The 57,671-nt window shown below is 74.5% G+C and carries 24 protein-coding genes (2 of these 24 only partly in view); 10 read left to right on the top strand and 14 right to left on the bottom strand.

What is annotated here, in order from left to right; translation table 11 throughout:
• A protein-coding gene (locus tag EDD29_RS22815; protein WP_123666371.1) for a type I polyketide synthase crosses the window boundary here: on the bottom strand, positions 1-17,795 show its 5' portion. 1,480 nt of this gene lie to the left of the window's left edge; 17,795 of the gene's 19,275 nt are visible here — the first part of the coding sequence; the start codon lies at positions 17,793-17,795; the stop codon falls past the left edge of the window.
• 182 nt (positions 17,796-17,977) lie between these two features.
• Between EDD29_RS22815 and EDD29_RS22810 the strand changes: the two genes are divergently transcribed.
• Complete coding sequence (locus EDD29_RS22810) at positions 17,978-18,457, top strand: nuclear transport factor 2 family protein (RefSeq protein WP_123666370.1); 480 nt, start codon at positions 17,978-17,980, stop codon at positions 18,455-18,457.
• A gap of 22 nt (positions 18,458-18,479) precedes the next feature.
• On the opposite strand, the gene mpaM is transcribed toward EDD29_RS22810, so the two are convergent.
• From mpaM to EDD29_RS22790, 4 genes are all read right to left on the bottom strand, one after another.
• Positions 18,480-19,334, bottom strand: coding sequence for a daptide-type RiPP biosynthesis methyltransferase (gene mpaM / locus EDD29_RS22805; protein WP_123666369.1), 855 nt, complete (start codon positions 19,332-19,334; stop codon positions 18,480-18,482).
• A 108-nt stretch (positions 19,335-19,442) separates the two neighbouring features.
• Complete coding sequence (locus EDD29_RS22800) at positions 19,443-20,915, bottom strand: FAD-dependent monooxygenase (RefSeq protein WP_123666368.1); 1,473 nt, start codon at positions 20,913-20,915, stop codon at positions 19,443-19,445.
• Between the two features lie 16 nt (positions 20,916-20,931).
• Positions 20,932-36,708, bottom strand: a complete 15,777-nt coding sequence (locus EDD29_RS22795) for a type I polyketide synthase (RefSeq protein WP_170201517.1) — start codon at positions 36,706-36,708, stop codon at positions 20,932-20,934.
• A 22-nt stretch (positions 36,709-36,730) separates the two neighbouring features.
• Complete coding sequence (locus EDD29_RS22790) at positions 36,731-43,165, bottom strand: type I polyketide synthase (protein ID WP_123666366.1); 6,435 nt, start codon at positions 43,163-43,165, stop codon at positions 36,731-36,733.
• Between the two features lie 145 nt (positions 43,166-43,310).
• Between EDD29_RS22790 and EDD29_RS22785 the strand changes: the two genes are divergently transcribed.
• The 3 genes from EDD29_RS22785 to EDD29_RS22775 all read left to right on the top strand — a co-directional run bounded on the left by EDD29_RS22785 (position 43,311) and on the right by EDD29_RS22775 (position 45,081).
• The gene (locus EDD29_RS22785; RefSeq protein ID WP_170201516.1) at positions 43,311-43,871 is read left to right on the top strand and encodes an NUDIX hydrolase; all 561 of its coding nucleotides are present in this window, start codon (positions 43,311-43,313) and stop codon (positions 43,869-43,871) included.
• A gap of 213 nt (positions 43,872-44,084) precedes the next feature.
• Entirely contained in the window at positions 44,085-44,822 is a 738-nt protein-coding gene (locus tag EDD29_RS46405; RefSeq protein WP_148086057.1) for a collagen-like domain-containing protein, read from the top strand.
• 52 nt (positions 44,823-44,874) lie between these two features.
• The gene (locus EDD29_RS22775) at positions 44,875-45,081 is read left to right on the top strand and encodes a three-helix bundle dimerization domain-containing protein (RefSeq protein ID WP_123666363.1); all 207 of its coding nucleotides are present in this window, start codon (positions 44,875-44,877) and stop codon (positions 45,079-45,081) included.
• Between the two features lie 88 nt (positions 45,082-45,169).
• Here the strand turns inward: EDD29_RS22775 and EDD29_RS22770 are convergent, their stop codons facing one another.
• Positions 45,170-46,030 (bottom strand): helix-turn-helix transcriptional regulator, encoded by an 861-nt coding sequence (locus tag EDD29_RS22770; RefSeq protein WP_123666362.1) that lies wholly within the window; start codon positions 46,028-46,030, stop codon positions 45,170-45,172.
• A 127-nt stretch (positions 46,031-46,157) separates the two neighbouring features.
• Between EDD29_RS22770 and EDD29_RS22765 the strand changes: the two genes are divergently transcribed.
• The 5 genes from EDD29_RS22765 (at position 46,158) to EDD29_RS22745 (ending at position 50,355) form a co-directional block, all read left to right on the top strand.
• The gene (locus tag EDD29_RS22765; RefSeq protein WP_123666361.1) at positions 46,158-47,063 is read left to right on the top strand and encodes an oxidoreductase; all 906 of its coding nucleotides are present in this window, start codon (positions 46,158-46,160) and stop codon (positions 47,061-47,063) included.
• A 173-nt stretch (positions 47,064-47,236) separates the two neighbouring features.
• Entirely contained in the window at positions 47,237-48,019 is a 783-nt protein-coding gene (locus EDD29_RS22760; protein ID WP_211359843.1) for an ABC transporter ATP-binding protein, read from the top strand.
• On the top strand, positions 48,016-48,978 hold the full coding sequence (locus tag EDD29_RS22755) for an aliphatic sulfonate ABC transporter substrate-binding protein (RefSeq protein WP_123666359.1): 963 nt from the start codon (positions 48,016-48,018) through the stop codon (positions 48,976-48,978). Before EDD29_RS22760 ends, EDD29_RS22755 begins: the two co-directional genes overlap by 4 nt.
• Positions 48,975-49,709, top strand: a complete 735-nt coding sequence (locus EDD29_RS22750; protein ID WP_123666358.1) for an ABC transporter permease — start codon at positions 48,975-48,977, stop codon at positions 49,707-49,709. Before EDD29_RS22755 ends, EDD29_RS22750 begins: the two co-directional genes overlap by 4 nt.
• A 136-nt stretch (positions 49,710-49,845) precedes the next feature.
• Positions 49,846-50,355, top strand: a complete 510-nt coding sequence (locus tag EDD29_RS22745; RefSeq protein ID WP_123666357.1) for a hypothetical protein — start codon at positions 49,846-49,848, stop codon at positions 50,353-50,355.
• Between the two features lie 166 nt (positions 50,356-50,521).
• On the opposite strand, the gene EDD29_RS22740 is transcribed toward EDD29_RS22745, so the two are convergent.
• The 7 genes from EDD29_RS22740 to EDD29_RS22710 are packed head-to-tail and all read right to left on the bottom strand — an operon-like array spanning position 50,522 to position 56,814.
• Entirely contained in the window at positions 50,522-51,406 is an 885-nt protein-coding gene (locus EDD29_RS22740; protein ID WP_123666356.1) for an ABC transporter substrate-binding protein, read from the bottom strand.
• A complete protein-coding gene (locus tag EDD29_RS22735; protein ID WP_246052940.1) occupies positions 51,403-52,506 on the bottom strand; it encodes an LLM class flavin-dependent oxidoreductase in 1,104 nt (367 codons plus the stop codon). Before EDD29_RS22735 ends, EDD29_RS22740 begins: the two co-directional genes overlap by 4 nt.
• Positions 52,499-53,329, bottom strand: coding sequence for an LLM class flavin-dependent oxidoreductase (locus EDD29_RS22730; protein ID WP_211359842.1), 831 nt, complete (start codon positions 53,327-53,329; stop codon positions 52,499-52,501). Before EDD29_RS22730 ends, EDD29_RS22735 begins: the two co-directional genes overlap by 8 nt.
• The gene (locus EDD29_RS22725) at positions 53,326-54,030 is read right to left on the bottom strand and encodes an ABC transporter ATP-binding protein (RefSeq protein WP_123666355.1); all 705 of its coding nucleotides are present in this window, start codon (positions 54,028-54,030) and stop codon (positions 53,326-53,328) included. Before EDD29_RS22725 ends, EDD29_RS22730 begins: the two co-directional genes overlap by 4 nt.
• Positions 54,027-54,869 (bottom strand): ABC transporter permease, encoded by an 843-nt coding sequence (locus tag EDD29_RS22720; RefSeq protein ID WP_123666354.1) that lies wholly within the window; start codon positions 54,867-54,869, stop codon positions 54,027-54,029. The genes EDD29_RS22725 and EDD29_RS22720 overlap by 4 nt, the downstream gene beginning before the upstream one ends.
• Positions 54,866-55,846 carry an ABC transporter substrate-binding protein gene (locus EDD29_RS22715; RefSeq protein ID WP_123666353.1) on the bottom strand — a complete coding sequence of 327 codons (981 nt, stop codon included), beginning with the start codon at positions 55,844-55,846 and terminating at the stop codon, positions 54,866-54,868. Before EDD29_RS22715 ends, EDD29_RS22720 begins: the two co-directional genes overlap by 4 nt.
• Positions 55,843-56,814 (bottom strand): ABC transporter substrate-binding protein, encoded by a 972-nt coding sequence (locus tag EDD29_RS22710; RefSeq protein WP_123666352.1) that lies wholly within the window; start codon positions 56,812-56,814, stop codon positions 55,843-55,845. Before EDD29_RS22710 ends, EDD29_RS22715 begins: the two co-directional genes overlap by 4 nt.
• Positions 56,815-56,879: 65 nt before the next feature.
• On the opposite strand from EDD29_RS22710, the gene EDD29_RS22705 reads away from it, so the two are divergent.
• Positions 56,880-57,641 (top strand): IclR family transcriptional regulator, encoded by a 762-nt coding sequence (locus EDD29_RS22705; protein ID WP_123666351.1) that lies wholly within the window; start codon positions 56,880-56,882, stop codon positions 57,639-57,641.
• 22 nt (positions 57,642-57,663) lie between these two features.
• On the opposite strand, the gene EDD29_RS22700 is transcribed toward EDD29_RS22705, so the two are convergent.
• Positions 57,664-57,671: the 3' portion of a hypothetical protein gene (locus EDD29_RS22700; RefSeq protein ID WP_123666350.1), read on the bottom strand. The gene runs 526 nt beyond the window's last position; 8 of the gene's 534 nt are visible here — the last part of the coding sequence; its start codon lies off the right edge, out of view; the stop codon is at positions 57,664-57,666.

Raw genomic sequence — 57,671 nt, 5'->3', positions numbered from 1 at the left:
AGGCCCCAGAGCGCCGCGTGGCCCAGGTGCGGGGCCTCGTCCGGCCCGGCCGCGACGGCTCGGGTGGTGACCACCACGAGCCGGGCGTCGCCGTCGAGGCCGTCGCGCAGCCCGGCCAGCACGGCCGACGCCACCGGCAGGACCGCCTCCGCCGAATCGGCCGAATCCGGGGCGTCCGGGACGGGCACCAGCACGTACGGGGACCGCTGCGGCTCGGCGGCGGGCGGCGCCGCGCTCCAGACCGTCTCGTAGAGGGGATTCCGCCGCTTCCGGGTGAGGGCGCCGGCGGGCAGGGCGCGGATCGCCAGCGATCCGACGGTGAGGACCGGCAGGCCGTCCGGTCCGGTCAGCACGACCCGGTAGGCGTCGTCGCCGGCCGGTTCGAGCACCGCCCGCAGATCCGTCGCGTCCGTCGTGTGCAGGACGACGTTCGACCAGGAGTACGGCAGCAGCAGCCGACCCTCGCCGGCCGCCTCGCGCAGCGCCAGCGGGTGCAGCGCCGCGTCCAGCAGCGCCGGGTGGAGGCCGAATCCGGAGACCGGCGTGTCCTCGCCCAGCCTGACGTCCGCGTGCATCGCCACCCCTTCCTCGCGCAGTGCGGTGAGGTTCTGGAAGGCCGGTCCGTAGTCGTAGCCGCGGCCGGCGAGCGTGTCGTACAGCCCGCTGGTGTCCGTCGGCCGCGCGTCGCGCGGAACCGGCGGCACCACGGCCGGTTCCGGCGCGGTGGCGGTGAGCGTGCCGGAGGCGTGCAGCGTCCAGCCGGCGTCGGCGCCGCTGGGGCGGGAGCGTACGGTGAGCGGCCGGGTCCCGGCCGGGTCCGGAGGCCCGGCCACCAGTTGCAGGTCCAGCGGTTCGTCCGGGACGAGGAACACGGCCTCATGGAGCGTCAGCTTCTCGATGACGGGGCATCCGACGGTCCGTCCGGCGTGCAGGGCCAGGTCGAGCAGGGCCGCGGCGGGCAGCAGCGGCATGCCCTGGACCGCGTGGTCGAGCAGCCAGGGATGCGTGCCGGCGGAGAGCCGTGCGGTGAACGCGACGGCCTCGTCGGGCAGTTCGACGGTCGCGCCGAGCAGCGGGTGCCCGGCGGCGGCCAGGCCGAGGCCGGACGCGGTCGCGGGGGCGGCGTCGCCCGTGGGCCAGTAACGGCGGTGCTGGAACGGATAGGTCGGGAGCGGGACCTCGGGCCGCGCGGCCGGAGCCGTCCAGGGCGCCTCGGTGTGCGCGAGCGCCGTCAGGAACGCCGCGGCGTCGGCCTTGCGGTGGTCGAGGACCGGCTGGACGGCGGTCTCGCCGTCGAGGCTCTGCCGGGCCAGGGTGCTCAGCGTGGCGCGGGGTCCGAGTTCGAGGTAGAGGGTGGGGGTGTGTTCGGTGTCGAGGTGGGTGAGGCCGTCGTGGAAGCGGACGGTGCCGCGGATCTGGGCCGTCCAGTAGGCGGGGTCGGTGAGCTGTTCGTGGGTGGCGGTGCGGCCGGTGAGGTTGGAGACGACGGGTAGGTGGGTGGGGTGGTAGGTGAGGTTCGCGGCGATCTCCTGGAATTCGGCGAGCATGGGTTCCATGAGGGCCGAGTGGAAGGCGTGGCCGACCACCAGGCGCCGGTGCTCGATCCGCCGCCCGTCCAGGACCGCCGCGTACCGGTCGAGCGCGTCGAGCGGGCCGGAGAGGACGGTCGAGCGGGGCGCGTTGACCCCCGCCACCGCGAGATCGTCCGGCAGCGGCGGCAGGTCGGTCTCGCCCGCCTGGACGGTGAGCATGCCGCCTCCGGTGGGCAGGGCGCTCATGAGGCGTCCTCGTGCGGCGATGAGTCGTGCCGCGTCTTTCAGGGTCCAGAGTCCGGCGAGGTGGGCGGCGGTGAGTTCGCCGATGGAGTGGCCGAGTAGGTGGTCGGGGTGTACGCCGTGGTGGGCGAGGAGGTGGAAGAGGGCTGTTTGGAGGGCGAAGAGGGCGGGTTGGGCGTAGGCGGTGTCGTTGATGAGGGGGTCGTCGCCGAAGACGACGTCTTTGAGCGGTCGTTCGAGGTGGGGTGTGAAGGCTTCGCAGGTGGTGTCGAAGGCGTCGGCGAAGGCGGGGTAGGTGGTGTGGAGGTCGCGGCCCATGCCGGGGAACTGGCTGCCCTGACCACTGAACAGGAACACCGTCCCGCCGCCGCGCGCCTCGCCGGTCACCAGCGCCGGGTGGGCGCCGTCCGCCGCGAGCGCGGCCAGCGCGCTCGTCAGGGGCTCCCGCTCGGTCCGGCCGACGACCACCGAGGCGCGGTGCCGGAACAGCGGCCGCGCCGCCAGCGCCGTCGCGAGCTCCGCGGGCGTCAGCGCCGGATGCCCGGCGAGATGCCCGGCGAGCCGGGCGGCCGCCTCGCGCAGCGCCGCGGGCTCCTTCGCCGACAACCGGACCAGGACCGTCTCCGGGCTTTCCGCGACGGGCGCGGCCGGGTCGGTGGGCGGCTCCTCCAGGATCACGTGGGCGTTGGTGCCGCTGATCCCGAACGACGACACCGCCGCGCGGCGCGGCCGTCCCGTCTCCGGCCACGGCACCGCCTCCGCCAGCAGCGCCAGATGCCCGGAGTCCCAGGCGACGTGCGGCGACGGGGCGTCGAGATGCAGCGTCCGAGGCAGGGAGCCGTGCCGCATCGCCTGCACCATCTTGATCATCCCGGCGACGCCGGCCGCGGCCTGGGTGTGGCCGATGTTCGACTTGACCGCGCCGAGGTAGACCGGTCGTTCGGCGGTGTGGTGGCGGCCGTAGGTGTTGAGCAGCGCCTGGGCCTCGATCGGGTCGCCGAGTGTGGTGCCGGTGCCGTGCGCCTCGACCGCGTCGACCTGGTCTGCGGTGAGCCGGGCGTTGGCGAGCGCCTGGGCGATCACCCGCTCCTGCGACGGTCCGTTCGGCGCGGACAGGCCGTTGCTGGCGCCGTCCTGGTTGACGGCCGAGCCGCGGATCACGCCGAGGATCTCGTGGCCGTTGCGGCGCGCGTCGCTGAGCCGCTCCAGCAGCAGCAGACCCGCGCCCTCGCCCCAGCCGGTGCCGTCGGCGGCGGCCGAGAACGGCTTGCAACGGCCGTCGGGGGCCAGACCGCGCTGGCGGCTGAACTCCAGGAACACCGAAGGCGTCGCCATGACCGTCACCCCGCCGGCGAGCGCGAGCTCGCACTCGCCGGACCGCAGCGCCTGCGCCGCCAGATGGGTCGCGACCAGCGACGACGAGCAGGCGGTGTCGATGGTGACGGCCGGTCCTTCGAACCCGAAGGTGTAGGCGACCCGGCCGGAGGCGATGCTGCCGGCGCTGCCGCTGACGAGATAGCCCTCGAGCGAGCCCGACGAGCGCGCGACCCGCTGGCCGTAGTCGTCGTACATGACGCCGGTGAAGACCCCGACGGGCCTGCCCCGGAGCGCCGCCGGGTCGATTCCGGCGCTCTCCAGCGTCTCCCAGGACGTCTCCAGCAGCAGCCGGTGCTGCGGGTCCATGGCGACCGCCTCGCGGGGGCTGATCCCGAAGAACGGGGCGTCGAAGTCGCCCGCGTCGTAGAGGAACCCGCCGTGCCGGACGTAGGACTTGCCGGTCCGCTCGGGGTCGGGGTCGAAGAGGTCGTCGTCCCACCCGCGGTCGGCCGGGAACGGGCCGACGGCGTCGGCGCCGGACGCGACGAGCCGCCACAGGTCCTGCGGCGACCGGACTCCTCCGGGGTAGCGGCAGCCCATGCCGACGATCGCGATCGGCTCGCCGGGATCGGCCGCCCGGGACGGCGCCGCGGCCCGGGATCCGGAGGCGCCCGCCAGCTCCGCGCGCAGGTGCCGCGCGAGCGCTCGCGGAGTCGGGTGGTCGAACACCAGCGTGGTCACCAGGCGCAGCCCCGTCGCCTTGGTGAGAAGGTTGCGCAGCTCGACGGCCGCCAGGGAGTCGAAGCCCAGGTCGCGGAACGGGAGGTCCGGATCGAGGGCGGCGTCCTGGCCGAGGCCGAGGACCGTCCTGACCTGGGCGTGGATCAGCTCGAGGAGGATCTTGCCCTGCTCGGCCTCGGCCCGTCCGGCGAGCCGTTCGGCAAGGCCCCCGCTCTGCGTGCGGGGCTGTGGGGCCTTCCGGGCCGGCGGCGCGGCGATCACCTGCGGTTCGGTCGCGGCGAGGGCGGTGTCGAAGAGGGCGAGGCCCTGCGCGGAGGTGAGCGGGGTGATGCCGCGGCGGGCGAGCCGGGCGAGGTCCGCGGGGGAGAGCGCGCCGCCCATGCCGTCGTGTTCCCATAGGCCCCAGGCGATGCTGGTGGCGGGGAGGCCGTTGTTGTGGCGGTGGTGGGCGAGGGCGTCGAGGTAGGTGTTGGCGGCTGCGTAGTTGGCCTGTCCCGGGTTGCCGAGGGTTCCTGCGGCGGAGGAGAAGAGGATGAAGGCTTCGAGGTCGAGGTGGCTCGTCTGCTGGTGGAGGTTCCAGGCGGCGTCGACCTTGGGGCGGAACACGGTTTCCAGGTGGGCGGGAGTCTGGTTCTCCAGGGGTGCGTCGTGCAGGACGCCCGCGGCGTGGATCACCGTGGTGAGGGGGTGCTCGGCCGGGATGGTGGCGAGGAGTGCGGCGAGTGCTTCGGGGTCGGCGGTGTCGCAGGCGGCGATGGTCACGTGCGCGCCGAGTTCCTCCAGCCGGGTCCGGAGGTCGGCCGCGCCGGGGGCGTCGGGGCCGCGGCGGCCGACGAGCAGGAGGTGGCGGACACTGTGCGTGGTGACGAGGTGTGCGGCGACGAGCGCGCCGAGGGAGCCGAGACCGCCGGTGATCAGCACGGTGCCGGGGGAGCCGAGCCGGCCGGGCTCCGAGGTGATCTCGGCGTGGCTGGGGGCGAGCAGCCGGCCGTCGCGCAGGAGGAGTTCGGGACGGCCGGTGCCGAGCGCGGCCGCCGCGATCTCGGCGGTGACCTCCGCGTCGGCGTCCAGCAGGACGATCCGGCCGGGGTGCTCGGACTGCGCGGTCCGGACGAGTCCGCAGACCGGGGCCTGCCCCAGATCCGGATCGGCGCCGATCGCGGACCGGGTGACGACCAGCAGCGGGGCCTCGTCCTCCTGGCCGAGCCAGGACCGGACCGCGGCCAGGACGTGTTCGGCGGTCGCGCGCGGAGCCAGGCCGGCCGGGGCCTCCAGCACCGATCCCGGCGCCCGGCCGGGGCCGGTGGGGGAGACCGGCTCCCAGACCACCGACCTCAGCGGAAGAGCGCCGCGGTCGGTGAAGGCCCGGCGGAACTCCGCCGCCGAGACCGGGCGGGTCACCAGGGCGCCGACGGTCAGCACCGGCTCCCCGAACGGATCGGCGACCGCCACCTCGACCTTCCCCGGACCGGTCGGCGTGATCCGCACCCGGAGCTCGGCGGCGTCCGACGGCACGGCGCGCACGTCGCGCCACGAGAACGGCAGCGGGGTCTGCCCGTCGGCCATGCCCTGGACCGCGAGCGGGTGCAGCGCGGCGTCCAGCAGCGCCGGATGCAGCCCGTACCCCGCGGTCGCGAGGTCGGGGTCGAGCCGGACCGTGCCGTGGAACGAGGCGCCGTCGCGGCGGAGGTCGCGGAGGTTCTGGAACGCCGGACCGTAGTCGTAGCCGTGCTCGGCCAGCCGCTCGTACAGGTCGGTCAGGTCGACCGGTTCGCCGTGCTCGAGCGGCGGTGCCGAGCCGCCCGCGAGGTCGCGGGAAGGCGCGAGGAGCCCCGCGGCGTGCTCGGTCCACTTCTCCTCGTCGCCCGACCGGGAGTGCAGGGCCAGCGCACGGCGGCCTAGTTCGTCGGGCGGCGCGACGGTGACGTGCACGTCGCGGGGTCGTCCGGCGGCGAGGAACAGCGGGCTCTGCAAGGTGAGCTCCTCGACCATGGCGCAGCCCGTCGCCCGGCCCGCGTGCAGGGCCAGGTCGAGGAAGGCAGTGCCGGGCAGCAGCGGCGTCCCGTGGACGGCGTGGTCGGCCAGCCACGGCTGGGTCTCCAGGGCGATCCGGCCGGTCGCCTGCCAGCGGCCGCCGGGCAGCGCCGTCTCGGTGGAGAGCAGCGGATGCCCGGCCGACCCGAGTCCCAGCCCGCTGACGTCGCCGGACCCGGTCGAGGCGGCCAGCCAGTACCGGGACCGCTGGAACGGGTACGCGGGCGGCGGCACGTCCGGCGCGCGGCCGTCCGCGGGCAGCGCGGCGCGGCCGTGGACGTGCAGCCGGGCCAGGGCCGTCAGGAACGCGGCGGCGTCGGCCTTGCGGTGGTCGAGGACCGGCTGGACGGCGGTCTCGCCGTCGAGGCTCTGGTGGACGAGGGTGCTGAGGGTGGGGCGGGGTCCGAGTTCGAGGTAGAGGGTGGGGGTGTGTTGGGTGTCGAGGTGGGTGAGGCCGTCGTGGAAGCGGACGGTGCCGCGGATCTGGGCCGTCCAGTAGGCGGGGTCGGTGAGCTGTTCGTGGGTGGCGGTGCGGCCGGTGAGGTTGGAGACGACGGGTAGGTGGGTGGGGTGGTAGGTGACGGTGGCGGCGATCTCCTGGAATTCGGTGAGCATGGGTTCCATGAGGGCCGAGTGGAAGGCGTGGCTGACCACCAGGCGGCGCGCCTCGACGCCGTCGCGGGTGAGCCGCGCGGCGACCGCGTCCAGGGCGTCGACCGGGCCGGACAGGACGGTCGAGCGGGGCGAGTTGACGCCGGCGATCTCGACGTCGGCGCCGTCCAGGTACGGGGTCAGTTCCGTCTCGTTCGCCTGGACGGTGAGCATGCCGCCTCCGGTGGGCAGGGTGCTCATGAGGCGTCCTCGTGCGGCGATGAGTCGTGCGGCGTCCTCGAGCGTCCAGAGTCCGGCGAGGTGCGCGGCGGTGAGTTCGCCGATGGAGTGGCCGAGAAGGTGGTCCGGCGTGGCGCCCTGCCCCTCCAGCAGCCGGTAGAGGGCGACCTGCACGGCGAAGAGGGCGGGTTGGGCGTAGGCGGTGTCGTTGATGAGGGGGTCGTCGCCGAAGACGACGTCCTTGAGCGGTCGTTCCAGGTGTGGCGAGAACGCTTCGCAGACGGCGTCGAAGGCGTCCGCGAAGGCCGGGAATGCGGTGTGGAGGTCGCGCCCCATCCCGGGGAACTGGCTGCCCTGCCCGCTGAACAGGTACACCAGACCGCCCGTTCCCGGCGTGCCGGTGACGAGTGCGGGATGGGTCTCGCCGGCCGTGAGAGCGGCCAGTGCCTCGCCCAGCCCGGCCCGGTCGTCCCGCTCGGCGACCACCACGGCGCGGTGGGCGAACGGCCGCCGCCGGACCAGGGCGGCCGCCAGCCCGGCCGGCCCGGATTCCGGCCGGTCGCCCAGATGCGCCGCCAGCCGCGCGGCGGCCTCCCGCAGCGCCTGCGGGCTCCGCGCCGACAGGGGCACCGCGACCGTCGGCGGCTCCGCCGCACCGCCGCCGACCCCCGCCCGCTCGGGGGCCTGCTCCAGGATGAGATGGGCGTTGGTACCGCTGATCCCGAACGACGACACCGCCGCGCGGCGCGGTCGCTCCCGCGCCGGCCACGGCGTCGTCTCGGTGAGCAGCGCGACCCCGCCGGTCTCCCAGGCGACGTGCGGCGACGGCTCGTCCACGTGCAGCGACCGCGGCAGCGCGCCGTGCCGGAGGGCCTGCACCATCTTGATGACGCCCGCGACGCCCGCGGCGGCCTGGCTGTGCCCGATGTTCGACTTGACGGACCCCAGCCAGAGCGGGGAGTCCGCGCCGCGGTCGCGGCCGTAGGTGTTGAGCAGCGCCTGCGCCTCGATCGGGTCGCCCAGCATGGTGCCGGTGCCGTGCGCCTCGACCGCGTCCACCTGGTCCGACGTCAGCCCGGCGGCGCGCAGCGCCTGCTCGATCACCCGCTCCTGGGCCGGGCCGTTCGGCGCGGACAGGCCGTTGCTCGCGCCGTCCTGGTTGATCGCCGAGCCCTTGAGCACCGCGAGCACGGTGTGCCCGCGCCGTTCGGCGTCCGCCAGCCGCTCCAGGACGACGAGCCCGGCCCCTTCGGCGAAGGCGGTCCCGTCGGCGGCCGCGGCGAACGGCTTGCAGCGGCCGTCGGGGGCCAGGCCCCGCTGGCGGCTGAACTCCAGGAACATTCCCGGGGAGCTCATCACCGTCACCCCGCCCGCCAGCGCCATCTCGCACTCGCCGGACCGCAGCGAGCGCGCCGCCAGGTGCAGTGCCACCAGCGACGACGAGCAGGCGGTGTCGACCGTGACGGCGGGACCCTCGAACCCGAAGGTGTAGGAGATCCGGCCCGAGATCGCGCTGGTGATCGAGCCCGTCAGCAGGTAGCCGCCGACGTCGCGCGGGCCGTGGTGCATCCGCGGCCCGTAGTCCTGCGCGATCGCGCCGACGAACACGCCGACGGGACGGCCGCGCAGCTCCGCCGGGTCGATCCCGGCGTTCTCCATCGCCTCCCACGACGCCTCCAGGAGCAGCCTCTGCTGCGGGTCCATGGCGAGCGCCTCGCGCGGGCCGATTCCGAAGAACTCGGCGTCGAACCCGCCCGCGTCGTACAGGAAGCCTCCGTGCCGCACGTACGACGTCCCCGGACGGTCGGGGTCGGGGTCGAACAGGGTGGGGCTCCAGCCGCGGTCCTCGGGGAACGCGCCGATGGCGTCCACCCCGTCCAGGGCGAGGCGCCACAGCGCGTCGGGGGTGTCCGCGCCGCCGGGATAGCGGCAGCTCATCGCGACGATCGCGATGGGATCGTCGTCCGCCGCGACCGTCGCGGGCGTGTCGGGGGTCCCGGCCGGAGCGCCGCCGGTCAGCTCCTCGATCAGGTACCGGGTGAGCTCGTCGATGGTGGGCCGGTCGAACACGACGGTCGTCGGCAGTCGCCTGCCGGTGCGCGCGTTGAGCCGGTTGCGCAGCTCCACCGAGGTGAGGGAGTCGAAGCCGATCTCCCGGAACGCGCGCCCGGTGTCCAGGCCCTCGGGAGAGGGGTGCCCGAGGACGATCCCGACCTGCTCGCGGACCTCGCCGAGCACCCGCGCGTACCGCTCGTCCGCGGGCAGCGCGGCGACCGCCTCGGCCCAGCCGGCCGCGACCGCCGCACCGCCGGTCGCGGTGACGCGCCGGGTCGCGGGCGCCAGCCCGCGCACCAGCGGCGACGGGTGCGCGGCGGCGGTGGCCGGAGGCAGCGGCGTCGCCACCACGTGCGGGCTGCCGAGCTGGAGGGCCGTGTCCAGCAAGGCGAGGGCGTGCGCGTCGGCGAGCGGGGTGAGACCCGCGCGCCGGAGCCGGGCCCGGTCGGCCGAGGTGAGCGCGCCCGTCATGCCGCTGCCGCGCTCCCACAGGCCCCACGACACCGACACGGCGGCCAGGCCGTGCCTGCGGCGGTGCTGGGCGAGCGCGTCCAGGTAGGTGTTCGCGGCGGCGTAGTTGGCCTGTCCGGGGTTGCCCAGCACACCCACCGCGGAGGAGAACAGCACGAACGCGGCGAGGTCGAGGTCCCGGGTCTGCTGGTGGAGGTTCCACGCGGCGTGCACCTTCGGCCGCATCACCGCGTGCAGCGCCTCCTCGGTCAGGCCGCTGACGGGGGCGTCCCGCAGCAGGCCCGCCGCGTGCACCACCGCGGTCAGCGGATGCGCCGCGGGCAGGTCGGACAGGAGCGCGTCGAGCGCGTCGGGGTCGGCGGCGTCGCAGGCCGCGACGGTCACCTGCGCGCCCAGGCCCTCCAGCTCGGCGGAGAGCTCGGCCACGCCGGGGGCGTCCGGGCCGCGCCGGCCGGCGAGCAGCAGCCGCCGGGCGCCGTGGACGGTGACGAGATGCCGGGCGACCAGGCCGCCGAGGGTGCCGGTGCCGCCGGTGATGAGCACGGTGCCGTCCGGGTCGAGGGCGCGCGGCGGGACCAGCACGACCTTGCCGACGTTCGCGCCCTCCTGGAGGTGGCGGAGCGCGGCCCGCGCCTCCGTCAGGTCCCAGGACCGGGTCGGCAGCGGCTTCAGCGTGCCCGAGGCGAACAGGGCCGCCAGGTCGCCGAGCATCGCGCGGATCCGCTCGGGGTCCACCGCGAGGAGGTCGAAGGCGGTGTAGGTGACGCCCGGGTGGTCGGCGGCGACGCGTTCGGGGTCCCGGATGTCGGTCTTGCCGATCTCGATGAACGCGCCGCCGCGGGGAAGGAGGCGCAGCGAGGCGTCGACGAAGTCGCGGGCCAGGGAGTTGAGCACGATGTCGACGCCCTGGCCGCCCGTCCGTTCGCGGAACGCGGGCTCGAACGCCAGGCTCCGGGAGTCCGATCGGTGCGCCGCGTCGAGGCCGAGCGCGTCGAGGGCGTCCCGTTTGCCCGCGCTGGCGGTGCCGAACACCTTCGCGCCGAAGTGCCGGGCGAGCTGGACGGCTGCCATGCCGACCCCGCCCGCCGCCGCGTGCACGAGCACCCGCTGCCCGGCTCGGATGCCGGCCAGATCGACCAGGCCGTGGTAGGCGGTGAGGAACACGATGGGGACCGAGGCGCCCTGCTCGAAGGTCCAGTCCTCCGGCAGGCGCGCCAGATGCCGGGCGTCGGCGACGGCGGCCGGTGCGAAGGCCCGGGGGAACAGCCCGAAGACGCGGTCGCCGGGCGCCAGCCCGGTCACCTCGGCCCCGGTCTCCAGGACGATCCCCGCGCCTTCCAGGCCGAGGCCGGTCTCGCCCTCCCGCATGGCGAGCGTCACGAACACGTCGCGGAAGTTCACGCCCGCCGCCCGCACCGCGACCCGCACCTCGCCGGGGCCGAGCGGGGCGCTCCCGGCGTCGGACGGAACGACGACGAGATCGTCGAAGGTGCCGGTGCGGCCGGAGATGTCCAACCGCCACGCCGCCGGAGAGGCCGGCCGGACCCGTCCCGTGCCCGGTTTGGCGAGCCGCGGCGCGAAGACGGTGCCGTCGCGCAGCGCGAGCTGGTCCTCCCCGAGCGCGTGGGCGGCGGCGACGGCCGCCGTGATCTCCTCGGGCGCGTCGCCGACGACGTCCAGCAGGTGGAAGTGGCCGGGGTTCTCGTTCTGCGCGGAGCGGACCAGCCCCCAGACCGCGCTGTGCGGCAGGTGGACCGGGTGGTCGTCGCCGGGCAGGGTGTGCGCGCGGGCGGTGCAGAGCGTGAGGGTGCCGCCGTGCAGCGCCGGGGCCGCCAGCCACTCCTGGAGGAGGGCCAGCGCGGTCGCGGTGGCGGTGGCGACCGAGTCGGCGCAGTCGCAGTCGTCCAGCTCACGGCCGCAGGTCGCGGCGATCAGCGCGGGCGGCACCACGAGGTCGGCGGGCGCCTCGACCGCGCCGCTCTCGACGGCCGTGGCGAGCTCGGCGAGCGAACCGCTGAGGAACACCGGGGCGGGACGGTCGGCGGCCGCGTGCTCGGCAGGCAGCCAGCGCACCTCGAACAGGTCGTCTCCCGCGGAGACGGCGCCGGAGGCAGGATCGGCGGTCGCCTCCCGCAGGGTCAGCTCGTCGACGGTCAGCACCGGCCGCCCCGACGGGTCCGCGGCGTGCAGGGCGACCGTGCCGGGCCGCAGCGGCGTCAGCGTGACGTACAGGGACTCGGCGCCGGTCGCCCACAGCCGGACCCCGGACCAGGAGAACGGCAGGCTGACCGGGCCGTTCTCGGCGAGGACCGTCGCCCGCAGCAGCGCGTGCAGCGACGCGTCCAGCAGCGCGGGATGCAGCCCGTGGCCGCCCAGGGGCGTGTCCGGCGGCGACTGGACGAGGGCGTGGAGTTCCGGGCCTCGGGTGCGGAGCTCGCGCAGGTTCTGGAAGGCGGGACCGTAGCCGTAGCCGTGCTCGGCCAGCGCCGGGTAGAGGCCGGAGAGGTCGGCGGGAGCCGTGTCGCGCGGCGGCCAGGAGACCTCGGCCGGCTCCGCCTCCGGCGCGGCGGGCGCGAGGATCCCGGAGGCGTGCTCGGTCCAGCCGCCTCCGGCCCTCGGGCGGGAGTGGACGGTGATCCCTCGGCGGTCCCGCTCGTCCGGGGCGGTGACCGACACGTGCAGGTCGCGCGGCTCGTCGGCGGTCAGCGGCAGCGGCGCCTGGAGCGTCAGCTCAGCCACGACCGGACAGCCGGTCGCCTCGCCCGCGTGCAGCGCGAGGTCGAGGAACGCGGTGCCGGGCAGCAGCGCGGTGCCGTGCACGGCGTGGTCGGGCGCCCACGCGGGCGAGGCGGCGGACAGCAGCCCGGTCGCCTGCCAGCGGCCGTCGGGCAGCGTGCCCGTCGTCGCGAGCAGCGGGTGGTCGGACGGGTCGAGGCCGGTCCCGGCGGCGTTGCGGCCCCCCGCCGGATCGAGCCAGTACCGCGTCTCCCGGAACGGGTAGGTCGGCAGCGGGACGTCCGGGTGCCGCCGCTCCGCGGCCCGGCCCGGCGCGGCGGAGTGCAGGCGGTGGCCGGTGAGCGAGGTGAGGAACCTGCGGTGGCCGCCGTCGTCGCGGCGGAGCGTCGGATGCGCCGAGACCGGGGCGTCGGCCGTTTCCCGGATCGCCGGGACGAGCACGGGGTGCGGGCTGGTCTCGATGAACGCCGCGTGGTCGGCGGCGAGGGACGTCAGGGTCGGGAGGAACAGGACGGGGTTGGCGAGGTTGTCGTACCAGTAGGAGGCGTCGAGGGTCGTGGTGTCCTCGATGAGCTCGCCGGTGAGGGTGGAGTGGAAGGGGATGGTGGCCTGCTGTGGGGTGAGTCCTGCGAGTTCGGTGTGGAGGGTGTCGCGGAGTGTGTGCATGTGGGGGGTGTGCGAGGCGTAGTCGACCGGGATCATGCGGGCGTTGGTCTTCTCCGCCGTGCAGTGGGCGAGCAGTGCCGCGGCGGCGGCGGTCGCGCCCGCGACCACGGTGAGGTCGGGTCCGTTGAGTGCGGCGAGGTGGAGTTCGCCGGTGAGGCCGAGGTCGTCGATGAGGGCTTCGGCGGCGTCGGCGTTGAGGGGCAGGGAGATCATGCGGCCGGTGTCGGCGAGGTCGAGGAGTGCTCGGGCCCGGGTGGTGACGGTGCGGGCGGCGTCGTCGAGGGTGAGGGCTCCGGCGATGTGCGCTGCGGCGATCTCGCCTTGGCTGTGTCCGATGACGGCGTCGGGCTGGACGCCGTGGTGCTGCCAGAGCCGGGCGAGGGCGACCATCATGGCGAACAGCGCGGGCTGGACGACGTCGGTTCTGGTCGGCAGTTCGGGGAGGGCGAGGACGTCGTGGAGGTCCCAGCCGGTGTGGGGCTGGAGTGCCTGGGCGCAGTCGTCGAGGGCCGCGGCGAACGCGGGGGATTCGTCGCGGAGCCGGAGGCCCATTCCGGCCCATTGGGAGCCCTGGCCGGGGAACACGAACACCGTGCCGCCCCCGCTGGGCAGGGCGTCCGGGCCGAGGACGAGCGCCGGGTGCGGGCGGCCCGCGGCGAGCGCGGCGAGTGCCTCGGCGGCCTCCGCGCGGTCGTCGTGCCCGGTGACGACCGCGGCCCTGCGGGCCAGGTGGGCCCGCCCGGCGAGCGGCCCGGCCAGATCGGCGGGGACGAGCCCGGGATGCTCGGCGAGATGATCGGCCAGCAGCCCCGCGGCCGCCCGGAGCGCCGCCGGGTCCTTCGCCGAAACCGGGAGCGCGACCTCCGGCGGCGTCGCGGCGTCGCCGGAGGCCGCCTCCTGCTCGGGGGCCTGCTCCAGGATGAGATGGGCGTTGGTGCCGCTGATCCCGAAGGAGGAGACCGCCGCGCGGCGCGGCCGCCCGGTCTCCGGCCACGCCCGCTCCTCGGCGAGCAGGGCGACGCCGCCGCCGTCCCACTCGACGTGCGGCGTGGGCGCGTCCAGGTGCAGGGTCCTGGGGAGGGCGCCGTGCCGCATCGCCTGGACCATCTTGATGACGCCCGCGACCCCCGCGGCGGCCTGGGTGTGCCCGATGTTCGACTTGATCGAGCCCAGCAGGGCGGGCCGATCCGCGGCGCGGTCCCGGCCGTAGGTCGCCAGCAGCGCCTGCGCCTCGATCGGGTCGCCGAGGGTCGTGCCGGTGCCGTGCGCCTCGATCGCGTCGACCTCCGCCGCGCGCAGCCCCGCCCCGGCCAGCGCCTGCTCGATCACCCTGCGCTGCGCCGGCCCGTTCGGCGCGGACAGGCCGTTGCTGGCGCCGTCCTGGTTGATCGCGGAGCCCTTCACGACCGCCAGGATCTGATGGCCGAGACGCTCGGCGTCCGACAGGCGCTCGAGGAGCACCAGCCCGACCCCCTCCGCCCAGCCCGTGCCGTCGGCGGCCGCCGCGAACGGCTTGCAGCGGCCGTCGGGGGCGAGGCCGTTCTGCCGGCTGAACTCCAGGAACATGCCCGGTGAGCTCATGACCGTCACGCCGCCGGCCAGCGCCATCGTGCAGTCGCCGGCCAGCAGCGCGCGGGCGGCGAGATGCAGGGAGACCAGTGAGGACGAGCAAGCCGTGTCGATCGTGACGGCCGGACCCTCGAAGCCGAAGGCGTAGGCGATCCGGCCGGAGGCGACGCTGACGGTGCTCCCGGTCAGCCGGAACCCGTCGTAGCCCTCCACGGGCTCGCGCAGTTCGGGGCCGTAGCCGTGCGCGGTCGCGCCGACGAAGACGCCGACGGGGCTGCGGGCCAGGCCCGTAGGGTCGATCCCGGCGTGCTCGAAGGTCTCCCAGGCGGTCTCCAGCAGGAGCCGCTGCTGCGGGTCCATCGCGGTGGCCTCGCGCGGGCTCAGCCCGAAGAACGCCGCGTCGAAGGCGTCGGCGTCGTGCAGGAACCCGCCGTGCCGGGTCGCGGAGCCGCCAGGCGCGGTGCCGTCGCCGAGCAGCGCCCGCAGGTCCCAGCCGCGGTTCCCGGGGAACTCGGTGATCGCGTCCCGGCCGTCGCGGACCAGGCGCCACAGGTCGTCGGCCGAGCGCACGCCGCCGGGATAGCGGCAGCCGATGCCGACGATCGCGATCGGCTCGTCGTTCCGTTCGGGCGCCGCCGGACGGTCGCCGTCGCCGGGCGGGGCCAGGAGTTCCTCGTGGAGGTGCGCGACGAGCCCGTGCGGCGTGGGCCAGTCGAAGATCATGGTGGTGGGGAGCCGGAGGCCGCTCATCGCCTGGAGCCTGTTGCGCAGCTCGACGCCGGTGGCGGAGTCGAAGCCGAGCTCCTTGAAGGTGCGCAGCGGGTCGAGCGTGTCGTCCGGGCCGTAGCCGAGGGCGGCCTCGACACAGACCCGGACCAGGTCGGTGAGCCTGCGCCGGGCCTCGGTGCCGCCGAGCGCGGCGAGCGTGCCGCGCGCGTACGGGCCGTCCTCGTCCGGCGCCCGCTCCTCTTCGGCGGCCTCGGGGATCCCGGCCGGCGCGGGTGCGGTCTGCCGGCGCTCCGCCGTGTCGGGCCACACCCGCTTGCGCTGGAAGGCGTAGGTGGGCAGGTCGGCGGAGCCGGTGCCGAGCAGGGTCCGCCAGCCGACCTCGGCCCCGCGCACGTGCAGGCCCGCGAGCGCGGCGACGAGCGCGTGCTCCTCGGCGCCGTCGCGGAGCGTGGGCAGGAACGCCGACTCGCCGTCGTCGAGGTTCTCCTCGGCGAGGACGGTCAGCACCCGGCCGGGACCGAGCTCGACGAACGTCCGGACGCCCGCCTCGCGCAGCCCGGACACGCAGTCGGCGAACCGGACCGGCTCGCGGATCTGCCGCACCCAGTACTCGGGATCGCGCAGTTCGGCGTCGGCGGGCCGTCCGGTCAGCATGGACACGACGGGCAGCCGCGCGGGACGGAACTCCACCTCCGCGGCGACCTCGGCGAACCGGTCGAGCATCGGCTCCATCAACGCGGAGTGGAAGGCGTGGCCGACCCGCAGCCGCCGCGTCCGGTGCCCGCGCTCCTCCAGCGCCGCGGCGACCCGGAGGGTCTCGGCCTCCGGCCCCGACAGCACCACCGAGGCAGGCCCGTTGACCGCCGCGAGCCCGACCGGGCCGACCGCCAGGTCGCCGACCTCCGCCGCGGAGGCCCGCACCGCGACCATGGCGCCGCCCGCCGGTAGCTCCTGCATGAGCGCGCCGCGCGCGGTCACCAGCCGTGCCGCGTCCGCCAGCGACAGCACCCCCGCGGCGTGCGCCGCGGCGAACTCCCCGATCGAGTGGCCCGCGACGTGGTCCGGCCGCACCCCGTAGGACTCCAGCAGCCGGTACAGCGCGACCTCCACCGCGAACAGCGCGGGCTGGGTGTACTGCGTCCGGTCCAGCAGCGCGGCGTCGGCGCCGCCGGGCTCGGCCCACATGACCTCGCGCAGGCTCCGCGGCAGATGCCGGTCGGTCTCGGCCCAGACGGCGTCGAGCGCCGAGGCGAACACGGGAAAGGCCGCGGCCAGCTGCCGGCCCATGCCCGCGCGCTGCGCGCCCTGCCCGGTGAACAGGAACGCCGTCCCGCCGCCGGTGATCCGTCCCGACACGACCTCCTCGGCGGCCGTGCCGGGCGCGGCCAGCGAGCGCAGCCCGGCGATGAGGGTCTCGCGGTCGGCGCCGAGGACCGCGGCGCGGTGCTCGAACGCGGTGCGGGTGGTGGCGAGGGCCGCGGCGATCACGGCGGGGGACGCGGTCGGCCGGTCCGCCAGGAAGTCGGCGAGCACGGCGGCCTGCGCGCGGACGGCCTTCGCGGTGCGGCCCGACACCAGCCACGGGACGGTCGCCGGTCCGGTCGGCTCCGCGGCGGGCGGCGGGCCCTCGGGGGCGGCGGCCAGGACGAGGTGGCAGTTGGTGCCGCCCATGCCGAAGGAGGACACCCCGGCGAGCGCGGTGTGCCGGGGGCCGGGCCAGGGGGTCAGCTCGGTCTGGACGGACAGGCGCAGCTCGTCGAGCGGGATCGCGGGGTTCGGGGTGGTGTGGCCGAGGCTCGCGGGGATCTCGTGGTGGCGCAGGCCGAGCGCGGTCTTGACCAGGCCGGCGATGCCCGCCGCGCCCTCCAGGTGGCCGATGTTCGTCTTGGCCGAGCCGACGATCAGGCTCGCGTCCCGGCCGGGGCCGAGGACGGAGCCGAGCGCGGCCGCCTCGACCGGGTCGCCGACCCTGGTGCCGGTGCCGTGCAGTTCCACGTACTGGACGTCGGCGGGGGAGATCCCCGCGTTCCGGTAGGCGTCGCGCAGTACCGCCGCCTGCCCCTGCGTGCTCGGCGTGGTCAGCCCGTCGGTGGCGCCGTCGTTGTTGACCGCGCCGCCCAGGATCGTGCAGTAGATCCGGTCGCCGTCCGCGACGGCCCGCGCCAGTGGCTTCAGGACGACCAGCGCGCCGCCCTCGCCCCGGACGTAGCCGTTGGCGTCCGCGTCGAACGTGCGGCACTGCCCGTCGGGGGACAGGGCGCCGAACCGGAGTGCGCCCAGTGTGCCCTCGCCGAGGATGTTCAGGTTGACGCCGCCCGCGAGCGCGAGCTCCGACTCGCCGCGCCACAGGCTCTCGCAGGCGAGCTGGACGGCGACCAGCGACGAGCTCTGGCCGGTGTCCACGGTCAGGCTGGGCCCGTGCAGGCCGAGCACGTACGACAGCCGGTTGGCGATGATGCCGCGGTTCGTGCCCGTCAGGGTGTGCGGTGTCGGCCCGCCCAGGCCGCGCAGCAGCGCGGCGTAGTCGTCCCAGATGGCGCCGACGTAGACGCCCGTGCGCGAACCCCGCAGGTCTCCCGGGAGCGTCCGGGCGTTCTCCAGCGCCTCCCAGCCGAGCTCCAGCACCAGTCGCTGCTGCGGGTCCATGACCGAGGCCTCACGCGGCGAGATCCCGAAGAAGTCCCGGTCCATGCCGTCGATCCCGTCGAGGAACCCGCCGCGCCGCATCGGCAGCTCGACGTCCTCCCAGCGCCCCTCCGGCGCCTGGCCGATCGCGCTGCGGCCGTCGCGCAGAAGCCGCCAGAACCGTTCGGGGCCGTCACCTCCGGGAAACCGGCAGGAAATTCCGACAATGGCGATGGGCTCATTCATCGTTGATCCCTCGAGTTAAGGCGTCTTAATAATTCAGTGCCCTTTTCGATACCAGATCCGTCGGGCACCGGCAAGATCGGTTTAGGTCGCTGAAAGGGTCCGTTTAGTGGGCTGATGTTCGATGGTCCGACAAGAATCCACGCCGTACGCCGCGCGTATGGACGAAAGAAAGGCCGTTCTTTATGGACCACGACAGGCTCTTGACGCCCAAAGAGGTCTTCCTGCTCAAACAGGAGCGCATTTCCCGGCTCGACGCCGACGGCCAGGCCGACCTGTTCGCCGAGGACGGGGTGCTGGAGGTCCCGTTCTCGGCGGACGGCATGCCGCGGCGGTTCGAGGGCAGGGAGACCATCCGCCTGATCATCTCGGCCGCCCTGGAGCACGCGACCCGGGGCACCCGCCGCCTGCTCGACCACCTCGAGGAGACCGTCTACGAGACCGACGACCCCGAGGTCGTCGTCGCGGAGTTCATCTCCCGCACCGAGGACATCGGCACCGGCGAGCGGTTCCAGGCGCCCTACATCCAGGTCCTCCGCGTCCGCGATGGCCGGATCGTCCTGTTCCGCGACTACTGCACGATCGAGGCCATCACCCATCTGTGGGGCGAGCACGGCGGTCAATCCTTCAGCCGGCTCGGCCGGACCTCCCCCGGGGCCGGCTGAGCCCCGGGGCCGGTCGCGGTGGCTACAGGGCCGCTTCGAGCAGGTAGATCTTCGGCGTGATGGCGAAGGACGCCTGGATCTGGAACTGGCTGACCACCTCATGCTGCTGTAGCACCCGCAGCCCGGCCGCCTCGATCTCCGCACGGAGCGGGGCGGCCGGGAGCACGTGGGACAGCGCCGTGAAGATCTTGGTGTCGATGATGTCGCCGTCCTCGACCCGGTGGGCCAGGAAGTTGCTGGACCGCAGCATCTCGACCGGGTCCACGTAGTCGAGCAGGGTCAGCAGCATCGGGATGTCGGCGTCGGCGCCGGTCGCGACGATCGCCTGGGTCTCGAACGACTCCGCGCGCTCCTCGATGCCGGGGAACTCGATGAGGGTCATCAGGAAGCGCCCGTCGGCGCTGAGGTGGCGGCGCACGGAGTCGAACAGCGACGCGCGCTGGTCGCTCTCCAGGTAGCTGATCGCGTTGGCGCCGAGCGTGATGAAGTCGAAGGTGCGATCGAGGGAGAACGAGGTCATGTCGCCCTCGATGGTGGAGACGCGGCCGGTGTAGTCGGCGCCGTCCTCCTTCTCCTCCTCGAGCCGCGCCGCGAACAGGCCGAGCATGTACGGCGACATGTCGAGGCCGACCGCGTCGAACCCCTCCTCCAGGAACGGGAAGGTGAGCCTTCCCGAGCCGCACGCGAGTTCGAGCAGGGTGCCCTTGCGGCCTTCGGCGACGGCCAGCATCGCCTCGGCGTCGGCCTCGTCGTAGCGGGTGAGGAAATGGTAGACGGGCGAGCCCTCGGGGCCGTACAGGCTGTGGATGCTGGAGTCGCCGCCGAGCAGACGGGCGACGTGCGCGGCGGTTCCGAGAACGCGGAGGCCGTCGGACATGTGGGTACCCCTTTTCGAGAGGACGGGAGGGCCGTGACAATTCCAGAATTGCCACGGCCATTCTCGCCGAGCCCCGTAAAATCCCCCTCAACCGGCGCTTAAGCCGTCTCAGCCGAACCACTCGCGGAGCGCGTGGAGAAGTCCGGCGTCGCCGTCCGGACCGCGGTCGGCCCAGGCGACGAAGCCGTCGGGGCGGACCAGCACGGCGCGGGCGTCGAGCGCGGCGACCGGCTCGACCGTCACCACCTCGACCAGGTCGGCGACGCCGGCCGGAAGGTCGGGCAGGGCCCCTGGCTTGCCCGTGAGGTCGAGCAGGAGCCCGCGGCCGCCCGCCAGGGGCTCGTAGGTCGTGAGCGAGGCGCCGTCGGGGCGCGTCACGGGCACCTCGGGGAAACGGGTTCCGATCAGCTCGTGCCGCTCGCCGGGCACGTCCGGGTAGTCGAAGACGTAGGACACCTCGGTGACGTACTGGACGAGGTACCGCTGCACCTCCCGCATCTCGACGAGCCCGGCCAGGACCTCCCGCAGTGGCCCGAGCCGCTCCAGCGGGTGCTGGATCGCGATCTGCGCCGCGGCCCGCACGCACGCCCGCCGCCCCACCGGGTGGCGTTCGGCGTGGTAGCTGTCGAGCAGCCCTTTCGGCGCCCGTCCTTGGACCTCGGCGGCGAGTTTCCAGCCCAGGTTGACGGCGTCGTGGACGGTGGTGACCATGCCGTTGCCGGAGGACGGCGGGTGGGAGTGGGCGGCGTCGCCGACGAGCAGCACGCGGCCGTCCCGGTAGGCGCGCGCGAGCCGGGTGGGGTGGCCGTTCCGCTCCATCCAGGTCGGCTCCGCGATGTCGGGGGCGTGGCCGACGAGCCTGCGGACGCTGTCCAGGACCTCCTCACGGGTCACCGGGACGTCCGCAGGGACGGCGCGTCCCTCCCACTCGACCGTCATGATCCGGATGCGGCCCGGCTGGAGCGGCAGGATGCCGAGCTGCCCGCCCGGGTACAGGCCGTTGACGAACTGGTCGCGGTTGCCGGCGAAGTCGCCGACGTCGGCCGTCACCCCGTAGTAGGCCGGGGCGAAGTCCTCGTAGGAGAACCCGCAGAGGCGGGCGACCGTGCTGTGCACCCCGTCCGCGCCTACGAGGAAGGCGCCGCGTACGGTCCGTTCGCCCTCCGCCGACACCGCGGTCACGGTGACGCCGTCGACGTCCTGGGCGACCCCGGTCACCTCCTGCCCGTGCAGCACCTCGACGCCGAGCTCCAGCGCCCGCTCCTCCAGCAGTTCCTCGGTGCGGACCTGCGGGATGAGCCAGTCGTACTCGGTCTCGCCGAGCTCGTCGTCGAACTCGATGTACAGCAGCCCGAAATGGGTCCGGTTCCAGCGCGGGGTGGCCGCGTCGCCGAACCGCTCCGCGATGCCCCGCTGCCGCAGCGTCTCCACGCAGCGGGCGTGCAGCAGGGCCCCGCCCGATTCGTGGGAGCGTCCCGTCCGCCGGTCCAGCACGGTGGTGCGGACCCCGGCGAGGGCCAGCTCGCACGCGAGCATGAGCCCGCCGGGACCGGCTCCGACGATCACGACATGGTCGTTCATGGTTGTTCTCCCTTGGTCAGGCGTCTGTCCGTGCCGGGGCGCCGGCCAGTTCCGCGCCGAGGTGTGCGGCCAGCGCGGCCGGGGTCGGCAGGTCGTAGACCGAGCTGGGCGACAGGGAAAGGCCGGTCGCCCGCGCGAGCCGGTCGCGCAGGGTGAGGGCGCCGAGCGAGGTGATCCCGAGATCGAGGAAGTCGGCGTCGGGCGGCACGGCCCCGCCGCTCTCGTGGCCGAGGGCCTGGGCGGTCGCGGCGCGCACGAACTCCAGCAGCAGTCTGTCGCGCTCCCGCGGCTCGCGGCCTTCGAGACGGAGCAGGAGGCCGTCGGGGTCGGCGGCCGCGGAAGCGCCGTCCCCGGCCGCGCGCGGGCCCACGCCGGGGAACGCGGCGGTGGCGTCGGCGACGACGAGGCAGGGCGGCCCGGCCAGGACGCGGGGCAGGTCGCGCAGCGCGGCCGAGACCCGGATCGGGCGCAGGCCTGGCGCGTCCTCGGCCGCGGCCTGGTCGGCCGGGCCCCAGAGGAGCGAGGTCGCGGGGAGCCCGGCGGCGCGGCGCAGCCGGGCGAGCGTGTCATGGCACGCCCCGACGGCCAGGTCGCCGGGCCGGGTGGCGCACGCCGCGGCGGACGCCGTCAGCGGGGCGTAGAGGACGAAGGCGGCGAGGCCCAGGTCCGCGGTGGCCTTGTGCAGATTCCAGACCGCGGCGAGTGCCGGCGCGCCGCTCAGTGCCGGGCCGTCGCCGTCCGGCATCGCGGCGGCGTGGAAGAGCGCGGTCAGCGGCTCGTCGCGCGGAACGCGGCCGAGGAGGTCGGCCACGGCCGCCGGGTCGGTGAGATCGCACCGCACCGCCGTGATCGCGGCGGCGATCCCGTCCGGCGCGGGGTCCGCCGGGTCGAGGGCGAGGAGGACACGGGACGCTCCCGCGCCAGCGAGCCAGCGCGCGGTCGCGGCGCCCAGCCCGTGTCCGCCGCCGGTGACCAGGACCGTCCCGGCGGGCGTCCAGCCGGGCTCGGTCAGGCGGGTCCGGGTGAGGCGCCCGACGAGCAGCCCGTCGTCCCGGACGGCCACGAGCTCGTCGGGGCCGGTCAGCGCGGCGGCCAGGGAGCGCGCCGACCGCGCGGAGAACTCCGGCGGCAGGTCGACGGCGCGCAGCAGCCGCCGCGGGCCGCTGCGCTTGGCCGTCTCCACCACGGCCCACAGCTGGGCGTGCCCGGTGTCGGCGGGCGGCGCGGCGGGCCCGTCGGGGACGGCGCCGCGGGTGACGAACCACAGGGGCGCGTCGAGTCCGGCCCGGTCCAGCGCCTGGGGCAGCTCGGCCACGTGGTGTGCCGGAGCGGGCTCGGCGGGGCCACCGGAGGTGCGCGCCGCCAGGCAGAGCACGCCTTCGACCGGGTCGCCTTCCGCGGCCCCGACGAGGGTATCGGCGAGCAGGTCGAGGTCCGCGCCCGGCGCTGCGGGGATGCCGATGCGGACGGTCCGCGCCCCGCGCTCGTCCAGGAGCCGGGTCAGGGCGTCGGCGCAGGAGAGGTCCGCGTCGGCGCCGGGCAGGAGGAGAAGCCAGGTCCCCGGCAGCGGTGTGTCGCCCGCGACGGGCACGCGCTGTCGGCCCTGCTCGTGCCACCAGCCGCCGCTGCGCCTGTTCGCCGACAGCGCCGGGAGCAGTTCGGCGAGGAGCCGGTGCTTGGCCGGGTCGTCGAGGTCCAGGTCGAGGGCGGCCGACAGGGCGGGCAGGTCCTGCCGGTCGATCGCCTCCCACAGGTCGGTCCCCGACTCGTCGGCCGGGGCGGTGGCCGCGGCCGGCTCGTACCAGTAGGTGCGGTGCTGGAACGGGTAGGTGGGCGGCGGGGTCTCGGCCGTGGCGGCCCCGGCCCGCCAGTCCACCCGGCACCGGGTCGCGGTGTGCAGGTGGGCGAGCGCGGTCAGCAGGGCGGCGGGCTCGGCGAGCCGCGGATCCAGCACGGCCTGCGCGGTGACGCCGGCCAGGGACTGGCGGGCGAGGGTGGCGAGCGCCGGACGCGCGCCGAGCTCCATGTAGCAGGCGGGGGAGTGCTCGGCGTCCAGGCGGGCGAGGCCGTCGTGGAAGCGCACGGTGCCGCGGATCTGCCCGGCCCAGTAGGCGGGGTCGGCGAGCTGCTCGTCGGTGGCGGGCAGCCCGGTGACGTTGGAGACCAGCGGGATCCGCGCCGGATGGAAGGCGAGGCTCGCGGCGATCTCCTGGAACTCGGCGAGCATCGGCTCCATCAGCGGGGAGTGGAAGGCGTGGCTGACGACGAGCCTGCGATGCCGGATGCGGCGGGCGTCGAGGATCCCGGCGATCCGGTCGAGCGCCGGAAGCCCACCGGACAGGACCGTCGAGGAGGGCCCGTTGAGCGCCGCGATCGCGACGCCGTCCGCGGCCTCCACCAGGGGGCGCAGGTCGGCTTCCGCCGCCTGGACGCTCAGCATGCCGCCGCCCGCGGGCAGCGCGCTCATCAGGCGGCCGCGTGCCGCGACGAGCCGGGCGGCGTCCGGGAGCGTCCAGACCCCCGCGAGGTGGGCGGCGGTGAGCTCGCCGATCGAGTGGCCGAGCAGCCGGTCCGGCGCGATGCCGTGGTGCCCGAGCAGGCGGTGCAGTGCCACCTGGAGTGCGAAGATCGCCGGCTGGGCGTAGGCGGTGTCGTTGACGAGGTCGCCGCCGTCGAAGACGACCTCCTTGAGCGGCCGTTCGAGATGGGGGTCGAACGCGGCGCAGACGGCGTCGAAGGCCTCGGCGAACACCGGGAAGGCCGCGTACAGCTCCCGGCCCATGCCGGGGTGCTGGCTGCCCTGGCCGCTGAGCAGGAAGACCACGCCCTCGCCGTCGGCGGAGGGGGATCCGGTCACCAGCGCCGGATGCGCCTGGCCGGTCGCGAGCGCGGTGAGCGCCCCCGCCAGCCCGGCCCGGTCGCCGCCCGCCGCGACGATCACCGCCCGGTGGTCGAACCCGGTCCGGGCGGCGAGCGGTCCCGCGAGGGCGGCCGGGGTGACCTCGGGATGGGCGGCCAGGTGGTCGCGGAGCCGCGAGGCCGCCGCGCCGAGGGCCGCCGGGTCCTTGGCCGACAGCGCGATCGCGACGGCCGGCGCCGCGGCGTCCGCGGGCCGCCCCGCGGACTCCTCCGGCTTCTCCGGCGCCTGTTCGAGGATCAGGTGGGCGTTGGTGCCGCTGATCCCGAACGACGACACCGCGGCGCGGCGCGGCCGTCCCGTCTCCGGCCAGGGCGCCGCCTCCGCGAGCAGCGCGAGGTGGCCTGCCGTCCAGTCGACGTGCGGCGAAGGCTCGTCGGCGTGGAGCGTGCGCGGCAGGACGCCGTGCCGCAGCGCGTAGACGCTCTTGATGACGCCCGCGACGCCCGCCGCGGCCTGGGTGTGGCCGATGTTCGACTTGACCGAGCCGAACCGGGCGGGCCGGTCGGCGGTGTGGTGGCGGCCGTAGGTGTTGAGCAGCGCCTGGGCCTCGATCGGGTCGCCGAGCGTGGTGCCGGTGCCGTGCGCCTCGATCAGGTCGATCTGGTCGGCGGTGAGGCGGGCGACGGCGAGCGCCTGCTCGATGACCCGCTCCTGGGAGGGCCCGTTCGGCGCCGACAGGCCGTTGCTGGCACCGTCCTGGTTGACCGCCGAGCCGCGCAGCACGGCGAGGACCTCGTGCCCGTTGCGCTGGGCGTCGGAGAGCCGTTCGAGCAGGACGAGACCGGCTCCCTCGGCGAACCCGGTGCCGTCGGCGCCCGCCGAGAACGCCCGGCACCGCCCGTCGGGGGACAGGCCGCGCTGCCTGCTGAACTCGACGAGCAGCGAAGGCGTCGCCATGACGGTCGCGCCGCCGGCCAGCGCCAGTTCGCACTCGCCCGATCGCAGCGCCTGCGCGGCCAGGTGCATCGCGACCAGCGACGACGAGCAGGCGGTGTCGACGGTGACGGCGGGGCCTTCGAACCCGAAGGTGTAGGAGATCCTTCCGGACGCGACACTGCCCCCGTTGGAGGTGAGCAGGTAGCCCTCGAACTCCTCCGGGGCGTCCTTGAGCATCCGCAGCCCGTAGTCGGCGCTGATGACCCCGGTGTAGACGCCCACCTGCCGCCGGTGCAGGAGGGACGGGTCGAGACCCGCGTTCTCCAGGGTCTCCCAGGCGGTCTCCAGGAGCAGCCGCTGCTGCGGGTCCATGGCGATCGCCTCGCGCGGGCCGATGCCGAAGAACGCGGCGTCGAAGTCGCCCGCCGCGGAGAGGAACCCTCCGCGGTCGGTCGAGGTGGTGCCGGGGTGGTCGGGGTCCGGGTGGTACAGGTCGGCGGGCCAGCCGCGGTCGGCGGGGAAGGCCGAGACGGCGTCGGTCCCGTCGGCGACGAGGCGCCACAGATCGTGCGGGGTGCGGACGCCGCCGGGGAACCGGCAGCCCATGCCGACGATCGCGATCGGCTCGTCGGCCGGGGCGGCGGTCCGGAGGGCGGGGCCGCCCCGCGACGGCCGCTCGGTGATCCGCGCCAGCAGGTGCTCGGCGATGGCGCGCGGGCTCGGGTGGTCGAAGACCAGCGTCGGCGGGAGGCGGAGTTTCGCGGCGTTCGCGAGCCGGTTGCGCAGTTCGACGGCCGTCAGGGAGTCGAATCCCAGCTCCTTGAAGGGCCGGTCGGCACTGATCCCGGCCGGGTCCGGGTGGCCCAGGACGGCGGCGGCCTGCGCCTGGACGACGCCGAGCAGATGCCTCAGCCGCTGCTCGGGATCCAGGTCGGCGAGCCGCCGGGCCAGGGCGCCGTCCCCGCCGCCGGACGCGCGGCGGGTCCGCGGGGCGAGGCCGCGCACGAGCGGAGACGGGTGCCCGGCGGCGGCGGAGACGTCGAGGGTCGCGGCGAGGACGCACGCTTGCGCGAGGGCGAGTGCGTCGTCGAGGAGGGTGAGGCCGTGGTGGTCGGTGAGGGGGAGGATGCCGGAGCGGCGGAGTCGGGTGCGGTCGGTGTCGGTCAGGTTCGCGGTCATGCCGCTGGTGTTCTCCCATAGGCCCCAGGCGATGCTGGTGGCGGGGAGGCCGTTGTTGTGGCGGTGGTGGGCGAGGGCGTCGAGGTAGGTGTTGGCGGCTGCGTAGTTGGCCTGTCCCGGGTTGCCGAGGGTTCCTGCGGCGGAGGAGAAGAGGATGAAGGCTTCGAGGTCGAGGTGGCTCGTCTGCTGGTGGAGGTTCCAGGCGGCGTCGACCTTGGGGCGGAAGACGGTCTCCAGGTGGGCGGGGGTCTGGCCGTCCAGCGGCGCGTCCTGGAGCGCGCCCGCGGCGTGGATCACCGCGGTGAGGGGGTGCTCGGCCGGGACGGCGGCGAGGAGTGCGGCGAGCGCCTCGGGGTCGGCGGTGTCGCAGGCGGCGATCGTCACGTGCGCGCCCAGTTCCTCCAGCCGGGTTTGGAGGTCGGCCGCGCCCAGGGCGTCGGGGCCGCGGCGGCCGACGAGCAGGAGCCTGCGGACGCCGTGCGCGGCGACGAGATGCCCGGCGACGAGGGCGCCGAGCGTTCCGGTGCCGCCGGTGAGCAGGACGGTGCCGGTTCCGGAAAGGGGCGACGGCACGGCGTCCGGGCGGGCCACCTGCGCCAGCGCCGGGATCAGCGCCCGGCCCTCCCGCAGCGCGAGCTGCGGATGCCCGGTCGCGACGGCCGCCGCGAGCAGTGCGTCCGACGAGGGCAGGTCGTCGGTGTCGACGAGCACGAACCGGTCGGGGTGCTCGGACTGGGCCGCGCGGACCAGGCCCCACACCGCGGCCGGCGCCGGGGCGGCGTCCGCACCGGCGACGGAGACGGCGTTCCGGGTCCTGACCACGAGCCGGGATCCGGCGAGCCGCTCGTCGGCGGCCCACCGGCGGAGCACTTCGAGCACCTCGGCGGTCAGGTCGCGGACCGCCGCCGGGTCCGCGGGCCGCGTGGCGACGTCGAGCAGGACGGTCTCGGGCGGCTCCGCGGCGAGCGCGCCGAGGTCCGTCGCGCGGGCGAGGAGGACCGGGGGCCCGGCCGCGGACCCGCCGGTCGCGGCCGGACGCCAGTCGATCGTGAACAGGGAGCGGTCGGCGGAGGCCGCGAAGGCGCGCAGGAACTCCTCGCCGTTCACCTCCCGCAGGGTCAGCGCGCCGACCGTGAGCACGGGGGCCCCGGACGGGTCCCACGCCTCGATCCGGACGGTCTTCTCGCCGGTCACGGTCATCCGGACGCGCAGTTCGGCGGCGTCGGACGAGGCGAGCCGGACCGCGTGCCACGAGAACGGCAGCGCCGTCCCGCCGTCGCCGTCGTCGTGGACGGCGAGCGGGTGGAGCGCGGCGTCCAGCAGCGCCGGGTGGATGCCGTACCCGCGCGCGGCGACGTCCGGGTCGAGGGCGACGCGGGCGTCCAGGACGGCGCCGTCGCGGTGCAGCCCGCGGAGGTTCCGGAACGCGGGACCGTAGTGGTACCCGTGTTCGCCGAGCCGTTCGTACAGCCCCTCGACCGGGACCGGGTCCGTGGTCGGCGCCTCCGGCGGGTCCGTGAAGTCGTCCGGCGAGTCCGGGGCGAGCAGGCCGGTCGCGTGCTCGACCCATCCGTCCGCGCCCGCTCGGGAGTGGAAGGCCACCGGCCGGTGGCCGTCCTCGTCGGGCGCGGCGACGGTCAGATGCAGGTCGCGTGGAGCGCCCGAGGTGAGGACGAGCGGCGCGCGCAGGGTCAGCTCCTCGACCCGCGGGCAGCCGACGGCCTGGCCCGCGTGCAGCGCGAGGTCGAGGAACGCGGTGCCGGGCAGCAGGGGGGTCGCGTGCACGGCGTGGTCGGGAAGCCAGGCCGCCGTGTCGAGGGACAGCCGGGCGGTGGCCTGCCAGCGGCCGTCCGGGAGAGCGGTGGCGGTCGCGAGCAGCGGATGGTCGGCCGGGCCGAGGCCGAGGCCGGCCGCGTCGCCCGCGCCGGTCGGGCTCAGCCAGAACCGCCGGTGCTGGAACGGGTAAGTCGGCGGTTGGGCGGCGGCCTCCCCCGGGTGGGGCGGGTGCCAGTGGGTGCCGGGCCGCGCGGCCCGCACGTGGCGGGCGGCCAGGGAGCGGAGGAACCTGTCGTGGCCGCCGTCGTCGCGGCGGAGTGTCCCGAACGCGGCGCCGGGCGCGTCGGCGGAGTGCAGCAGCGCGTCGATCGCCGGGACGAGCACGGGGTGCGGGCTGGTCTCGATGAACGCCGCGTGGTCGGCGGCGAGGGACGTCAGGGTCGGGAGGAACAGGACGGGGTTGGCGAGGTTGTCGTACCAGTAGGAGGCGTCGAGGGTCGTGGTGTCCTCGATGAGCTCGCCGGTGAGGGTGGAGTGGAAGGGGATGGTGGCCTGCTGTGGGGTGAGTCCTGCGAGTTCGGTGTGGAGGGTGTCGCGGAGTGTGTGCATGTGGGGGGTGTGCGAGGCGTAGTCGACCGGGATCATGCGGGCGTCGAGTCCGCGCCCCGCGCAGCGCGCGACGAGCGCGTCGGCCGCGGCGGCCGCGCCCGCGATGACCGTGTGCGCGGGCCCGTTGAGCGCGGCGAGGTGGAGTTCGCCGGTGAGGCCGAGGTCGTCGATGAGGGTTCGGGCGGAGGCGGCGTCGAGCGGCAGGGAGACCATGCGGCCGGTGTCGGCGAGGTCCACGAGCGCTCGGGCACGGGTGGTCACGATGTGGGCGGCGTCGTCGAGCGAGAGCGCCCCGGCGATGTGCGCTGCGGCGATCTCGCCTTGGCTGTGTCCGATGACGGCGTCGGGCTGGACGCCGTGGTGCTGCCAGAGCCGGGCGAGGGCGACCATCATGGCGAACAGCGCGGGCTGGACGACGTCGGTCCGGCTCGGCAGTTCCGGGAGCGCCAGGATGTCGTGGAGGTCCCAGCCGGTATGGGGCTGGAGTGCCTGGGCGCAGTCGTCGAGGGCCGCGGCGAACGCCGGGGATTCGGCGTGCAGTCGGAGGCCCATTCCGGCCCATTGGGAGCCCTGGCCGGGGAACACGAACACCGTACCGCCCGCCACCGGCCGGTCGTCGGAGGTCACGAGGCCGTCGTCCGGGTCGCCGGAGGCGAGGGCGGCCAGGGCCGCGGTGAGGCCGCCGCGGTCGGCGCGGCCGGTGACGAGCACGGCGCGGTGGTCGAACACCGTGCGGGCGGCGAGCGGCGCGGCGAGCGCGGCCGGACCGAGCGCGGGATCCTCGGCCAGCCGCTCGGCCAGCCGCAGGGCGGCGGCGCGCAGCGCTTCGGGATCCTTGGCCGACAGAGGGAGCGCCACCGCGGGCGGCTCGGCCTCCTCGTCAGGGGCCGCCTCGGGCGCGGGGGGCTCCTCGATGATGAGATGCGCGTTGGTGCCGCTGATCCCGAACGAGGACACCGCGGCGCGGCGCGGCCGCCCGGGGTCGGGCCAGGGCAGGGCGCGGTCGAGCAGGGCGAGGTGCCCGGCGGACCAGTCGACGTGCGGGGTGGGGTCGTCGATGTGCAGGCTCCGCGGCAGGGTGGTGTGCCGCAGCGCGTAGACGCTCTTGATGATGCCCGCGACGCCCGCCGCGGCCTGGGTGTGCCCGATGTTCGACTTGATCGACCCCAGATAGGCGGGCCGGTCGGCGGTGTGGTGGCGGCCGTAGGTGTTGAGCAGAGCCTGGGCCTCGATCGGGTCGCCGAGCGTGGTGCCGGTGCCGTGCGCCTCGATGAGGTCGACGTCCGCGGGCGTCAGGCCCGCGTTGGCGAGCGCCTGCCCGATGACCTGCTCTTGGGAGGGCCCGTTGGGCGCGGACAGGCCATTGCTGGCGCCGTCCTGGTTGACGGCCGAGCCGCGGATGACCGCGAGCACCTGATGGCCGTTGCGTTCGGCGTCGGACAGCCGTTCGAGCAGGATCAGGCCGACCCCTTCGGCGAAGCCGGTGCCGTCGGCGGCCGCCGCGAACGCCTTGCAGCGGCCGTCGGGGGCGAGGCCGCGCTGGCGGCTGAACTCCAGGAACGGGGTCGGCGCCGCCATCACCGTGACGCCGCCCGCCAGCGCCACCTCGCATTCGCCGGACCGCAGCGCCTGCGCGGCGAGGTGGACGGCGACCAGCGAGGAGGAGCAGGCGGTGTCGATCGTGACGGCCGGGCCCCGGAAGCCGAAGGTGTAGGAGATCCGGCCGGAGGCGACGCTGTTGCTGATGCCCGTCGACAGGTAGCCGGAGACGTCCTCGGGCGCCTCGTGCAGCAGATGCGCGCCGTAGTTGCTGGCGAGCACGCCGGTGTAGACGCCGACGGTCCGCGGCCGCAGGCGGTCGGGGTCGAGACCGGCGCTCTCCAGCGTCTCCCAGGCGGTCTCCAGCAGGAGCCGCTGCTGCGGGTCCATCGCCAGGGCCTCGCGCGGGCTGATCCCGAAGAAGGCGGGGTCGAAGTCGCCGGCGTCGTGCAGGAATCCGCCCCGGTCGGTGTGGCTGGAGTTCGGGCGCGACGGGTCCGGGTCGTACAGGCCGACCGGCCAGCCGCGGTCGACGGGGAACGCGGTGAGCGCGTCGGACTCGCCGGCGACGAGGCGCCACAGGTCGTGCGGGGAGTGCACCTCGCCCGGGTAGTGGCAGCCCATCCCGATGACCGCGATCGGCTCGTCGGCGGCCGTCGTCCGGGGCTGCGCGGACGGGGCGGCGGTCGCGTCCCCGGGGGTGATCCGGGCGAGCAGCTCGTCGGCGAGGGCGGTCGGGTTCGGGTGGTCGAAGATCAGGGTCGGCGGGAGCCGCAGCCGGGTGGCGCCGGCGAGCCGGTTGCGGAGCTCGATGGCGGTGAGGGAGTCGAAGCCGAGGTCCTTGAAGGCCAGCCCCGGCGCGATGAGGTCCGGGTCCGGGTGGCCGAGGACGGCGGCGGCCTGCGCCCGCACGATGCCGAGGACCCGCTCCCGGCGCCGGGCGGCGTCGAGCGGCGCGAGCTCCCGGGTGAGGCCGTCGGCGGAGCCACCGGCGGGGGCGCCGGCCGCCGCGGCGCGGCGTCTGGCGGGGGCGAGCCCGCGCAGCAGCGGCGACGGATGGTGCGCGGTCGTCGCGGCGGTGATCGGCGTGGCGACGACGTGCGGCTCGCCGAGGCGGAGCGCGGTGTCCAGCAGGGCCAGGCCGTGCCCGTCGGAGAGGGGGTGCACGCCGGAGCGCCGCAGCCGCGCCCACTCCGCCTCGGACAGCCCGCCCGTCATGCCGCTGGTGTTGTCCCACAGGCCCCAGGCGATGGACGTGGCGGGGAGATCGTTGCTGCGGCGGTGGTTCGCGAGGGCGTCGAGGTAGGTGTTGGCCGCCGCGTAGTTGGCCTGCCCCGGGTTGCCGAGGGTGCCTGCCGCCGAGGAGAAGAGGATGAAGACCTTGAGGTCGAGGTGCCTTGTCAGCTGGTGGAGGTTCCAGGCGGCGTCGACCTTGGGGCGGAAGACGGCCTCCAGGTGGTCGGGGGTCTGGTTCTCCACGGGTGCGTCGTGCAGGACGCCTGCGGCGTGGACGACCGTGGTGAGCGGGTGCTCGGCCGGGATCGTCGCGAGCAGCGCGGCGAGCTCGTCGGGGTCGGCGGTGTCGCAGGCGGCGATCGTCACGTGCGCGCCGAGCGCCTCCAGACGGGCGCGCAGGTCGTCGGCGCCCGGGGCCGCCGGGCCCCGGCGGCTGACGAGCAGCAGACGCCGCACCCCGTGCCCGACGGCCAGGTGTTCGGCGACGAGCGCGCCGAGGGTGCCGGTGCCGCCGGTGATGAGCGCGGTGTGGTGGGCGCTCGGCGGGTCGAGGGCGAGGGTGATCTTGCCGATGTGGTCGGCCCGGGTGAGGGTGCGGATGGCGGAGTGCGTGCGGGTGACGGGGTAAGCCGTGTGGGGCAGGGGGGTGAGCGCCCCGGTGACGGTGAGATGGTGGTGGACGGCCCGGGTGAGCTCGTCGAGATGGTCGGTTCCGGTGGAGATGAGGTCGAAGGGCTGGTAGTCGATGTCGGGATGCCCGGTGAGCTGTTCGGGGGTCCGGATGTCGGTCTTGCCCATCTCGATGAAGTGGCCGCCCGGCTTGAGGAGGCGCAGGCCGGCGTCGACGTGCTCCCCCGCGAGGCTGTTGAGGACGATGTCGAAGCCGTGCGGCGCGGTCTCGCGGAAGTGGTGCTCGTAGTCGACGGTGCGGCTGTTGGCGAGGTGGGCGTCATCGAAGCCCTGCTCGCGCAGGACCGGCCACTTGGGAAGGCTCGCCGTCGCGTAGATCTCGGCTTGGAAGTGTCGTGCGATCTGGAGTGCGGCCTGTCCGACGCCGCCCGTGGCGGTGTGGATGAGGATCTTCTGGCCTTTTTTGAGGCCGCCGAGGGTGATGAGTCCGTGCCAGGCGGTCAGGAAGGCGACGGGGACGGTGGCGGCCTGTGCCCACGTCCAGTCGTCGGGGACCTTCATCACCAGCCGGTGGTCCGTGGTGGCGATCGGGCCGATGCCGCCATGGGTGAACAGGCCGGTCACCCGGTCGCCCGCCCGGAGGCTTGTCACGTTCGCGCCGGTCTCGACGATCTCGCCCGCCTCCTCGCCGCCGATCGGCGAATCGGTGGCCACCATGCCCAGCGCGACGAGGACGTCGCGGAAGTTCAGGCCCGCCGCGCGGGTGCGGATGCGGATCTCGTCCGGCTCCAGGGGGCGGTCGTGCAGGTCCGTCGGCGCCAGCACCACGTCTTCGAGCGTCCCCGTGCGGGTGATCTTCTCGAGCTGCCAGCCGTCGTGGTCCGGCGGGATCAGGAACTCCTTGCGGCTGTCGACCAGCCTGCCCCGGTGCAGCGTGCCGCCGCGCAGCACGAGCTGCGCCTCGTCCAGGGCGAGCGCCACGCCGGTCGCGCGCAGGATCGCGGCGGGGCCGGCGTCGTCGACGTCCAGCAGCCGGAACCGGCCCGGGTGCTCGCTCTGCGCGCTGCGCACCAGCCCCCAGACGGCCGCCTGCGGCAGCGACGGGCCCTGGGAGTCGCCGGGGACGGTCTGCGCCCGGCGGGTCACGAACGTGAGGGTGCCGGTGCCCGCGGCCGCCCATGCGCGGACCAGGTCGAGGGCCGCGCCGGTCGCCGCGGTGACGGCCTCGGGGCAGCCGCAGCCGTCGGCCGCGTGCGCGCAGGGGCCGGCCGTTCGCGACGGCAGCGCGAGCACCTCGTCGGGCGTCCCGGCGAGGTCGGCGAGGAGGGCGTGTGCCGCGCCTTCGGCGGGCTCGCCGAGCAGGACGGGGGAGCCGAGGTCGGCGGGCCCGGTGTCGGGAAGGGCCTGCCAGGCGAGGTGGAACAGATCGTGCGCGGGGCCCTGGGCGGTCGCCGACAGATCGCCGTGGAACGGACGCAGCACCAGCTCGTCGACCGACAGCACCGGCCGGCCCTCCGGGTCGGCGGCGTGCAGCGCGACCGCGTCGGCGCGTGACCGCGTCAGCGCGACCCGCAGCGTGTCGGCGCCGGTCGCGTGCAGCCGCACGCCGCTCCAGGAGAAGGGCAGGCTGATCCCGTCGCGCTCGCCGGGATCGGCGAGGAGCGCGTGCAGGGCGGCGTCGAGCAGCGCGGGATGAAGGCCGTACCCGTCGGCGCTCGTGTCCGGATCGAGGCGGACCTCCGCGTGGAGCACCTCGCCGTCGCGGCGCAGCGCGCGCAGGTTCCGGAACGCCGGGCCGTAGCCGTGGCCGTCGGCGTCGGCCCGCTCGTACAGATCCGACACGTCGACCGCGGTGCCTCCCTCCGGCGGGCCCGCGGGGGCGGCGGAAGGCGTCTCGGGGGCCAGGACCCCCGCCGCGTTGGCGGTCCACTCGGTCCGGTCGCCGGGCGGGCGGGAGTGGACGGCGAACGAGCGGCGGCCGCCGTCGCCCGGGGCGCCCACCGTGACATGGAGGTCCACCGGTCCCGCGGCCAGCGCGAGCGGCGCCTGGAGGGTCAGCTCCTCGACGGCGGCGCAGTCGGCGCGGTGCCCGGCGTGCAGCGCGAGGTCGACGAACGCCGTACCGGGCAGGATCACCGTGCCGTTCACCGTGTGGTCGGCGAGCCACGGCTCGGTCTCCAGGGACAGCCGCGCCGTGTACACGATCGCGCCGTCCGGTTGCTCGACCGCGGCGCCGAGCAGCGGATGCTCCGGCGAGGTCAGTCCGAGTCCCGTCGCGTCGGTGGCGGCCGCGGCCCCTTCGAGCCAGAACCGCTGTCGCTGGAAGGCGTAGGAAGGCGGCCGCTCGTCCGAGGCGGGCGCGTGCCAGTCGGTGCCGGGAGCCGCCGCGTCGGCGTGGTGGGCGGCCAGCGACGTCAGGAACCGGCGGAGCCCGCCCTGGTCGCGCCGGAGCGTCGGATGCGCCGATCCCGCCGTGCCGGTGCCGTGCAGCAGGTCCTGGATCGCCGGGACGAGCACGGGGTGCGGGCTCATTTCCAGGAAGGCCGTGTGCTGCGGGATCAGGGCGGCGAGCACCGGGTGGAACAGGACGGGTGCGGCGAGGTTGTCGTACCAGTACCCGGCGTCGAGCACTCCGGTGTCCTCGATGAGCCGGCCGGTGAGCGTCGAGTGGAAGGGGACCGTCGCCGGGGCGGTCGCCACTGTGCCGAGGCCGGACCGCAGCCGGTCGCGCAGCCCCCGCATGAGCGGGGTGTGCGAGGCGTAGTCGACCGGGATCATCCGGGCGTCGAGCCGTGCGGCCGCGCCGTGCGCGACCAGTGCCTCGGCCGCGGCGGTGGACCCGGCGACGACCGTGTGGTTCGGGCCGTTGAGCGCGGCCACGTGCAGCTCCCCGGTCAGGCCGAGGTCGCCGAGCAACGCCTCGGCGGCGACCGCGCCGACGGGCAGCGACACCATCCGCCCGGTGTCGGCGAGGTCCAGCAGGGCCCGCGCCCGCACGCTGACGATGCGCGCGGCGTCGTCCAGGCTCAGCGCGCCCGCGATGTGCGCCGCGGCGATCTCACCCTGGCTGTGGCCGACGACCGCGTCGGGCCGCACTCCGTGGTGCTGCCACAGCCGGGTCAGCGCGACCATCATCGCGAACAGCGCGGGCTGCACCACGTCGGTGCCCGTCAGCGGTTCCGGCCGGGACAGCACCTCGTGGAGCCGCCAGCCGGTGTGCGGTTCGAGCGCCTGCGCGCACTCGTCCAGGGCGCGGGCGAACACCGGGGACTCGGCCGCCAGCAGGGTGCCCATCCCCGCCCACTGCGAGCCCTGGCCGGGGAACACGAACACCGTTCCGCCTCCGGTCGGCGGCTCGTCGCCGACGACGAGGGCCGGATGGGGCAGCCCGTCGGCGAGCGCGGCGAGCGCGGCCGACGCCTCGGCCCGGTCGTCCGGGCCGGTGACGACGACGGCGCGCCGGTCGAACAGCGCCCGGCCGGCGAGCGGCGCGGCCAGCGCGGCGGGAGCCAGCTCCGGACGTGCGGCGAGGCGCGCGCCGAGCCTCCGGGCCGTCTCGCGCAGCCCCTCGGGGTCCTTCGCCGACAGCGGCAGGGCGATCGCGGCGGCGTCCGGCACCGTGCCGTGCCGCTCGGCGGGGTCGGGCTCCGGCGCCTGCTCCAGGATGAGGTGGGCGTTGGTGCCGCTGATCCCGAACGACGACACGGCCGCGCGGCGCGGCCGTCCCGTCTCCGGCCACGGTGCCGCCTCGGTGAGCAGCGTGACATGCCCGGTGGACCAGTCGAGGTGCGGTGACGGCTCGTCGACGTGCAGGGATCGGGGGAGGGTCTCGTGCCGGATGGCCTGCACCATCTTGATGACGCCCGCGACGCCCGCGGCGGCCTGGCTGTGCCCGATGTTCGACTTGATCGACCCGAGCCGCAGCGGCAGTTCGGCCGTGTGGTGCCGGCCGTAGGTGTTGAGCAGCGCCTGCGCCTCGATCGGGTCGCCGAGCCGGGTGCCGGTGCCGTGCGCCTCGACCGCGTCGACCTCCTCCGCGGAGAGCCGGGCGTTGGCCAGGGCCTGCTCGATGACGCGCTGCTGCGACGGGCCGTTCGGCGCGGTGAGCCCGTTGCTGGCGCCGTCCTGGTTGATCGCCGAGCCCTTGATGACCGCGAGGATCCGGTGGCCGAGCCGTTCGGCGTCCGACAGCCGCTCCAGCAGGATCAGCCCGGCGCCCTCACCCCAGCCCGTGCCGTCGGCGGCCGCCGCGAACGGTTTGCAGCGGCCGTCGGGGGACAGGCCGCGCTGGCGGCTGAAGTCCACGAACGGGGTCGGCGCGGCCATGATCGTCACGCCGCCGGCCAGCGCCATCGAGCACTCGCCCATGCGCAGCGAGTGCGCCGCGAGGTGCATGGCGACCAGCGAGGACGAGCAGGCGGTGTCCACGGTAATCGCGGGTCCTTCGAAGCCGAAGGTGTAGGCGACCCGCCCGGAGGCGACGCTGTTGCTGATGCCCGTCGACAGGTAGCCCTGGATCTCCTCCGGCGTCTCGATCAGCAGGTGCGCGCCGTAGTTGCTGGACAGGACGCCCGCGAACACCCCGACGCCGTGGCCGCGCAGCCCGGCCGGGTCGAGCCCCGCGTCCTCGAAGGTCTCCCAGGCGGTCTCCAGCAGGAGCCGCTGCTGCGGGTCCATGGCCAGGGCCTCGCGCGGGCTGATCCCGAAGAACGCGGCGTCGAACCGGTCGGCGTCGTGCAGGAACCCGCCGTACCGGGTGTAGGAGGTGCCGGCCCGCTCGGGGTCGGGGTCGTACAGGTCCGCCCAGCCGCGGTTGACCGGGAACTCCGAGATGCCCTCCCGGCCCTCGGTGACCAGCTCCCACAGCTCGTCGGCGGAGCGGACGCCGCCGGGGTACCGGCACGCCATGCCGACGATGGCGATCGGCTCGAACCTCTCCGACTCCACCTCGCGGACGCGCTGCCGGGTACGGCGCAGGTCGGCCGTGACGCGCTTCAGATAGTCCCTGAGCTTTTCTTCGTTGGACATCTGCATTCCTCCGGTGAAGGGGTCAGGAGATTCCGAGCTCGTTCTCGATGACGTCGAAGAGGTCGTCGTCGGTCGCGGCGGAGAGATCGCCGTCAGCGGCGGTGGTGCCGGTCCCGGTCCAGCGGGACAGCAGCACCTCGAGCCGGGCGGTGACGGCGGCCCGGTCCGCGTCGTCGTCGGGCACCTCGGCGAGGGCGGTCTCCAGGGCCTCCAGGCCGGAGAGGATCGCGGGCACCGAGCCGGCCACCGGCGGCGCGAGCCTGCCGAGCAGCTGCGCGGCGAGCGCGGTCGGGCTGGGGTGGTCGAAGATCAGGCTCGGCGGGAGCCGCAACCCGGTGGCGCCGGCGAGCCGGTTGCGGAGCTCGACGGCGGTGAGGGAGTCGAAGCCGAGCTCCTTGAACGGGCGGTCCGGGACGATGGCCTGCGGCGCGGGATGCCCGAGCACGGCCGCGGCCTGCCCCTGGACGAGGGCGAGCAGCCGCTTGCGCTGCTGGTCCGCGGTCAGCCCGGCCAGCTCGGCCACGAGGTCGCCGTCCCGGCCGGGCAGCCCTGCCCGGCCGCCCGCCGCGGCCGTTCGGCGGGCCTGCGGGGCGAGGCCGCGCAGGAGCGGGGACGGGTTCCCGGCGGCCGCCTCCGAGGTGATCGGAGTGGCGACCGCGTGCGGCCGCCCGAGGGCGAGTGCCGCGTCGAGGAGGGCCAGGCCGTGTCGGTCGGTGAGGGGGAGGATGCCGGAGCGGCGGAGTCGGGTGCGGTCGGTGTCGGTCAGGCCCGCGGTCATGCCGCTGGTGTTCTCCCACAGGCCCCAGGCGATGGAGGTGGCAGGGAGGCCGTGCGCCTGCCGGTGGTGGGCGAGGGCGTCGAGGTAGGTGTTGGCGGCTGCGTAGTTGGCCTGTCCAGGGTTGCCGAGGGTTCCCGCCGCCGAGGAGAACAGGACGAACGCTTCGAGGTCGAGGTGGCTCGTCTGCTGGTGGAGGTTCCAGGCGGCGTCGACCTTCGGACGGAACGCCGCGGCGAGGTGCGCCGGGCTCTGTCCGTGCAGCGGCGCGTCGCGCAGGACACCCGCGGCGTGGACGACCGTGGTGAGCGGGTGCTCCTCGGGGATGGTGGCGAGGAGGGCGGCGAGTGCTTCGGGGTCGGCGGTGTCGCAGGCGGCGATGGTCACGTGCGCGCCGAGCGCTTCCAGCCGCTCCCTGAGCGCGTCGGCGCCGGGGGCGTCCGGGCCGCGTCGGCTGACCAGCACGAGACGCCGGGCGCCGTGCTCGACGGCCAGGTGCTCGGCGACGAGGGCGCCGAGGGTGCCGGTGCCGCCGGTGATGAGCGCTGCGCGGTGGGTGGTCGGCGGGTCGAGGGTGAGGGTGATCTTGCCGATGTGGTCGGCGCGGGTGAGGACGCGGATGGCGGCGCGGGCGTGGGTGATGGGGTGCGCCGTGTGGGGGAGGGGGGTGAGGTCGCCGGCCATGAGGTGCCGGTGGACGGTCTGGTTCAGCCGGTGGAGATGGTCGGTTCCGGTCGTGATGAGGTCGAAGGGCTGGTAGTCGATGTCGGGATGCCCGGTGAGCTGTTCGGGGGTCCGGATGTCGGTCTTGCCCATCTCGATGAAGTGGCCGCCGGGCTTGAGGAGGCGGAGGCTTGCGTCGATGTGCGCGCCCGCGAGGCTGTTGAGGACGATGTCGAAGCCGTGCGGCGCGGTCTTGCGGAAGTGGTGCTCGTAGTTGGTCGTGCGGCTGTTGGCGATGTGGTGGTGGTCCAGTCCGCGCTCGTGGAGCACGGGCCACTTGTGGGGGCTCGCGGTCGCGTAGATCTCGGCTTGGAAGTGTCGTGCGATCTGGAGTGCGGCCTGTCCGACGCCGCCCGTGGCGGTGTGGATGAGGATCTTCTGGCCTTTTTTGAGGCCGCCGAGGGTGATGAGTCCGTGCCAGGCGGTCAGGAAGGCGACGGGGACGGTGGCGGCCTGTGCCCACGTCCAGTCGTCGGGGACCTTCATCACCAGCCGGTGGTCCGTCGTCGCGACCGGGCCGATGCCGCCCTGGGAGAACAGGCCCGTGACGCGGTCGCCGGGGCGCAGCGTCGTCACGTCGGAGCCGACCTCGGTGACCTCGCCGGCCTCCTCGCCGCCGATCGGCGCCAGCGCCTTGACCATGCCGAGCGCGACGAGGACGTCGCGGAAGTTCAGGCCCGCCGCGCGGGTGCGGATGCGGATCTCGTCCGGCTCCAGCGGACGGTCGTGCAGGTCCGTCGGGGCCAGGACGATGTCGTCGAGCGATCCCGTGCGGCTCGTCGTCATCAGCTGCCAGCCCGTGTCGGCGGGCGGGACCAGGAACGTCTCGCGGCTGTCGGCCAGCCGCGCCTGGAAGACCGTCGTGCCCCGCAGCGCGATCTGCGGCTCGTGCAGCGCGGCCGCCACGGCCACCGCCCGCAGCAGCGGGCCCGGTTCGACGGCCGCGACGTCCACGATCCGGAAGCGGTCCGGGTGTTCGCTCTGCGCGCTGCGGACCAGGCCCCACAGTGCCGCCTGGGTCAGCGACGGCGGTCGTTCCCCGTCGTCCGGAAGGGTCTGCGCCCGGCGGGTGACGACGGTGAGCGTGGAGGCGGCGAAGCGCTCGTCGGCCGTCCAGTCCTGGAGCAGGCGCAGCAGGGCCTCGGCCGCGGCGGTCACCGACGCGGGGCAGCCGCAGCCGTCGGCGCTGTGCGCGCAGGCCGCTTCCGTCAGCGAGGGCAGCGCGACCACCTCGGCGGGCGGCCGGTGGTCGCCGAGCTCCGCCGCCAGCTCCGCGAAGTCCGCGTGCACGGCCGCCCCGGTGTCGTCCGGCGGCGCCCCGAGGAACGCCGCGCCCGCGAGCTGCCGCGGCTCGGACTCCGGCGCAGGGATCCACGCCAGGTGGAACAGGTCGGGCACCTCGGGTCTGGCGGGCGCGGAGACGGCGAGCTCGCCCGTCAGCGGGCGGACGACCAGTTCCTCGACCGTCAGGACCGGCTCCCCCTTCGGGTCCGCCGCGTGGAGCGCGACGGCGTCCGGCCGCAGCGGCGTCAGGGTGACCTGGAGCGCGTCGGCACCGGTCGCGTGCAGCCGGACCCCGCGCCAGGAGAAGGGAAGGCCGAGGGCGCCCTCGCCGAGTCCGTCGACGGCGAGGGCGTGCAGGGCGGCGTCGAGGAGGGCCGGGTGAAGGCCGTGGTTCTGGACGGGGGTGTCCGCGCCCAGCCGGACCTCGGCGCGCAGCGCGGTGCCGGCGCGGTGCAGGCCGTGCAGGTTGCGGAAGGCCGGACCATAGCCGTAACCGGCCGCCTCCAGCCGTTCGTACAGGCCGGACAGGTCGGCCGGGTCTCCGGCCGCGGCGTCCGGGAGGGGCACCTCGGTGGTCTCCGGGGCGAGGGTGCCGGTCGCGTGCGTCACCCAGCCGGCAGGGTCGTCTCCGGGCCTCGAGTGCACGGCGAAGGCGCGGCGGCCCTCGTCGTCGGCCGGTTCGACCGCCAGATAGAGGGTGCGCGGGGACGCCAGGACCAGCGGAGCCTGGAGGATCAGCTCGTCCACGGCCGGGCATCCCGTCGCCTCTCCGGCGTGCAGGGCCAGGTCGAGCAGGGCGGTGCCGGGCAGCAGCGGAGTGCCGTGGACGGCGTGGTCGGCGAGCCACGGGCGGGACTCCAGGCCGATCCTTCCGGTCGCCTGCCAGCGGCCGTCGGGGAGGAGCGCCTCGGCCGCGAGCAGCGGGTGCCCGGCCGGGACGAGGCCCAGGCTCGCGGCGTCGCCCGCGGGCGCGTCGAGCCAGAAGCGGGTCCGCTGGAACGGGTAGCCCGGCGGCGGCTCCACCGGCTCGGCGGCGGCGGGCGGCCAGACGACGCGCGCGCGGGTGCCGGTGTGGGCGTGGGCCAGCGCGCGCAGGAACGCGGCGCAGTCCGGCCGCCGGTGGTCCAGGACGGGCAGGGCCGGCGCGGCGTCGTCGAGGCTCTGGTGGACGAGGGTGCTGAGGGTGGGGCGGGGTCCGAGTTCGAGGTAGAGGGTGGGGGTGTGTTGGGTGTCGAGGTGGGTGAGTCCGTCGTGGAAGCGGACGGTGCCGCGGATCTGGGCCGTCCAGTAGGAGGGGTCGGTGAGCTGTTCGTGGGTGGCGGTGCGGCCGGTGAGGTTGGAGACGACGGGCAGGTGGGTGGGGTGGTAGGTGAGGTTCGCGGCGGTCTTGTGGAATTCGGTGAGCATGGGTTCCATGAGGGCCGAGTGGAAGGCGTGGCCGACGACCAGGCGGCGCGCCTCGACGCCCTGCTCGGCGAGCCGTTCCGCGAGCGCGTCCAGCGCATCGAGGGGACCGCTGACGGCGGTCGCGAGCGGCGAGTTGACGCCGGCGATCTCGACGTCGGCGCCGTCCAGGTACGGGGTCAGTTCCGTCTCGTTCGCCTGGACGGTGAGCATGCCGCCTCCGGTGGGCAGGGTGCTCATGAGGCGTCCTCGTGCGGCGATGAGTCGTGCGGCGTCCTCGAGCGTCCAGAGTCCGGCGAGGTGCGCGGCGGTGAGTTCGCCGATGGAGTGGCCGAGAAGGTGGTCGGGGTGTACGCCGTGGTGGGCGAGCAGCCGGAACAGTGCCACTTGGAGGGCGAAGAGGGCGGGTTGGGCGTAGGCGGTGTCGTTGATGAGGGGGTCGTCGCCGAAGACGACGTCCTTGAGCGGTCGTTCCAGGTGGGGCGAGAACGCTTCGCAGACGGCGTCGAAGGCGTCCGCGAAGGCGGGGTAGGTGGTGTGGAGGTCGCGGCCCATCCCGGGGAACTGGCTGCCCTGACCACTGAACAGGAACACCACTTCGCCTTCGCGCGGAATGCCGGTCACCACCTGCGGCGCGGCCGTTCCGGCGGAGAGCGCGGACAGGCTCTCGGCGAGCGTCGCCCGGTCGCCGCCGTCCGCCACGACGACGGCGCGCCGCTCGAACAGGGCACGGGCCGCCAGCGGCGCCGCGAGCAGCGCGGGGGTGGCCCGCGGATGCGCGGCCACATGCGCGGCCAGCCGGGCCGCGGCGTCGCGCAGCGCCTGCGGGGTGCGCGCCGACAGCGGCAGCGCGACCGCACCGCCGGGGGGCTCGGCCGGCTGCCGCTCGGGGGCCTGTTCGAGGATCACGTGCGCGTTGGTCCCGCTGATCCCGAACGACGACACCGCCGCGCGGCGCGGCCGCCCGGTCTCCGGCCACTGCCGCGCCTCGGTGAGCAGCGCGACTCCGCCGCCGTCCCAGTCGACGTGGGGGGAGGGCCGGTCCACGTGCAGCGTCTTCGGCAGGGTGCCGTGCCGCATCGCCTGGACCATCTTGATGACGCCCGCGACGCCCGCGGCGGCCTGGGTGTGCCCGAGGTTGGACTTGACCGAGCCGAGGTACAGGGGCCGTGCCGCCGGGCGCTGCCTGCCGTAGGCCGAGAGCAGCGCCTGCGCCTCGATCGGGTCGCCCAGCGTGGTGCCCGTCCCGTGCGCCTCGACCGCGTCGACCTCGTCGGCGGCGAGCCCCGCGCTCGCGAGCGCCAGTTCGATCACCCGCTGCTGGGCGGGGCCGTTCGGCGCCGACAGCTGCGTCGTCGTCCCGTCCTGGTTGATCGCGGAACCCTTCACGACCGCGAGCACCGGGTGCCCGAGCCGTTCGGCGTCCGAGAGGCGTTCGAGCAGGAGGAGGCCGACGCCCTCGCCCCACCCGGTGCCGTCGGCCGCGGCCGCGAACGACTTGCAGCGGCCGTCCGGCGAGAGCCCGCGCTGCCGGCTGAACTCCAGGAACACCGAGGGCGTCGCCATCACGGTGACCCCGCCCGCCAGCGCCATCGTGCACTCACCCGCGCGAAGCGCCTGCGCCGCGATATGGAGCGCCACGAGCGACGACGAGCACGCGGTGTCGATCGTCACCGCGGGCCCCTGGAACCCGAACGCGTGCGAGACGCGCCCGGACGCGACACTCCCCGCGCTCCCCTGCCCGAGATACCCCTCGACCTCGGCCGGCGCCCGCAGGACCCGCCCGCCGTAGTCGTGGTACATCACCCCGGCGAACACCCCGACGGGGCTTCCGCGCAGCTCCCCGGGATCGATCCCGGCGTTCTCCACCGCCTCCCACGCCGTTTCCAGCAGAAGCCGCTGCTGCGGATCCATCGAAAGCGCCTCACGCGGCGGGACACCGAAGAATTCTGCGTCGAAATCCGCGGCCTCGTGCAGGAAACCGCCGTACCTCGTATAACTCTTATGCGCTTTCTCGGGATCGGGATCGTACAGCGAATCGACGTCCCATCCCCGGTCCGCGGGAAACTCCGAAACGGCGTCCCGCCCGTCGGCGACCAGCTCCCACAGCTCCCGCGCCGACCCCACCCCACCGGGATACCTGCACCCGATCCCCACGATCGCGATCGCCTCGGACCGCGCCGACTCCAATTCCCGCACCCGCTCGCGCGCGTGATAGAGGTCGGTGGTCGCCCGCCGAAGATATTCGCGAAACTTATCCTCTTCAGACATTCGAACCCCCAAGGCGCACGAAATTCAGCTTCTCCGTCGCACCCTAGTTCCACCCCCTAACAACGCCCTATAACCCCTCTTAAGCCCCGCCCCCTGCGGTTCGCGTCATCCCCGGTCGCCGGGTTCGCTCATTAGGCTGCGGAGGGTGAGCACAGATGAGAACCTCAGGTGGCGGCCGCTCTCCGAAGGCGCTCCGGCGGGATATCTGAAGGTCGTCTCCCGGCTCTACCGGTACCCGGACGGCCGCACGGACACCTGGGACATCCTGCTGGGCGGCTCCTCGGTCGCGGCGCTCGCGCTGACCGATGACGAGCAGGTCGTCCTGGCGCGGCAGTTCCGGCCGGGTCCGGGCGCGGTCCTCCTGGAGCTGCCGGGCGGGCTCGTCGAAGACGGCGAGGACGTCGTCGACGCGGCACTGCGGGAACTGCGGGAGGAGACCGGCTACACGGCCGCCTCCGCCGACCTCGTCATGCAGACCTACCTGGCCTCCTACGCCACCCAGCGGCGGCACGCCGTCGTCGCCCGCGGCTGCGCACGGGCGGGCGAGCCGCGGCTCGACCCGGGAGAGTTCATCGAGCCGATCCTCATGCCGATCGACGACTTCGTGCCCTACGTGCTCACGGGCCGGCTGACCGACACCGACCTGGCCCTCGCCGCCCTGGTAGCGGCCGGCTACCTCCAGCCCACCACCCGGCCCCACCGATGACCCCCGTAGAAGGGCTGCATCGGAGCCGCCATCGGGCCGGGCCGGGCGGTGGGTCCGCGCGTTGCCGATCTTCGACTCGGGCTTGGCGTACCGCGGATCGGCGGGTGGGCACACCCCTGTCGGCCCCCGTCGCCGATCCCGGCCGCCGTGACCGGTGAGCGGGGGGAGAGAGAAGTGGGGAGAACTTCGCCGATGCGTCCGCTGGCCTGTCTGATGTCGCTGGTACTCACCGTGCTGCTCGCCGTTCCCGCGGCTGCCTCGGGCGGGCACGGCAGTTGCTACAAGCGGATGAAGGTCAAGAAGGCCGGGCACAAGAACCGCGTCGTGCTCGTGAAGACGCGCTGCTCCAAGAAGGGGCCCCGGGGGGCCAGGGGCATCCCGGGCGCCGACGGAACGGACGGAGCGGATGGCGCTGACGGCGCGGACGGCACCGACGGCCAGGCCGGGCAGAACGGCACCAATGGGTCGACCGGTCCGCAGGGCCCCGCCGGCCCGCAGGGGCCCAAGGGCGAACGCGGAGCACCGGGGTTCGTCGGCGACTCCTTCCAGGTGCCGGGCGCGGCGGTGACCGTGCCGACGACGGGTTCGGCCATCGCCTTCGGCGGCGCGTGCCCGTCCGGCGCGATCCTGGTGGGCGGCGCCTTCACCGGGTCCGCCCCGCTGCTCCTCCAGTCCTTCCAGTCATCGGGGCGCCTCTGGCAGGGGGTCTTCGCGCAGTCCGGCACGGCGCCCGCGAGCGTCACCGTCTCCTCGGTCTGCGTGCCGACGACCGCGTCCGCCGCCGCGGCCGCCACCGGGAAGGGCGCCCTTCCCGGGCGGGCCGCGGCCTCCGACGACCGGACGGACGCCTCGGCGCCCGAGCGGCCGGAGGTAGGCGCCCCGGCGTTCACCGGCACCGCCAGAGTTCATCTCGCCGAGGGTTTGGTCCCCGTCGCCACGGGTCATCAGTGACGTGGCCAGAGCACACCGGAGATCCGTTGAACGCCCCGAACGGCAGGCAGCCATGAGCGTGGACACCGAAGAACGGGAAGACAAGGCGATGGAGGCCGTGAAAGACCGTCTCACCAGGATCTTCGCCGACGCCCATCCGCGTGACGAGGTGATCCAGACCGTCACCGCGATCCACCACGGCTACGACGGCCGCCCGATCCGGGACTTCGTCCCCGTCCTCGTCGAGCGCTACGCCCGCCAGGAACTGAAGACGCCCTGAGGACGAATCCGGTCCGCGAGCCGAGACGGGCCGCGGACCGGTCGGCCGGGAGCTCGTAGGCGATGCGGCGCGGGTGCCCGAGCGGGGCTCACCGGCCCCGGGCGCGGGTCGCGTGCAGGGACGCCAGGAGCTGGAGCCGGTCGGCGTCGGGGCTGTCCGGCTCGGCGGTGTAGACCAGCATGACGGGACCGGGGTTGCCGGGCAGTGGATAGGTGTCCCAGTCCAGGGTGACGTCGCCGACCTCGGGGATCCGGAAGGTCTTGGTGCCGCTGACCGACGCGCGTACGTCGTGGCGGGCCCACAGCCGGCGGAACTCGGCGCTGCGGATGCTCAGTTCGCCGACGATGGCGGTGGCGCGTGGATGGGTGGGGTCGGTGGCGACGGCGGCGCGCATCATGCCGATGTAGTCCAGGGTCTGCCGTTCCCAGTCCGGGCAGTTCCGCTCGCCGGTCAGGGTGTCGTCGAACATCAGCAGGAGCATGTTCAGCCGGTGGGGCGGGCGGGCGCCCGGGTCGCCGAGCAGCGCCTCCGCCATCGGGTTCCAGGCGAGCAGGTCGAGGTGCCGGCCGAGCACGACCGCCGGGGTGCCCATCACCCGCAGCAGCCGCCGGGTGCCGTCCGGCACCCGCTCCGGACCGTGGTCCACCCGGTCGGGCACCGGGCGCCGGGCGGCGTGGGCGAGGGTGAACAGGTGCCGGCGTTCGTCGTCGTCGAGGACGAGTGCGGCGGCGAGCGCGTCGAGGACGTCGTCGGACGGACGGACCGGCCTGCCCTGCTCCATCCGCTGATAGTAGTCGGTGCTCAGCCCGGCCAGCAGGGCCAGCTCCTCGCGCCGCAGCCCGGTGACCTTGCGCCGGCCGCCCGGCTCCAGGCCGACGTCGCGCGGGCGCAGCCTGCCGCGCCGGGCGCGTAGGAAATCACCGAGTTCGCGGGCGTACGGATGGGTCATGCCGCAAGTGTGCCTGCGCACCGGGTGCGCAAGGTAGGTCCGGCAGTCCTAGGCGACCTGGAGCGACCGAGCCCGCCCGGCCCGCGCCTAACGTCGGCGGCCACACCGACTTCCCTAGGAGCCACGGATGATCACCCGTACCGCGGACCGCATCCCCGACCAGAGCGGCCGGACCGCCGTCGTGACCGGCGCGAACTCGGGCCTCGGCCTGGTCACCGCGACCGAGCTGGCCCGGCACGGCGCCCGGGTCGTCCTCGCCGTCCGCGACACCTCCGCCGGTCGGGAGGCGGCCCGCCGGATCGGCGGCGACGTCGAGGTACGGGAGCTGGACCTGGCCTCCCTCGACTCGGTACGCGCGTTCGCCGCGAGCCTCACGGCCGACCACCCGGCGATCGATCTGCTGGTCAACAACGCGGGCGCGGTCCTGCTCGGGCCGCGCCGCACCACCGCCGACGGCTTCGAGCTACACCTCGGCACCAACATGCTGGGCCACTTCGCGCTGACCGGCCTGCTGCTCGGCAACCTGGCCGCGGCGCGGGAATCCCGAGTCGTCAGCCTCAGCTCGATCACCCACAAGAACGCGCACCTCGACTTCGCCGACCTGATGTTCGAGCGCGGCTACCGGGCCGCCCCCGCCTACGGCAGGTCCAAGCTCGCCACCACGATCTTCGGCGTCGAGCTGAACCGCCGTCTGCGCGCCGCCGGATCGCCGATCGTCAGCACGCTGGCCCACCCCGGCCTCACCCGCACCAACCTGACTCCGCGTGCCTGGGAGCACCGCGGCCGCCTCGGGCAATTGATCGCACGGTTCGGCCTTCTGGTCACCCAGCCGGTAGAGCAGGGCGCGCTGCCGCAGTTGCGCGCCGCGACCGAGCCCGATGTGCGCGGAGGCCAGTTCTTCGGGCCGGCCGGACTCTGGGAGACCCGGGGGCGGGTCACCGAGGCCCGGCTCGGCCGGGAAGCGGCCGACCCGGCCGTCGGCGCGCGGCTCTGGGCGGCGGCCGAGGAACTGACCGGCGTCAGGTACCTCTGACCGGGCCCGCGGGCCGAGCCACGCGCCGGAGCCGGGCCCCGAACCGGTGGCCGAGCGCGGCGGGCGGCGGGTTCAAGGGTTGGGCTGGAGGGGGATCGAAAAGTCCGTCATGGTGGTAAGCGGGCGCATAGGCTACTTTTTAGACCGTCTTAACCGGGAATGGGGTGGATGGTGTGGCTGTCGTTCCTGCGGCGGTGAGCCTGCGCGGCGTCGGGCGGAGCTTCCCCGGCGTGGGCAAGGGCGGGCCGCACGCGGTGCTGGACTCCATCGACCTGGAGATCGCGCCCGGCGAGATCGTCGCGCTGCTCGGGCCGTCCGGCTGCGGCAAGTCGACGCTGCTCCGGCTGATCTCCGGCCTTGACACACCGTCCGAAGGGCAGGTGCTCCTGGACGGCAGGGGCGTCGAGGGCGTCGATCGGCGCACCGCCATCGTCTTCCAGGAGCCGCGGCTGCTGCCCTGGCGCGACCTCGCCGGCAACGTCGCCCTCGGCCTGCCCAAGGGCCGCGACCGCGCGGACGCCGAGCGCTGGCTCGACCTCGTCGGGCTCGCCGAGTTCCACCGGCACCGGCCCCGGCAGGTGTCCGGCGGCATGGCCCAGCGGGTCGCGCTGGCCCGCGCGCTGGCGCGCGACCCCGGCGTCCTGCTGCTCGACGAGCCCTTCGCGGCGCTCGACGCCCTCACCAGACTGCGCATGCAGGACCTGCTCGACGAGGTGCGCGGCGCCAGCACCGTCGTCATGGTCACCCACGACGTCGGCGAGGCCCTGCACCTCGCCGACCGGATCGTCCTGCTCAGGACCGAGTCCGGCGGCGCGGTCATCCACTCCGTGACCGAGATCCGCGAACCCCGTCCGCGCGACCGGGGCGGCCCCGCCCTGGCCGCGCTCAGCGCCGAACTCCTCGAACAGCTGGGCGTCCCCAGCCATCACCCCCACGAACAGGAGCCAGCCCGATGATCAGAACGGCCGCCGCCCTCGCCGCAGTCGCCCTCCTCGCCGCGGGCTGCTCCTCCGCGGAGGAGGACGGCAAGCCCGAGGTCAAGCTCGACTACGCCTACTACAACCCCGCGAGCCTCGTCATCCGCGAGCAGGGCTGGCTGGAGAAGGACGGCCTCGACGTCACGTGGGTGCTGTCGGCCGGCAGCAACAAGGCCAACGAGAACCTGCGGGCGGGCACCGTCGACGTCGGATCGACCGCGGGCGCGGCGGCGCTCCAGGCGCGCGCCAACGGGACGCCCATCAAGGCGATCGAGATCTACAGCCACCCGGAGTGGACCGCCCTGGTCACCGGGAAGGACTCCTCGATCACGTCCGTCGCCCAGCTCAAGGGCAAGAAGATCGCCGCGACCAAGGGGACCGACCCCTACTTCTTCCTCCTGCAGTCGCTCCACGAGGCGGGGCTGTCCGGCACCGACGTCGAGGTCGTCAATCTGCAGCACGGCGACGGAGAGGCCGCCTTGAAGCGCGGCGACGTCGAGGCCTGGTCGGGACTCGACCCGATCATGGCGAAGTCCGAGGTGGACTCCGGGTCGAAGCTCTTCTACCGCAACACCGGGTTCACCTCCTACGGGTTCCTGAACGCCAGGGAGGACTTCATCGAGGACCACCCGGACCTCGCCCAGAAGGTGGTGGACGCCTATGAGAAGGCGCGCGAGTGGATCACCGCCAACCCCGACGCGGCCGTCGCGCTCCTCGCCAAGGAATCCGGTGTCACGCCCGACGTGGCGAAGGTCGTGCTGACCGAGCGCACCGACCTCACCGTCAGCCCGGTTCCCGGTGCCGCGCAGCGCACCGTGCTGGAGCGGATCCTGCCCGTCCTGGTCGACGAGGGCCAGGTGAAGGACGAGTCCTCGGCCAAGACGGCACTGGACACCCTCTTCGACCCGCAGTTCGCGCAGAAGGCCGACGCTTCGTGAGAGTGCCCGTCAAGGGGCTGGTCGTCCCGTTCGTCCTGCTCGTCCTCTGGCAGGTGGCGGTGACGACCGGCCTGTACGGCAGGGAGCAGCTTCCCCCGCCGTCCGACCTGGTCGACGCGGCGGCGGAGCTGATCCGCCGCGGCGAGCTCTGGGAACATCTCGCGGTCAGCGGCCGGCGGGTCCTCATCGGATTCGTCCTCGGCACCGCCGCGGCACTGGCGCTCGGCGCGCTCGTCGGCATGGTGAAGCCGGTGCGCGAGCTGGCCGCGCCCACCATCGCCGCAGTGCGGGCCGTGCCGTCGCTGGCGTGGGTCCCGCTGCTGGTCCTGTGGCTCGGCATCGGTGAAGGCCCCAAGATCACGCTGGTCGCGATCGGCGCCTTCTTCCCCGTCTACACGACGGTCTCGGCGGCCCTCGCCCACGCCGACGCGCACCTGCTCGAAGTGGGCCGCGCCTACGGCCTGCACGGCCCCACCCTGCTGGGCCGCATCCTCCTGCCGAGCATCGCCCCCGCCGCCTTCGCCGGCCTGCGCCTCGGCCTGGCCCAGGCGTGGCTCTTCCTGGTCGCAGCCGAACTCATCGCCTCCGCCGCGGGTCTCGGCTTCCTCCTCGTCGACAGCCAGAACACCGGCCGCACCGACGTCCTCCTCCTGGCGATCCTCCTCCTGGCCGTCCTGGGCAAGCTCACCGACGCGGCCCTGGGCCTCCTGGAACGCCGCCTTCCCGTCTGAGGGCGTCCGTCTCGGCGACAAGGGGCGCGCTCACGGGCTTGACCTTCAAGTCGGTCGAAGCTCGACGATGGCGGAGCGCCGGACCGACCCGGCGCGGTTCCACTCCGCCCGAGCAGAGACGACGGGGAACACTCTGATGACCACCCCTTCCACCGACCCCGACCCGACCATGGAAGCCATCGGCCGAGCCGTCGCCGAAGGACACGCCGGAGACACCGCCGCCGCCCGCCGCGAACTCCTGGCCCTCTGGTCCGCGATCGGCCCCACCGGCGACCCGCTGCACCGTTGCTCACTCGCCCACTACCTGGCCGACCTCTACGAAGACCCCGCCCAGGCCCTGGCCTGGGACATCCGAGCCCTCGACGCCGCCGACGCCCTCACCGACCACCGCGTCCAGGAACACCACGCCACCCTCCAGATCGCCGCCTTCTACCCGTCCCTCCACCTCAACCTCGCCGACGACTACCGCCGCCTAGGCTCCTTCACCGCCGCCACCCACCACCTCACCGCCGCCCGAACCCACGCCCCGACCCTCCCCAACGACGCCTACGGCACCATGCTCCGCACCGCCCTGGACCAGATAGCCGAAGCCATAGCCCACCAAGACACCACCAAACGCCCCACCTCCCCGGGCCCGACCACCTGACCCGGGACACCCGCCCGGGGTGACCGAGCCCGGGCAGGTGTTCCGTGATCGATCGGGACGTTGTCGGGTTCGAGGTCCCGGTGGACGACGCCCGCGCCGACTCGGCCTTCCAGCAGCCATCGACCGATCCGCTCGGGGCCGCCGTCGGAGTGCGCTGCGGGGTGGGTCAGGTGGGGAGGAGGGCGTTGGAGACGCGGATGGGGTGAGGGATCAGGGCGTTGGCGTGGAAGAGGTCGGCGGCGTGTTGTTGTTCGGCGACGAAGTCGGGGGTGATGGGGAGGAGGCCCCAGGGGCGGGTGCGGAGGGCGTGTTCCCAGGCGTCCAGGTCGCGGCCGTCGGAGGCGGCGAAGAAGGCGGCGGCCTCGCGCGGGTGGGCGGCGGTCCAGGCGTCGGCCTCCTGGAGGGCGGCGACGATCGCGGCGAGTTCCGCGGGGTGGTCGGTGGCGAAGTCGCGGCGGGTGAACCACAGGGAGCGGTGGCTGAACAGGCCGTCGGTCTCGATCAGGGTGCGGACCTCGGTCTGCGCCTCGACCTCGGTCAGGTAGGGGTAGGAGCCGACCCAGGCGTCGACCTCGCCGGACAGGAACCGCTGCGCGGCGTCGTCGTAGACGTCGACGGGGACGATGTCCCTCCAGCCCAGCCCGGCCTTCTCCAGGGCGAGCAGCAGCAGCGTCGTCTGCCAGGAGCCGTGGCCGAGCGCGACCTTGCGGCCCTTCAGGTCGGCGACGTCCCGGATGCCGGAGCCGGCCTTGACGACGAGGCGTCCGTTCTCGATCCGCGGTCCGGAGATCGCGACGTAGACGATGTCGCGGCCGAGGCTCTGGGCGGTGACCGGCGGGGTGGAGCCGGTGCCGATGAAGTCGTAGCCGCCGTCGAAGAGGTGGTCGCTGTGCACCGACGGCAGCCCCCGCGTGGGGTCGACGCGTTCGCCGGACGGAAGGTCGCGCAGGTTCACCCACTCGACGTCGGGGATGGTGCGCTCCAGGATCCCGAGGTGGCGCAGCACCCAGAGGGAGTTGTTCTGCGGGAAGTATCCGACGCGGACGGTCATGACAGGGGTCCTTTCAGGAGGGGCAGTACGTGCGCGCCGATCCGGCGGGCTTCTTCCAGATGGGGCATCCCCGCGAGGATGAGGGCGTCGACGCCGAGCGCGAGGAGTTCGTCGAGCCGGGCCGCGACCTGGGCGTAGGAGCCGACGAGGCCGAACGCGGGGCCGTCGCGCAGTTCGCTGAAGCCGCCCCACACGTTGGGCTGGACCTCGCGGTCGCGGAAGCCGTCGCCCGCGCCGTCGAGGAAGGATCTGCCGCGCCGGACGCCGACGGAGTCGCCGTGCTCGGCCGCGCGCGCCGGGCGGGCGGCCCAGCCCTGACGGATCTCCTCCCACGCCTCGTCCTCGGTCTCACGGGCCAGGACGTCGACGCGGACGGCGAACTTCGGCGGGGTCTCGCTGTGCGCGCGGACCAGCGCGAACTTCTCGGCCAGCGCCTCGAACGGCTCGAGCCAGGACAGGTAGTGGTCGGCGTGCCGTCCCGCGGCGGCGATCGCGGCGGGGGAGGAGCCGGAGAAGAAGATCTCCGGGAAAGGCTGGCCGCGCAGCCAGTCGGGCAGCCCGGCGTTCTCGACCTGGTAGAAGCGGCCTTTGTGGTCGAACGGGCCGTGCCACACGCCCTTGAGGACGTCCAGGAACTCCGAGGTCCGGTCGTAGCGGTCGTCGTGGTCGACCTTGTCGCCCCACCAGAGCTGCGGCGGCCCGCCCCCGCCGGAGATGATGTTGAAGACGACCCGCCCGCCGGTGGCGCGCTGGAGCGTCGCGGTCATCCGCGCGGCCTGGACGGGGTGCAGGAACCCGGGCTGGAACGCGATCATGAACCGGTAGGCGGACGTCTCGGCGGCCAGCGACGCGGCGGCCGCCCACGGGTCGTCGGTGTGCGGGAACGACGGCATCAGGCCGCCGACCAGCCCGGCGTCCTCGGTCGCGAGGGCCACCTCGGCGAGGTAGTCCAGGTGGCCGAACCCGTCGGGCGCTCCGTCGCGGACGCCCGGCGCGATCCGGCCCGGCGCGTCCGGGGCGAAGCCGCCCCGGCTGTTGACGCGGTGGCGTAGCGAGGTCTGGTCGCCCTCCATGTGCAGGCGCCAGTAGAGGTCAACCACGGACGGTCTCCTTGTCTTGCCGGGCGAGCCGGGCGAGCCGGGGGATCAGGGACTCGCCGAGGAGATAGGCGGCGTCGGGCAGCGGCTCGGCGTCGATCAGGAAGACGCCGACGCCCCGGTCGACCTGTTCGCGGATCGTGGCGGCGGTCGTGTCGACGTCCGCGAGCCTCAGCCGCAGGCCGAGCGTGACGCCCGGAAGGTCGGGGATCTCCTGGTCCGCGGTGTCGAGGACGTGGACGTCGGCGTGTTCGGCGGACAGCCGGAGCGCCTCCGGCGACGAGCCGGAAAGGTACACGCGCGGGAACGGGCCGGGAGAGGCGGGGAATCTGAGCCCGCCGGCGAGCACCTGGTAGAACTCGCCCTCGAAGTCGAAGGACGGGGCGTGCCAGACGCCCTTGGCGATCGTCAGGAACTCCGCGGCCCGCCGGTACCGGTCGGGGCCTTCGAGGAAGTCGCCCTGGGCGCGGGCGACGTCGCGGTCCAGGTCGACGGCGATCTTCCAGTCGAGCCGTCCCGCGGAGAACCGCTGGAGCGAGGCCGACAGCTTCGCGGCGTAGACGGGCGTGGTGACGGCGGGGTGGAACTCGGCGGTGACCCGGGCGTGGCGGGTCGCGCGCAGTGCCCCGGCGGCCGAGACCAGCGACTCGACGCCCTCGGGATCGAACGGCACGACCAGCCCGGCCAGTCCCGCGAGGTCGGCGGCCTTGGCGGCCCGCCCGACCGGGTCCCGCCGGGCCGGGCGGACGTCCGTCACGAACCCGGGCAGGTCAGGACGGTCCGCGAAGCGCGTCGGCGCCAGCACATGGATTTCGGCGCGGCTCACAGGGAGACGTCCTTTCGTACGGGCGCCCCGGCGACGCCGAGGTCGGCGAGCAGGTCGGCGCGCAGTTCCGCGACGTCGTGCTCACCGGACGGCTCGACCCGCCGGTCGGTGATCAACCGTCCGTCCCGCAGGACGAGGACCCGGTCGGCGAGCCGGACGGCCTCGTCGACGTCGTGGGTGACCAGCAGGACGGCGGGCCGGTGCCGCCGGACGAGCGCGCCGATCAGGTCCTGCATCTGGAGCCGGGTCAGCGCGTCGAGCGCGGCGAACGGCTCGTCGAGCAGCAGCAGGCGCGGCTCGCGCACCAGCGCCCTGGCGAGCGCGACCCGCTGCGCCTCGCCGCCGGACAGTGTGGCGGGCCAGGACCTGGCGTGCCGTTCGAGCCCGACCTCGGCGAGCGCTTCGAGTCCCCGTCCGCGCGCGCCGCGCGGCTGGCCGATGACGACGTTCCCGAGCACCCGCTTGGACGGCACGAGGCGCGGTTCCTGGAACACGACGGTACGTTCCGGCGGGACCAGGACGGTGCCGCCGTCGGTGCGTTCCAGCCCGGCCAGGATCCGCAGCAGGGTGGTCTTCCCGGTGCCGCTCGCGCCGAGCAGCGCGACGAACTCGCCCTGCGGGACGTCGAGGTCGACGCCGTCGAGGACGGCCCGTCCGTCGAACACCCGCCGGACGCCGCGGACCTCCACCGCCCGGCTCATCGGACCGCCACCTGACGCCGCCACGGCATGATGAGCCGCTCGACCAGGCGGACCAGCAGGTCCGCGGTGAGGCCGAGCACCGCGTACAGGATGATGCAGACGACGAGGATGTCGGTGCGCACGTAGTTGAGCGCCTGGTTCATCAGGTGGCCGAGCCCCGCCGTCGCGTTGATCTCCTCGGCCGCGATCAGCGCGATCACGCTGATCGTCAGCGCCAGCCGGGCGCCCGCGAGGATCGAGGACAGCGCGCCCGGGAGGATCACCTCGAAGACCAGGCGCGGCCCGCTCAGCCCGAACGTCCGGGCCGCCTCGACGACCTTGCGGTCGACGTTGCGGACGCCGCTGTGCACGTTGACGTAGGTCGGGAACGACACGGCGACCGCGATCAGCAGGATCTTCGAGGACTCGTCGATGCCGAACCAGACGATGAACAGCGGCACCAGCGACAGGAACGGGACCGCCCGCAGCATCTGCACCGAGGAGTCGACGAGTTCCTCGCCGAGCCGGGTCAGCCCGCTGATCACCCCGAGCACCAGGCCCGCCGAGATGCCGAGGGAGAGGCCGAGCCCGGCCCGGGTCAGCGAGACGCGCAGCGCGTCCTGGAGCTGGCCGTCGCCCCACAGCTCACCGAACGCGCCGCCGACGTCGCCCGGCGAGGCGAGCACGTCGGGCCGGATCCAGCCGCGCGCGGACCCGGTCCACCAGAGGGCGAACAGGGCGATCGGCCCGAGGGTCCGCAGCGCCAGGGACAGGCCGGGACGCCTGGTGCGCGCCTTCGGCGGATCGGGGGCGACCAGGCCCGCGATCCCGGGCGCGGTCTTGGTCGTGGTCGTCGTCATGACAGTCCGACCAGCGTGTGCGCGCCCACGTCCACCGGCTGCTTGATGACCTTCTGGTCGGTGAAGAACCGAGAGACCTCCGCGAACCGCGCGACGTCGTCGGCGGTGACCGGCCTGACCGGTTCGGTGCCCTTGAGGAAGCCGAGCGTGACGTCCTTCAGCTTCCCGGTGACGGCCTGCGGCCCGGCCTCGGTGTTGACGTTCACGAACGGGGCCGGGTCGGCCTGCTGCTTGACGGACCCGTCGTGCAGGTAGTTCGTGAGGACCTTCACCACCTCGGGGTGCGCGCTGTGGAAGGCGTCGGCGACCACGTAGATCGTGTAGTTGTCGGAGTCGATCGCGGCGCCGTCGACCAGCAGTTTTCCGCCGGCGTTGGCGATCGCGGGCGCGGAGTAGCTGTTCCAGGTGGCCCAGGCGTCGACCTGTCCGGAGTTGAACGCGGCGGGGGAGTCGGTGGGCGGCAGGTAGACGCGCTTGACCTTGTCGACCGGCACGTTGTTCTTCTGCAGCGCCTTGAGCAGCAGGTACTCGCCCGTGCCGCCCTGGTTGACGGCGACGGAGCGCCCGGCGAGGTCCGCGACCGAGGTGATCGCGGAGTCCGCCTTGACGAGGATGCCCTCTCCGGCCGCGGGCGGCTGCACCGCGAAGATCTTGAAGGTGGGCTTGACGGCCAGCGCCCCGATCCCGGAGGTGATCGAGCCCGTCGCTATGTCGAGCGACCCCGCGTTGATCGCCTGCGCGGCCGGTGCGAACGGGCCGAACTCGCCGGCCCATTCCACCTTGGCGTTCACCTCGGCGAGCGCGGCGGCGAGCGTGCCGTCCTTCTTCCCGACGGCCAGCGGGCCGGTGTTGCCCGGGTCGGGGATGCGGATCGTGATGCTCCCCGACGACTGCGCGCCGTCGTCGGAGCCGCCGCCGCACGCGGTGAGGCCGAGCAGCGCGGTGAGTCCGGCCGCCAGCAGAACGAGGGGCTTCATGGGGTCTCCTTGTTGATCAGTTCACGTGCGGCGGTCAGGGGTGCCGGGTCGGCCCAGGCGTGGACGTCGACTGCTGTTTCGAGGAAGCCGTGCGCCCGCAGGAAGCGCTCCTGTTCGGCGAGCAGGCCGAGTCGTTCGTCCGAGAGGTCGGGGTGGAGGGGCTGGTGGACGTAGGCGCGGGCGACGGCGTCGCCGCCCGCGCCCGTCTCGGCGGACAGGATCCGGCGGAGCTCAGTGGGCTCACGCGCGGCCCAGTCGGCGGCGCGCAGCAGCACCGCGAGGAACCGGACGACGAGTTCGGGCCGCTCGTCCAGGAGGGTCTGGTGGACGGTGATCGGCCGCGGGGTGCCGTTGTTGATCCGGGCCCGGCGGTCCGGCAGCGCGTCGAGGTCGACGGCGACGTCGGCGTCGTGCCGGAGCGCCGCCTCGACGGCCAGCGCCCCCTTGACATAGACCGCGTCGACCTCGCCTTTCGCCAGGGCCGTCAGCTCGGCCTCCCACTGGGGCGCGTCCTTGGCGGCCTCGACCTCGACGAGCACGGCGTCGGCCAGGTCGCGGCCGTCGGCGCGGAGGGCCCCGGCGAAGCCGTGCAGCGCCATCGCCCGCCAGAAGTCGATGGAGATGTCGCGGCGGGGCACGGCGAGGCGCAGCCCGTCCAGGGACGTGACGGGCTCGCCGCGCCGGGTCAGGATCGCCTGGCGTTCCTCGATCCAGGTGAGCCCGAGCAGTCGCGTGCGCTCGCCGCGCGCCCTGGCCCACAGGGCGGGAACGTTGCCGCCCTCGCGGAAGAGCCCGGTGAGAGCGTGCGTGTAGTGGGTCTCGGCCTCGTCGGGGGAGACGCCGTCCTGGAGGGACCGGACGGCGATCCCGTCGGGGGCGAACTCGGCGGAGAGCCAGCCCAGGTCAGCGGCGATTCCCGTCGCGGTGGGGACCGGACAGCGGGTGAACCAGAGGATCGGTGGAGCCATGCCGAGAGATAATCACTACCATTCAGGTAGGACAAGTTTAGTCCCGCGATACGGGAAGGTGCACGATGACGCAGGGAACACAGTCCGTCGACCGGGCCCTGGCGGTGCTGCGCGCGTTCCGCGACAGCGGGCCGACGCTCGGCGTCTCGGACCTGGCGCGGCGCCTGGAACTGACGACCTCGACCGCGCACCGGCTGGCGCGTTCGCTGGCCACGGCGGGCTTCCTCGAACAGGACGCCGCGGGCGCCCGCTACCGGCTCGGCCCGTCGGTGGCCGAGCTGGGCCAGCTGAGCTTCCACCAGCGCGGACTGCACCGGGCCGGGCCGGAACTCGCCGCGCTCGCCAGGGCCACCTCGGCCACCGTCGACCTCGCCCTGCGCTCGGAACGGGAGGTGCTCATCCTGGTCGGCGACTCCGTCCGCCCGGACACCGGCCTCGGGCTGCGTCGGCCGCTGCACTCGACGGCGCTGGGCAAGGTCCTGCTGGCCTGGTCGCGCCCGAGCGACCTCACCGAACTGGGACCGCTGCCCGCGCTGACCGACCGCACGATCGTCGACCCCGCGGAACTCCGGGAGGAACTGGCCCAGGCCCGCGAGGACGGCTACGCCGTGAACGACGGCGAATCGCAGGCCGGCGTGCGAACCCTGGCCGTCCCCGTCCTGGACTGCCTCGGCCACGCCCGGTACGCCCTCGCCGTCCGCGCCACGCCCGCGGTCATCACCACCGCCCGGCTCGCCTGGTTCGTCACCCGCGCTCTGGCCTGCGCCCGTGCGCTTGAGGTACTGCTCCTTCCCCCGGAGGAACGCTGGATCGGCCACCCCGGCTGACGCGCTCAGAGTGGGGTGATGGTCAGCTCT

Origin of the sequence: Actinocorallia herbida, from assembly GCF_003751225.1 — a bacterium.
Taxonomy (GTDB): domain Bacteria; phylum Actinomycetota; class Actinomycetes; order Streptosporangiales; family Streptosporangiaceae; genus Actinocorallia; species Actinocorallia herbida.
Note: the sequence above shows the minus strand (reverse complement) of the source record. Positions and strands in the feature narration are given on the sequence as shown.

Bases quoted from the DNA above. Each gene is read 5' to 3' on its own strand.
- EDD29_RS22810 (WP_123666370.1), top strand. From the start codon at position 17,978: ATGGACCACGACAGGCTCTTGACGCCCAAAGAGGTCTTCCTGCTCAAA.
- mpaM (WP_123666369.1), bottom strand. From the start codon at position 19,334: ATGTCCGACGGCCTCCGCGTTCTCGGAACCGCCGCGCACGTCGCCCGT.
- EDD29_RS22800 (WP_123666368.1), bottom strand. From the start codon at position 20,915: ATGAACGACCATGTCGTGATCGTCGGAGCCGGTCCCGGCGGGCTCATG.
- EDD29_RS22795 (WP_170201517.1), bottom strand. From the start codon at position 36,708: ATGTCCAACGAAGAAAAGCTCAGGGACTATCTGAAGCGCGTCACGGCC.
- EDD29_RS22790 (WP_123666366.1), bottom strand. From the start codon at position 43,165: ATGTCTGAAGAGGATAAGTTTCGCGAATATCTTCGGCGGGCGACCACC.
- EDD29_RS46405 (WP_148086057.1), top strand. From the start codon at position 44,085: ATGTCGCTGGTACTCACCGTGCTGCTCGCCGTTCCCGCGGCTGCCTCG.
- EDD29_RS22775 (WP_123666363.1), top strand. From the start codon at position 44,875: ATGAGCGTGGACACCGAAGAACGGGAAGACAAGGCGATGGAGGCCGTG.
- EDD29_RS22770 (WP_123666362.1), bottom strand. From the start codon at position 46,030: ATGACCCATCCGTACGCCCGCGAACTCGGTGATTTCCTACGCGCCCGG.
- EDD29_RS22765 (WP_123666361.1), top strand. From the start codon at position 46,158: ATGATCACCCGTACCGCGGACCGCATCCCCGACCAGAGCGGCCGGACC.
- EDD29_RS22755 (WP_123666359.1), top strand. From the start codon at position 48,016: ATGATCAGAACGGCCGCCGCCCTCGCCGCAGTCGCCCTCCTCGCCGCG.
- EDD29_RS22745 (WP_123666357.1), top strand. From the start codon at position 49,846: ATGACCACCCCTTCCACCGACCCCGACCCGACCATGGAAGCCATCGGC.
- EDD29_RS22740 (WP_123666356.1), bottom strand. From the start codon at position 51,406: ATGACCGTCCGCGTCGGATACTTCCCGCAGAACAACTCCCTCTGGGTG.
- EDD29_RS22725 (WP_123666355.1), bottom strand. From the start codon at position 54,030: ATGAGCCGGGCGGTGGAGGTCCGCGGCGTCCGGCGGGTGTTCGACGGA.
- EDD29_RS22720 (WP_123666354.1), bottom strand. From the start codon at position 54,869: ATGACGACGACCACGACCAAGACCGCGCCCGGGATCGCGGGCCTGGTC.
- EDD29_RS22715 (WP_123666353.1), bottom strand. From the start codon at position 55,846: ATGAAGCCCCTCGTTCTGCTGGCGGCCGGACTCACCGCGCTGCTCGGC.
- EDD29_RS22710 (WP_123666352.1), bottom strand. From the start codon at position 56,814: ATGGCTCCACCGATCCTCTGGTTCACCCGCTGTCCGGTCCCCACCGCG.
- EDD29_RS22705 (WP_123666351.1), top strand. From the start codon at position 56,880: ATGACGCAGGGAACACAGTCCGTCGACCGGGCCCTGGCGGTGCTGCGC.